Annotated in this window: 51 protein-coding genes and 1 pseudogene (2 of these 52 running past the window's edge); 23 read left to right on the top strand and 29 right to left on the bottom strand. The window is 73.9% G+C overall.

What is annotated here, in order from left to right:
* Nucleotides 1–1,335, top strand: the 3' portion of a protein-coding gene (locus AB0637_RS01290) for an aromatic amino acid ammonia-lyase (RefSeq protein ID WP_366169320.1). Its footprint begins 96 nt before the window's first position; the window shows 1,335 of its 1,431 coding nt (coding positions 97–1,431); its start codon lies off the left edge, out of view; the stop codon is at nucleotides 1,333–1,335.
* Between the two features lie 12 nt (nucleotides 1,336–1,347).
* Here AB0637_RS01290 and AB0637_RS01285 read toward each other — a convergent pair whose 3' ends face one another.
* Together AB0637_RS01285 and AB0637_RS01280 are read right to left on the bottom strand one after the other, a co-directional pair.
* Nucleotides 1,348–2,337, bottom strand: a complete 990-nt coding sequence (locus AB0637_RS01285) for a LacI family DNA-binding transcriptional regulator (protein WP_366169319.1) — start codon at nucleotides 2,335–2,337, stop codon at nucleotides 1,348–1,350.
* Nucleotides 2,338–2,416: 79 nt separating this feature from the next.
* Nucleotides 2,417–3,088, bottom strand: a complete 672-nt coding sequence (locus AB0637_RS01280) for a GNAT family N-acetyltransferase (protein WP_366169318.1) — start codon at nucleotides 3,086–3,088, stop codon at nucleotides 2,417–2,419.
* Nucleotides 3,089–3,315: 227 nt separating this feature from the next.
* Here AB0637_RS01280 and AB0637_RS01275 point away from each other — a divergent pair, with 227 nt between their 5' ends.
* Nucleotides 3,316–4,221 (top strand): amidohydrolase, encoded by a 906-nt coding sequence (locus AB0637_RS01275; RefSeq protein ID WP_366169317.1) that lies wholly within the window; start codon nucleotides 3,316–3,318, stop codon nucleotides 4,219–4,221.
* Nucleotides 4,222–4,283: 62 nt separating this feature from the next.
* Entirely contained in the window at nucleotides 4,284–4,769 is a 486-nt protein-coding gene (locus tag AB0637_RS01270; protein WP_366169480.1) for a cysteine dioxygenase family protein, read from the top strand.
* Here AB0637_RS01270 and AB0637_RS01265 read toward each other — a convergent pair.
* Nucleotides 4,749–6,254: an aromatic amino acid lyase gene (locus tag AB0637_RS01265; protein WP_366169316.1), complete on the bottom strand. Its 1,506-nt coding sequence runs from the start codon at nucleotides 6,252–6,254 to the stop codon at nucleotides 4,749–4,751. The two genes, AB0637_RS01270 and AB0637_RS01265, sit on opposite strands and share 21 nt — an antisense overlap.
* A gap of 136 nt (nucleotides 6,255–6,390) precedes the next feature.
* Between AB0637_RS01265 and AB0637_RS01260 the strand changes: the two genes are divergently transcribed.
* The 5 genes from AB0637_RS01260 to AB0637_RS01240 are packed head-to-tail and all read left to right on the top strand — an operon-like array spanning nucleotide 6,391 to nucleotide 10,722.
* Nucleotides 6,391–7,359: an ABC transporter ATP-binding protein gene (locus tag AB0637_RS01260; RefSeq protein WP_366169315.1), complete on the top strand. Its 969-nt coding sequence runs from the start codon at nucleotides 6,391–6,393 to the stop codon at nucleotides 7,357–7,359.
* Nucleotides 7,356–8,012, top strand: a complete 657-nt coding sequence (locus AB0637_RS01255; protein ID WP_366169314.1) for an ABC transporter permease — start codon at nucleotides 7,356–7,358, stop codon at nucleotides 8,010–8,012. Before AB0637_RS01260 ends, AB0637_RS01255 begins: the two co-directional genes overlap by 4 nt.
* A gap of 1 nt (nucleotide 8,013) precedes the next feature.
* Complete coding sequence (locus tag AB0637_RS01250) at nucleotides 8,014–8,763, top strand: ABC transporter permease (RefSeq protein WP_366169313.1); 750 nt, start codon at nucleotides 8,014–8,016, stop codon at nucleotides 8,761–8,763.
* Nucleotides 8,760–9,698: an ABC transporter substrate-binding protein gene (locus tag AB0637_RS01245; protein WP_366169312.1), complete on the top strand. Its 939-nt coding sequence runs from the start codon at nucleotides 8,760–8,762 to the stop codon at nucleotides 9,696–9,698. Before AB0637_RS01250 ends, AB0637_RS01245 begins: the two co-directional genes overlap by 4 nt.
* 46 nt (nucleotides 9,699–9,744) lie before the next feature.
* Nucleotides 9,745–10,722 (top strand): SDR family NAD(P)-dependent oxidoreductase, encoded by a 978-nt coding sequence (locus tag AB0637_RS01240; protein ID WP_366169311.1) that lies wholly within the window; start codon nucleotides 9,745–9,747, stop codon nucleotides 10,720–10,722.
* A gap of 71 nt (nucleotides 10,723–10,793) precedes the next feature.
* Here the strand turns inward: AB0637_RS01240 and glgB are convergent, their stop codons facing one another.
* The 4 genes from glgB to AB0637_RS01220 are packed head-to-tail and all read right to left on the bottom strand — an operon-like array spanning nucleotide 10,794 to nucleotide 18,140.
* The gene (gene glgB / locus AB0637_RS01235; RefSeq protein WP_366169310.1) at nucleotides 10,794–12,980 is read right to left on the bottom strand and encodes a 1,4-alpha-glucan branching protein GlgB; all 2,187 of its coding nucleotides are present in this window, start codon (nucleotides 12,978–12,980) and stop codon (nucleotides 10,794–10,796) included.
* A 37-nt stretch (nucleotides 12,981–13,017) separates the two neighbouring features.
* On the bottom strand, nucleotides 13,018–14,421 hold the full coding sequence (locus AB0637_RS01230; protein ID WP_366169309.1) for an aminoglycoside phosphotransferase: 1,404 nt from the start codon (nucleotides 14,419–14,421) through the stop codon (nucleotides 13,018–13,020).
* Nucleotides 14,421–16,115: a maltose alpha-D-glucosyltransferase gene (gene treS, locus AB0637_RS01225; protein ID WP_366169308.1), complete on the bottom strand. Its 1,695-nt coding sequence runs from the start codon at nucleotides 16,113–16,115 to the stop codon at nucleotides 14,421–14,423. The genes AB0637_RS01230 and treS overlap by 1 nt, the downstream gene beginning before the upstream one ends.
* A gap of 12 nt (nucleotides 16,116–16,127) precedes the next feature.
* Nucleotides 16,128–18,140 carry an alpha-1,4-glucan--maltose-1-phosphate maltosyltransferase gene (locus tag AB0637_RS01220; RefSeq protein ID WP_366169479.1) on the bottom strand — a complete coding sequence of 671 codons (2,013 nt, stop codon included), beginning with the start codon at nucleotides 18,138–18,140 and terminating at the stop codon, nucleotides 16,128–16,130.
* Nucleotides 18,141–18,295: 155 nt separating this feature from the next.
* On the opposite strand from AB0637_RS01220, the gene glgP reads away from it, so the two are divergent.
* Entirely contained in the window at nucleotides 18,296–20,860 is a 2,565-nt protein-coding gene (gene glgP, locus AB0637_RS01215) for an alpha-glucan family phosphorylase (RefSeq protein ID WP_366169307.1), read from the top strand.
* On the opposite strand, the gene AB0637_RS01210 is transcribed toward glgP, so the two are convergent.
* On the bottom strand, nucleotides 20,850–21,536 hold the full coding sequence (locus AB0637_RS01210; RefSeq protein ID WP_366169306.1) for an alpha/beta hydrolase: 687 nt from the start codon (nucleotides 21,534–21,536) through the stop codon (nucleotides 20,850–20,852). The two genes, glgP and AB0637_RS01210, sit on opposite strands and share 11 nt — an antisense overlap.
* A gap of 56 nt (nucleotides 21,537–21,592) precedes the next feature.
* Nucleotides 21,593–23,764 carry a glycogen debranching protein GlgX gene (glgX, locus tag AB0637_RS01205; protein ID WP_366169305.1) on the bottom strand — a complete coding sequence of 724 codons (2,172 nt, stop codon included), beginning with the start codon at nucleotides 23,762–23,764 and terminating at the stop codon, nucleotides 21,593–21,595.
* Nucleotides 23,765–23,798: 34 nt separating this feature from the next.
* Here glgX and AB0637_RS01200 point away from each other — a divergent pair, with 34 nt between their 5' ends.
* Together AB0637_RS01200 and mnmA are read left to right on the top strand one after the other, a co-directional pair.
* Nucleotides 23,799–25,031, top strand: a complete 1,233-nt coding sequence (locus AB0637_RS01200) for a cysteine desulfurase family protein (protein WP_366169304.1) — start codon at nucleotides 23,799–23,801, stop codon at nucleotides 25,029–25,031.
* Entirely contained in the window at nucleotides 25,031–26,131 is a 1,101-nt protein-coding gene (gene mnmA, locus AB0637_RS01195) for a tRNA 2-thiouridine(34) synthase MnmA (protein ID WP_366169303.1), read from the top strand. The genes AB0637_RS01200 and mnmA overlap by 1 nt, the downstream gene beginning before the upstream one ends.
* Here the strand turns inward: mnmA and AB0637_RS01190 are convergent.
* Both AB0637_RS01190 and AB0637_RS01185 read right to left on the bottom strand, forming a co-directional pair.
* Nucleotides 26,056–27,987: an EAL domain-containing protein gene (locus AB0637_RS01190; protein ID WP_366169302.1), complete on the bottom strand. Its 1,932-nt coding sequence runs from the start codon at nucleotides 27,985–27,987 to the stop codon at nucleotides 26,056–26,058. The two genes, mnmA and AB0637_RS01190, sit on opposite strands and share 76 nt — an antisense overlap.
* Nucleotides 27,988–28,073: 86 nt before the next feature.
* Nucleotides 28,074–29,309: a DUF222 domain-containing protein gene (locus tag AB0637_RS01185; protein WP_366169301.1), complete on the bottom strand. Its 1,236-nt coding sequence runs from the start codon at nucleotides 29,307–29,309 to the stop codon at nucleotides 28,074–28,076.
* On the opposite strand from AB0637_RS01185, the gene AB0637_RS01180 reads away from it, so the two are divergent.
* On the top strand, nucleotides 29,293–29,598 hold the full coding sequence (locus AB0637_RS01180; RefSeq protein ID WP_366169300.1) for a hypothetical protein: 306 nt from the start codon (nucleotides 29,293–29,295) through the stop codon (nucleotides 29,596–29,598). The two genes, AB0637_RS01185 and AB0637_RS01180, sit on opposite strands and share 17 nt — an antisense overlap.
* A 193-nt stretch (nucleotides 29,599–29,791) precedes the next feature.
* Here AB0637_RS01180 and AB0637_RS01175 read toward each other — a convergent pair.
* Nucleotides 29,792–30,052 (bottom strand): annotated as a pseudogene (locus AB0637_RS01175) (aldo/keto reductase); the annotation flags it as partial.
* Here AB0637_RS01175 and AB0637_RS01170 point away from each other — a divergent pair.
* Both AB0637_RS01170 and AB0637_RS01165 read left to right on the top strand, forming a co-directional pair.
* Nucleotides 30,051–30,491, top strand: coding sequence for a hypothetical protein (locus tag AB0637_RS01170; protein ID WP_366169478.1), 441 nt, complete (start codon nucleotides 30,051–30,053; stop codon nucleotides 30,489–30,491). The pseudogene AB0637_RS01175 and the gene AB0637_RS01170 sit on opposite strands and share 2 nt — an antisense overlap.
* Before the next feature lie 111 nt (nucleotides 30,492–30,602).
* Nucleotides 30,603–31,316 carry a hypothetical protein gene (locus AB0637_RS01165; protein WP_366169299.1) on the top strand — a complete coding sequence of 238 codons (714 nt, stop codon included), beginning with the start codon at nucleotides 30,603–30,605 and terminating at the stop codon, nucleotides 31,314–31,316.
* 15 nt (nucleotides 31,317–31,331) lie between these two features.
* Here the strand turns inward: AB0637_RS01165 and AB0637_RS01160 are convergent, their stop codons facing one another.
* On the bottom strand, nucleotides 31,332–32,615 hold the full coding sequence (locus AB0637_RS01160) for a DUF445 domain-containing protein (RefSeq protein WP_366169298.1): 1,284 nt from the start codon (nucleotides 32,613–32,615) through the stop codon (nucleotides 31,332–31,334).
* Nucleotides 32,616–32,670: 55 nt separating this feature from the next.
* Entirely contained in the window at nucleotides 32,671–34,401 is a 1,731-nt protein-coding gene (locus AB0637_RS01155) for an alpha/beta hydrolase (protein ID WP_366169297.1), read from the bottom strand.
* Nucleotides 34,402–34,549: 148 nt separating this feature from the next.
* On the opposite strand from AB0637_RS01155, the gene AB0637_RS01150 reads away from it, so the two are divergent.
* From AB0637_RS01150 to ligA, 3 genes are read left to right on the top strand one after another with little or no spacing between them, the layout of a single operon-like run.
* The gene (locus AB0637_RS01150; protein WP_366169296.1) at nucleotides 34,550–35,560 is read left to right on the top strand and encodes a methionine synthase; all 1,011 of its coding nucleotides are present in this window, start codon (nucleotides 34,550–34,552) and stop codon (nucleotides 35,558–35,560) included.
* Nucleotides 35,553–36,095, top strand: a complete 543-nt coding sequence (locus tag AB0637_RS01145) for a GNAT family N-acetyltransferase (protein ID WP_366169295.1) — start codon at nucleotides 35,553–35,555, stop codon at nucleotides 36,093–36,095. Before AB0637_RS01150 ends, AB0637_RS01145 begins: the two co-directional genes overlap by 8 nt.
* Before the next feature lie 42 nt (nucleotides 36,096–36,137).
* Entirely contained in the window at nucleotides 36,138–38,327 is a 2,190-nt protein-coding gene (ligA, locus tag AB0637_RS01140; protein WP_366169294.1) for an NAD-dependent DNA ligase LigA, read from the top strand.
* 9 nt (nucleotides 38,328–38,336) lie between these two features.
* Here the strand turns inward: ligA and AB0637_RS01135 are convergent, their stop codons facing one another.
* Complete coding sequence (locus tag AB0637_RS01135) at nucleotides 38,337–38,909, bottom strand: hypothetical protein (RefSeq protein ID WP_366169292.1); 573 nt, start codon at nucleotides 38,907–38,909, stop codon at nucleotides 38,337–38,339.
* 53 nt (nucleotides 38,910–38,962) lie between these two features.
* Here AB0637_RS01135 and AB0637_RS01130 point away from each other — a divergent pair, with 53 nt between their 5' ends.
* From AB0637_RS01130 to gatB, 4 genes are read left to right on the top strand one after another with little or no spacing between them, the layout of a single operon-like run.
* Nucleotides 38,963–39,421, top strand: a complete 459-nt coding sequence (locus tag AB0637_RS01130; protein ID WP_366169291.1) for an Lrp/AsnC family transcriptional regulator — start codon at nucleotides 38,963–38,965, stop codon at nucleotides 39,419–39,421.
* An 11-nt stretch (nucleotides 39,422–39,432) separates the two neighbouring features.
* Nucleotides 39,433–39,732, top strand: coding sequence for an Asp-tRNA(Asn)/Glu-tRNA(Gln) amidotransferase subunit GatC (gatC, locus tag AB0637_RS01125; RefSeq protein WP_366169290.1), 300 nt, complete (start codon nucleotides 39,433–39,435; stop codon nucleotides 39,730–39,732).
* Nucleotides 39,729–41,273 (top strand): Asp-tRNA(Asn)/Glu-tRNA(Gln) amidotransferase subunit GatA, encoded by a 1,545-nt coding sequence (gene gatA / locus AB0637_RS01120; RefSeq protein ID WP_366169289.1) that lies wholly within the window; start codon nucleotides 39,729–39,731, stop codon nucleotides 41,271–41,273. Before gatC ends, gatA begins: the two co-directional genes overlap by 4 nt.
* A complete protein-coding gene (gene gatB / locus AB0637_RS01115; RefSeq protein WP_366169288.1) occupies nucleotides 41,270–42,787 on the top strand; it encodes an Asp-tRNA(Asn)/Glu-tRNA(Gln) amidotransferase subunit GatB in 1,518 nt (505 codons plus the stop codon). The genes gatA and gatB overlap by 4 nt, the downstream gene beginning before the upstream one ends.
* On the opposite strand, the gene bla is transcribed toward gatB, so the two are convergent.
* Genes bla through AB0637_RS01095 form a run of 4 tightly spaced genes read right to left on the bottom strand, consistent with a single transcriptional unit; the run spans nucleotide 42,780 to nucleotide 46,096 of the window.
* Nucleotides 42,780–43,685, bottom strand: a complete 906-nt coding sequence (gene bla / locus AB0637_RS01110; protein WP_366169287.1) for a class A beta-lactamase — start codon at nucleotides 43,683–43,685, stop codon at nucleotides 42,780–42,782. The two genes, gatB and bla, sit on opposite strands and share 8 nt — an antisense overlap.
* On the bottom strand, nucleotides 43,682–44,287 hold the full coding sequence (locus AB0637_RS01105) for a DedA family protein (RefSeq protein WP_366169286.1): 606 nt from the start codon (nucleotides 44,285–44,287) through the stop codon (nucleotides 43,682–43,684). The genes bla and AB0637_RS01105 overlap by 4 nt, the downstream gene beginning before the upstream one ends.
* Nucleotides 44,288–44,291: 4 nt before the next feature.
* Complete coding sequence (locus AB0637_RS01100) at nucleotides 44,292–45,509, bottom strand: MFS transporter (protein ID WP_366169285.1); 1,218 nt, start codon at nucleotides 45,507–45,509, stop codon at nucleotides 44,292–44,294.
* Complete coding sequence (locus AB0637_RS01095) at nucleotides 45,506–46,096, bottom strand: helix-turn-helix domain-containing protein (protein ID WP_366169284.1); 591 nt, start codon at nucleotides 46,094–46,096, stop codon at nucleotides 45,506–45,508. Before AB0637_RS01095 ends, AB0637_RS01100 begins: the two co-directional genes overlap by 4 nt.
* Nucleotides 46,097–46,187: 91 nt before the next feature.
* Between AB0637_RS01095 and pdxY the strand changes: the two genes are divergently transcribed.
* Entirely contained in the window at nucleotides 46,188–47,039 is an 852-nt protein-coding gene (gene pdxY / locus AB0637_RS01090) for a pyridoxal kinase PdxY (protein ID WP_366169283.1), read from the top strand.
* Here the strand turns inward: pdxY and AB0637_RS01085 are convergent.
* From AB0637_RS01085 to AB0637_RS01075, 3 genes are read right to left on the bottom strand one after another with little or no spacing between them, the layout of a single operon-like run.
* Complete coding sequence (locus tag AB0637_RS01085; RefSeq protein ID WP_366169282.1) at nucleotides 47,017–47,820, bottom strand: hypothetical protein; 804 nt, start codon at nucleotides 47,818–47,820, stop codon at nucleotides 47,017–47,019. The genes pdxY and AB0637_RS01085 overlap by 23 nt on opposite strands.
* Before the next feature lie 60 nt (nucleotides 47,821–47,880).
* Nucleotides 47,881–48,678 carry a TSUP family transporter gene (locus tag AB0637_RS01080; RefSeq protein ID WP_366169281.1) on the bottom strand — a complete coding sequence of 266 codons (798 nt, stop codon included), beginning with the start codon at nucleotides 48,676–48,678 and terminating at the stop codon, nucleotides 47,881–47,883.
* A gap of 59 nt (nucleotides 48,679–48,737) precedes the next feature.
* The gene (locus tag AB0637_RS01075) at nucleotides 48,738–49,901 is read right to left on the bottom strand and encodes a PQQ-dependent sugar dehydrogenase (protein WP_366169280.1); all 1,164 of its coding nucleotides are present in this window, start codon (nucleotides 49,899–49,901) and stop codon (nucleotides 48,738–48,740) included.
* A 37-nt stretch (nucleotides 49,902–49,938) separates the two neighbouring features.
* Here AB0637_RS01075 and AB0637_RS01070 point away from each other — a divergent pair, with 37 nt between their 5' ends.
* A complete protein-coding gene (locus AB0637_RS01070) occupies nucleotides 49,939–50,886 on the top strand; it encodes a 2-hydroxyacid dehydrogenase (RefSeq protein ID WP_366169279.1) in 948 nt (315 codons plus the stop codon).
* Here the strand turns inward: AB0637_RS01070 and AB0637_RS01065 are convergent.
* The 7 genes in view from AB0637_RS01065 to AB0637_RS01035 are tightly spaced (at most 31 nt apart) and all read right to left on the bottom strand, a layout consistent with a single transcriptional unit that may run on beyond the window.
* The gene (locus AB0637_RS01065; RefSeq protein WP_366169278.1) at nucleotides 50,796–51,557 is read right to left on the bottom strand and encodes a CbiX/SirB N-terminal domain-containing protein; all 762 of its coding nucleotides are present in this window, start codon (nucleotides 51,555–51,557) and stop codon (nucleotides 50,796–50,798) included. The genes AB0637_RS01070 and AB0637_RS01065 overlap by 91 nt on opposite strands.
* Nucleotides 51,557–52,657, bottom strand: coding sequence for a uroporphyrinogen-III synthase (locus AB0637_RS01060; RefSeq protein WP_366169277.1), 1,101 nt, complete (start codon nucleotides 52,655–52,657; stop codon nucleotides 51,557–51,559). The genes AB0637_RS01065 and AB0637_RS01060 overlap by 1 nt, the downstream gene beginning before the upstream one ends.
* Entirely contained in the window at nucleotides 52,654–53,913 is a 1,260-nt protein-coding gene (gene cobA / locus AB0637_RS01055) for a uroporphyrinogen-III C-methyltransferase (protein ID WP_366169276.1), read from the bottom strand. The genes AB0637_RS01060 and cobA overlap by 4 nt, the downstream gene beginning before the upstream one ends.
* A gap of 31 nt (nucleotides 53,914–53,944) precedes the next feature.
* The gene (locus tag AB0637_RS01050; RefSeq protein ID WP_366169275.1) at nucleotides 53,945–54,292 is read right to left on the bottom strand and encodes a nitrite reductase (NAD(P)H) small subunit; all 348 of its coding nucleotides are present in this window, start codon (nucleotides 54,290–54,292) and stop codon (nucleotides 53,945–53,947) included.
* Complete coding sequence (gene nirB, locus AB0637_RS01045) at nucleotides 54,289–56,817, bottom strand: nitrite reductase large subunit NirB (RefSeq protein WP_366169274.1); 2,529 nt, start codon at nucleotides 56,815–56,817, stop codon at nucleotides 54,289–54,291. Before nirB ends, AB0637_RS01050 begins: the two co-directional genes overlap by 4 nt.
* A 1-nt stretch (nucleotide 56,818) precedes the next feature.
* The gene (locus AB0637_RS01040; protein ID WP_366169273.1) at nucleotides 56,819–57,166 is read right to left on the bottom strand and encodes a molybdopterin oxidoreductase; all 348 of its coding nucleotides are present in this window, start codon (nucleotides 57,164–57,166) and stop codon (nucleotides 56,819–56,821) included.
* A gap of 13 nt (nucleotides 57,167–57,179) precedes the next feature.
* Nucleotides 57,180–57,671 carry the 3' portion of a nitrate/nitrite transporter gene (locus tag AB0637_RS01035; protein WP_366169272.1) on the bottom strand. 882 nt of this gene lie beyond the right edge of the window, so 492 of the gene's 1,374 nt are visible here — the last part of the coding sequence; its start codon lies beyond the right edge, outside the window — the gene reads right to left on this strand; its stop codon occupies nucleotides 57,180–57,182.

Here is a 57,671-nt window from a genome sequence, read left to right as displayed (position 1 = left end):
CTGGGCCGGCGCCGGGAGGCCCTCCTGCGCTCGCTGGAGACGTCCGGCCCGGTCTACGGCGTGACGACGGGGATGGGGGCCCTGGCCGGGGTCGGGCTCGACGCCGCCGCCCGGGCCCGGCACCAGGAGAACCTCGTCGTGGGCCGGGCCGTGGGGTCGGCCCCGTGGCTCGGGCCGACCGAGGCGCGGGCCGTGCTCGCCGTCCGGCTGCGGACGTTCCTGCACCCCGAGGCCGCCGTCTCCCCGGACCTGTGCCTCCGGCTGAGCGACCTGCTCCGCCGTGACTGCCTGCCGTGCATCCCGTTGCGGGGCAATGGGGCCGCAGGGGAGATCATCCCGCTCGCGCACGTCGGTGCCGTCGTCCTCGGGACCGGCCGGACCCTCGACGGGTCCGATCCCGGGCCGTTCGGACTCGGCGCGAAGGAGGGCGTCGCCCTCCTCGAGGGCGTGCCCGTGGCGACGGCGCTCGCCGTCGTGCAGTCCGCGGCGGTCGAGGTGCTGCTCCGGCAGACCGAGCAGGTCGTGGCCGCGAGCGCCGAGGTGCTGCGTGCGAACCCCGACCCGCTGCGCCCGGGGCTGGCCCGGGGCGACGACGTCCTCGCCGGCGTCCACGACCGGTTGCGGGCGCTGCGTCCCGCACCCACGGCGGAGGGGTTGCAGGCGCCGCTGTCCGTGCGGGTGGCCCCCGCCGCCCTCGCGGTGGCGCGGCGCCGGGTCCGCGACCTGCAGGAGGCCGCCGACCGCGCCCTGGACGGCGTCACCGACTCCCCGGCCTTCCTCGACGACGCGTCCTTCGCCGGCACCGCCGGTTTCGCCGGGACCGAGCTGGCGGCCGCCTCCGACGCGCTGACCGCCGCCCTGCTGCACGTGGCCGAGACGTCCGTGGCCCGCACCCACCGCGCGCTGGACCCCCGGCTGACGAGCCTGACCCCGCAGTTGTCGCCGGAACCGGGGGTGCAGGCGGGGCTCGTCGCCCTGCACAAGCGGGCGGTCGGGGTGGCGCACCGGTTGCGCCGCTTCGCCGTCCCCGCGCTCGGTGGGGCCGTCGAGACGTCCCTGGGGCAGGAGGACGTCCAGAGCTTCGGTCTGGAGGCGTCCGAGTGCCTGGGCGAACTCCTCCACGGGCTCCGCGAGGTGCTCGCCGTCGAGCTCCTCACCGTGCACCGCGCGCGGGCGCTGCGCGGGGGACTGTCCGGGCTGTCGGCGGACCTGGTGGCGGCTCTCGATGTCGTGGCCGCCGAGCTGGGCGACGCCGTGGACCCCGTGGTGACCGACCGTCCCTACGGCCTGGACGTCGACCGGGTCGTGGACCTGCTGCGGGACGGGCGGTTCTGAGGAGGCGGTGGTTCAGCCGGTCGACCCGCGGACGACGAGGTGGGGGCGGAACGTCACGGGATCGGGCGCCTCGCCGTTCTCCTGCAGTGCGAGCAGCTGCTCGACCGCCGACGCCACGATCGCGTCCTCGTCCCACGAGACGGTCGTCAGCCCGGGGGCTACGAGGGCCGCGAGCTGGTGGTCGTCGAAACCGGCCACCGCCACGTCCTGCGGCACCCGCAGCCCGAGGTCCGCCGCCGCGCGGTAGACCCCGAACGCGAGGGAGTCGGAGAGGCAGAAGACCGCGGACGGCCGGTCGGCCGTGTCCAGGACCGCGGCCGCCGCGGCGGTCGCCCCCGTCGGACCCGCCGGCGCGGGCACGACGACCAGGTCCAGGCCCAGGGGTGCGGCCAGCTCGACGGCGAGGAGTTCGGAGGGCCGGCCCGGCGTCGTCGGCAGGGACGGCGTGAGCAGGGCGACCCGGCGGTGTCCCCGGTCCCGCAGGTGCTGCAGGACCTCACGGACACCGTGCCGGTTGTCGAAGAGGACCGCCCCGCTGCCCGGCCGCGCGGTGAGGGCGTCGCCGATCGACACGACGGCCGTCGAGGCGTCCAGCAGCTGCCAGTGCTCGGCGGACGGGTCGACCGGTGAGGCCAGGACCCCGTCCACCCGCTGGGCCGCGAACCGTTCCAGCACACGGCGTTCGACGACGGGATCGGCGTCGGCGTCGGCGATGGAGGCGTCCCGGTCCACGGTGCGCAGGGCGCGCGTGAGCATCACCGACAGGTCCTGCTGCCACAGGTCGCGCAGCGAACCGGAGACGCCGACCGTGCCGGTGCGCCCGCTCGCCAGGGCCCGGGCGATGGGGTCGACGCGGTAGCCGAGCTCGCTGGCCAGCGTCTGGACGCGTTCGATGGTGGCGGCCGAACCGCGCGTGCCGCGCAGGGCGTAGGACGTCGCCGCCAACGAGAGCCCTGCTGCGTCCGCCACGTCCTGCAGGGTCCTCCGCGCGTCCTTCGGCACCGCTGCACAGTAACCGGGGGAGTGCGGACCCACCGTCTGGGACGACGCCCGCCCCCGACGCCTGGCTCCGGCGCCTGGTTCAGGGGATGAGCAGGCTGAGCTGCGAGCCCAGGACGGAGTAGCCGAGGGCGCGGGCGACGCGCAGGGAGGCGGCGGGACGCGCCCGCCACTGGCAGAGCAGTCCGTCCGCGTCGGCGTGCGCACTGGCGGCGGCAGCGACGACCCGCGCCAGACCCCGACCGCGGAAGGCCGGGTCGGTGAGGACGCACAGGTGGGCCACCGTCGAGTCTCCCGCGACGGCCCACCGCTCGTAGGCGGCCGCCGCGACGGGGCGTCCGGCGCGCAGGACCACGAAGGTGGGCGACGAGGCGTCCGCGAGTCCGGCCTCCTCGACGTCCGCGGCCGGGCAGGCCGCCAGCAGGTCGTCGACGGGTCGGTCGGTGGGCACCGGCTCGGACGGCCCCACGGCCGGCGGTCCTGCGAGGTAGGCGAGGTGCGCCGGCCCGAGGACTTCGGTGGCGAGCCCCGGCAGCTCCGTCACCGGGGTCTGCGCCAGGAGTGCGGCGCGGCGGGCGTCGGGTGCGGTGGCCAGGTGCTCGCCCCCGACCGTCACGACGCCGCACCACCCCGGCGGGCAGATCGCCGCCTCGCCGGTGACGAGGGGACGCAGGCCGGGGCCGGGGTGGAAGGACGCACCCGGCCCGGCGAGTCCGGACCACAGGGCGCGGACACGGTCCACCGGCGGCTGCACGGGGTCAGCATCCCCCGCCGGGTGGACGGCGTCGGGCCGGGCGTGGGACCGGGGAGCGCGTCGTCCCGACGACCGGGGGGCCGGTCCCACGGCTGCACCCACGGGGGGCCGGCGGTGGGAACACCCGTGGGTGTCCCGACGGGTGTCCCCGGTCGCCTCTTGACGCCACCGGTGTGAAGCGCTTCACTCATGAGTGAAGCGCTTCACAAAGACCGGAGAGGAGTCGAGTGCGCACCGACTGTCACCAGCACCTGTGGCCCGCGCCGTTCGTCGACGCCCTCCGCGCCCGCCGCACACCCCCGTTCCTCGACGGCTGGACGCTGCACCTGGCGGGGGAGGCGCCCTACCCCGTCGACCCCACCGCCCACGACGTCACCCGGCGGGTGGACCTGGAACGGGCACAGGGCACCGACCGCGCGCTCGTCTCGCTGTCGTCCCCCCTCGGCGTCGAGCACCTCCCCGGCGAGGAGGCCGCCCCGCTGCTGGCCGCCTGGCACGACGGCGCCCGCGCGCTGCCGGACCCCTTCGCCGTCTGGGCGGCGGCGGGGGTGCTCGACGTCGACCCGCGCGGCCTCGCCGACCTGCTGGCCGACGACCGCGTCGTCGGCCTCCAGCTCCCCGCGACGGCGCTCGCGGACCCGGCGGGTCTGGAACGGGTCGGTCCGTTGCTGGAGGTCTGCGAACGCGCCGGACGGCCCCTGCTCGTCCACCCCGGGCCCGCGGGGGCGGCCGTCGACGCGCCCGGCTGGTGGCCGGCCGTCGTGCCCTACGTCCAGCAGCTGCACGCGGCCTGGTGCACGTGGCACGTCGCGGGCCGGGCGAACCACCCGACCCTGCGCCTGGCCTTCGTCGCGCTGGCCGGTCTCGCCCCGCTGCACCACGAGCGGCTCACCGCCCGCGGCGGGGCGCTCGGCGCGCTCGACCAGAACGTGCACTACGAGACGAGTTCCTACGGCGCCCGGGCGGTCGACGCGCTCGTCCGCGTCGTGGGCGTCGACCCCGTCGTCCTCGGCAGCGACCGGCCCTACGCCGACCCGTTCGCCCCGGACGACCTCCCCGGTTTCGGCGCGGCCTTCGCCCACGCCCTCGCCGTGACCAACCCCGCCCACCTGCTCGAAGGGAGCCGACCGTGACCAGCACGACGACCACCACGACCAGCACCACGCCCAGCACGACGACCAGCACCCACCCCGCGCTGCCGCCCGCCCCCGGCCGGGTCCTCACCCCGGCGGAGCTCAAGGCGTGGGTCGAGGAGGCCGCCCGTCGCCCCGGGGCGTGGGAGCACCTCGTCCGCCACGACACCGGCGGCCGGCACTTCGCCTCCCTGCACCGCGACGGCGACCTCGACGTCTGGCTGCTGTGCTGGAACACCGTCGACGACACCGGCTGGCACGACCACGACACGTCCTCCGGCGCCGTCGCCGTGACCCGCGGCGCCGTCGTCGAGGCGACCCCGCGGATGGGCGGCGACCCCGTCGTCCGCACCGTCGCCGCGGGCCGGTCGTTCGCCTTCGGCCCCGAGCACATCCACCGCATGAGCGGTGCCGTCGACGGGTCCGTCTCGATCCACGCCTACTCCCCGCCGCTGTGGCGGATGGGCCAGTACTCGATCTCGCCCGCCGGAGTCCTGCGCCGCGCCTCCGTCAGCTACGCCGACGAGCTACGGCCCCTCGAGGCGTAGCAGCAGCGCCAGGTCGGGGACGCGGGCCACGACCGCCTCGACGTCCGGACCGATGGGCGCGTCGCGCGCGTCCCGGTCGAGCACCTCGTCGAAGACCCCGAACAACGCGGTCGCGCCGGGGGAGAGGCGGTCGGGGGCCGCGCGCAGCGCCCGGACCGCGGCCAGCGCCTCGACGGCCAGCACGAGCGGGGCGAGGTCGGCGGTCTGCCGCAGCGCCCGCGCCCCCTGCGTCGCGAAGCTCGCGTGCTCCTCCAGCCCCAGCGAGATCGACACCGTGCCCGCCGTCATGGGCGCCGTCGCCGGCCGCAGCTCCGCGAGGGCGTCCTGCACGACGTACTCGCCGATCATCAGCCCCGAACTGCCGCGCGGACCCGCCGCCAGGAACGCGCGCAACCCCGTGTGCTCCGGACGCAGCAGCAGCGCCAGCCGCGCCGCCGACAACGTCAGGACCCCGTAGGTGGTGGCGCGCAACGTGTCCAGCGCCGTCGCGAGGGACGCGGCGTGGAACTGCCCGTGGTGGAACACCCCCTCGAGGGAGACCAGGGGGTTCTCCCCGGGCGTCGAGGCCTCCATGAGCAGCACGTCGGCCAGGGCGTCCGCGGCCGCGAAGGCCGGGGCCAGCACCTGCGGCGCGGTCCGCAGCGCGAACGGGTCCTGCAGTCGGACCGGCTCCGGTCCGCCCGCCACGAGCGCGTCCAGCGCCGCGGCGACCGCCTGCTGACGCGGGTGCGGACGGGCCGCGTGCACCGCCGGGGCCCAGGCCTGCGGGTTGCCGCGCAGCGCCAGGAAGGACAGCGCCGAGATCCCCAGCCCCGCGATCAGCAGCTCGCGCAACCGCACGAGCGCCAGCGAGGCCGTCGCCAGCGTGAGGGCGTGCGAGGAGATGAGGGGCAGCGCGTCCGCCGGGCCCAGGCCCACGGGCGGCAGCGCCCCGCTCGCCCACGGGCGCTCACCCACGAGCGTCAGCCCGAGCTCGGCCAGCGGCGCCAGGTCCGACGTCCCGATCCCGCCGAAGCGGTGCAGCGTCGGGACGGCCCCCGTCTCGACGGCGTCGGCGAGCGCGGCCAGCACCGGTGGGCTCACCCCGGCCCCCAGCCCCAGGCGCGCCCCGGCCAGCAGCTGGTTGAGCCGCACGACGAGCGTGGCCCGCGTCGTCGCCTCGTCCTCCACCGGTCCCAGCGACGCCGCGTGCGACCGCAGCAGCCGCAGCCCGTGCGCGCGCGGGTGCTCCTCCTGCTCCTCCTCGACGTCGACGTCCTTGTTGGCGCCCACGCCCGTCGTCGCGCCGTAGACCGTCCCGTTCCCGCGCGCGGTCTCCATGGCCGCGTGCAGCGCACCGAGGGAGGCGAGGACCGCGCGGTCGACGACGGGACGCGCCCGGCCGCGCGCGAGCGCGTCGAGGTCCTCCAGGGCGAGCACCCCGCCGTCCACGAGCACCACCCGCGCGACCCCCGCGGTCGCGGACGGGTCGTGCTGCTGATCCACTAGGCCCTCCACCACGTCCGCTGGTCCGTCTGAGGAGAGGTCACGATCGGGTGACGGCCCTTCGAGCCTCGTTGACCGGTCCTCGTCCTGTGCTCAGCATGTACCAGCCCGCCGGTCAAACATCGGAGCCGCCCCAGTGATCACCTTCGAGGCCGTCCGCAAGCAGTTCCCCGACGGGACCGTCGCGGTCGACGACCTCGACCTCGAGCTGCCGACCGGCAGGATCACGGTCTTCGTCGGACCGTCCGGGTGCGGCAAGACGACCTCGTTGCGGATGATCAACCGGATGGTCGACCCCACCGGCGGCACCGTGCGCATCGACGGCGAGGACGTCCGCAGCAAGCCGCCGGCCGAGCTGCGCCGGGGGATCGGCTACGTCATCCAGCACGCGGGGCTCTTCCCGCACAAGACCGTCCTCGACAACGTCCTCACCGTCCCCAAGCTCGTGGGACGGGGCCGCGAGCGCACGCGCGCACTGGAACTGCTCGAACGCGTCGGCCTGCCGACCTCGTTCGCCGACCGGTACCCCGCGCAGCTGTCCGGCGGCCAGCAGCAGCGCGTCGGCGTCGCCCGCGCCCTCGCGGCGGACCCGCCCGTCATGCTCATGGACGAACCGTTCAGCGCCGTCGACCCCATCGTGCGCCACCAGTTGCAGGAGGAGTTCCTGCGGCTGCAGGGCGACCTCGGCAAGACCATCGCCCTCGTCACGCACGACATCGACGAGGCCGTCGTCCTCGGCGACCGCATCGCCGTGTTCCGCGAGGGCGGGCACCTGGCGCAGGTCGGTTCCCCGCGGGAACTGCTCACCGAACCGGCCGACGACTTCGTCCGGAACTTCGTCGGACGCGACCGCGGCTACCGCGGGCTCAGCTTCCAGGGCACGGAGGGGCTCGTGCTGCGACCGCTGGACGGGGTCCGCCTCGACGAGGCCGGCCGTCCGCTGGACGTCGACGGGACGTTCCGCGCCGGGGACTCGCTGCGCGTCGTCATCGACCTGACCCTCACGTCCCCCACGGGCACCGCCGTCCAGGTCGACGCGGACGGCCGCGCCACCGGCCTGGTGCACCACCACGACCTCGTGGACCTGCTGGAGAAGCGCCGGTGAACGAGATCTGGACGTACCTCTCGGAGAACCAGGCCACCGTCCTGGACGCGTTGCAGCAGCACGTCGTCCTGGCCGTCCTGCCCCTGCTCATCGGGGTCGCCGTGGCGCTGCCCGTGGGGTACCTCGGGGTGCGGTACGGCTGGCTCTACCACCCGCTCCTCAACGTCTCCGGGCTCGTCTACTCGATCCCCTCGCTCGCGGTCTTCGTCGCCCTGCCGTACGTGCTGGGGACGAAGATCCTCTCGCCCGTGAACATCGTCGTGGCGCTCGCGCTCTACACGGTGGCGCTCATGGCCCGCACCGTCGCCGACGGCCTGCGGTCCGTGGACCCCACCCTCACCGAGGCCGCGACGGCCATGGGCTACAAGCGGACCCGCCGCCTGCTGGAGGTGGAACTGCCGCTGGCCGCCCCCGTCATCCTCGCCGGCGTCCGGGTCGCCGCGGTCTCGAACATCTCGCTCGTCAGCGTCGGCGCCCTCCTGGGCGTCGGCGGGCTGGGGGCGCTGTTCACCCGCGGCTTCCAGTTGTTCTACACGGCGCCGATCATCGTCGGGATCGTCCTGTCGATCGCGCTGGCGGGCATCGCGGACCTGCTCATCGTCCTGTTCCAGCGGGCGGTCACCCCGTGGGCCCGCGCCGTGAAGGGAGCCTGACGTGGACGGAACGCCGTACCTGCTCGACGGGGCGAACTGGGCCTGGTCCTCCTCGGGCAGCATCCCGCACCTGCTGCTGGCGCACCTGGGCTACACGGGCCTGTCCGTGCTCGTCGGGTTCCTCATCGCCTTCCCCGTCGGTCTGCTCATCGGGCACACGGGCAAGGGGTCCTTCATCGCCATCAACGCCGGGAACGCGGGGCGTTCGCTGCCCACGCTCGGGCTGCTGAGCCTGCTCGTCGTCTACATGAGCAGCCAGGGCTTCCTGCCCGTGCTCATCGCCCTCGTGGTCCTCGTCATCCCGCCGATCCTCACCTCGACGTACGCCGGGCTGCGGACGGTGGACCCGAACGCGGTGGACGCGGCGCGGGGGATGGGCATGAGCTCGACCCAGGTCCTCTTCCGGGTGGAACTGCCGATGGCCCTGCCGGTCGTGTTCGGCGGCGTGCGAGCCGCTGTCCTGCAGGTGGTCGCGACCGCCACGGTCGCGGCCTACGTCGGGCTGTCCGGCCTGGGGCGCCTGCTCGTGGACGGCCTGGCGCTCAACGACTACGGCCGCATGGTCGCGGGGGCCGTCGTGGTCGCCGCCCTGGCCGTCGTCCTCGACCTGCTGCTCGGACTCGTCCAGCGGTACGTCGTCTCGCCCGGCATCACGGGTCGCGGACTGTCCCGAGCACGGGGCACCCGATCCGTGGCAGAGTCCGGGACGGTCCCGGAACCAGAACTCGTCACGTCGAAAGGCTCGTCATGAACCGCAGGAACCTGCTCGGCCTCGCCCTCGTGGGCTCCCTCACGGCGACGCTGGCCGCGTGTGGCGGCGGTGACGACCCGCTGGCCACGGACAGCACGCCCGCCGCCGGCGGCTCCGCCGACGCCAAGACGATCATCGTCGGCTCGGCCAACTTCCCCGAGAGCGAACTGCTCGCCGAGATGTACAGCCAGGTCCTCGAGGCCAAGGGCGTCACGGTGCAGCGCAAGTTCAACATCGGCGCCCGCGAGCTCTACCTCAAGGCGCTCGACGACGGCTCGATCGACCTGCTGCCCGAGTACAACGGCGCGCTCCTCGCGTACTACCTCAAGGGCGACGCGCCGCAGGGCGTGTCCAGCCCGGAGACGGTGCTGGACGCCCTCAAGAAGGAGATCCCCTCCGGTCTGGAGGTCCTCGACCAGTCCGCGGCGGAGGACAAGGACTCCCTCTCGGTGACGTCCGAGACGAAGTCGAAGTACAACCTCACGTCCATCGCCGACCTCGCGCCCGTCGCCAAGGACCTCACCATCGGCGCCGGCCCGGAGTTCCAGGAGCGCTACCAGGGCCTGAAGGGTCTGCAGGAGCTCTACGGCGTCGAGTTCGGCACGTTCCGTCCGCTCGACGCGGGTGGCCCGTTGACCGTCGCGGCCCTGAAGGACGGGTCGATCCAGGTCGGGAACATCTTCACGACCGACTCCTCCATCGAGACGAACAAGTTCGTCGTCCTGGAGGACCCGAAGAACCTGTTCCTGGCCCAGAACGTGCTGCCGCTCATCCGGTCCTCGAAGAACAACAGCACCGTCACCGAGGCGCTCAACGCCTTCTCGGCCAAGCTCACCACCGAGAGCCTCACGAAGTACCTGGCGCAGGTGCAGGTCGACAAGAAGACCTCGGCCGCGGTGGCCAAGGACTTCCTCTCGGCCAACGGCCTCGTCTGACCCGCGGGTCTGATCCGCTGCAGGGTGCGGGCGTACCGTCGCCCGGGTGACTGAGCACACCCGCACCCCGCAGGCGCCCGTCGGATCCGGCTTCGGCCACGACACGACGGCCGCGGAGGTCCTCGAGGGCCTCGACCTGTCCGGCCGCACCGTCGTCCTGACGGGCGGCTACTCCGGCATCGGCCTCGAGGCGACCCGCGCCCTCACCGCCGCCGGCGCGCACGTCGTCGTCCCGGCCCGGCGGCCCGAGCACGCGGCCGCCGAACTGGCCGGCATCGAGGGCGTCGAGGTCGCCGAGCTCGACCTCGCCGACCAGGGCAGCATCGCCCGTTTCGCCCAGGAGTTCCTCGACTCCGGCCGCCCTCTGCACGCCCTCATCGGCAACGCCGGGATCATGGCCTGCCCCGAGACGCGGATCGGCGACGGCTGGGAGGCGCAGTTCGGCACGAACCACCTCGGCCACTACGCCCTCGTCAACCGCCTGTGGCCGGCGGTCGAAGCCGGCGGCGGTCGCGTCGTCGTCCTCTCCAGCTCGGCGCACCACCGCTCGCCGATCCGCTTCGAGGACCCGATGTTCACCCGCGGCGACTACGACAAGTGGGAGGCCTACGGGCAGGCCAAGACGGCCAACGCCCTGTTCGCGGTGCACCTCGACGCCCTCGCCGCGCCGCGCGGGGTCCGTGCCTTCTCCGTGCACCCCGGCGGAATCATGACGCCGCTGCAGCGGCACCTGCCGCGCGAGGAGATGGTCGCCCTCGGCTGGATCGACGACGACGGCGAACTGCTCATGGACGGGTTCAAGTCCCCACAGGCCGGCGCGGCAACCGAGGTCTGGGCGGCGACGAACCCCGTCCTGGACGGGAAGGGCGGGGTGTTCTGCGAGGACTGCGAGGTCGCCCTGCCGGTCGACGCGGAGCGCCCGCCGTTCACGGCCGGGGTCGCCCCGCACGCCACCGACCCCGAGGCCGCGGCGCGGCTGTGGACGCTGTCCGCGGAACTGACGGGCGTCGACGCCTTCGCCTGAGCGGCTGGTGCACCCGTCGCCCCGCGCGGACCGTTCCGCGCGGGGCCACGGGACCCGTCAGCCCGGTGGGGTCAGGCGGGGACGAGCCAGGTGACACCGAGCGGCGGGACGCGCAGCTGCGCGGAGAACCGCTGACCGTTCCAGGCCATGTCCTCGGCCTGCAGGGTTCCGGTGTTCACGACGCCGGACCCGGCGAACTCCTCGGCGTCGGTGTTGAGCACCTCGCGCCAGGCACCCGGCTGGGGGAGGCCGACGCGGAAGTCCTCGTAGGCGCTCCCGGAGAAGTTGCAGACCGCCACCAGCGGCTTCTTCTCCGTCGACCAACGCACGAACGACAGCAGGTTGCGCTGGTTGTCGCCGCCGTCGATCCAGTCGAAACCCTCCGGCGTGAAGTCGTCCGACCAGAGCTCGGGCCGCGCCTTGTAGACGGCGTTCAGCTGGGATACGAGCTTGAGCAGCCCCGCGTGCCACGGGGTGTCGAGCAGCCACCAGTCCAGGGAGCGGGACTCCGACCACTCGGCCTCCTGGCCGAGTTCGGACCCCATGAACAGCAACTGCTTGCCGGGGTGGGACCACATGTACGCCAGGTAGGCGCGGACGTTGGCGAGCTGCTGCCAGCGGTCACCGGGCATCTTGCGCAGCAACGACCCCTTGCCGTGCACGACCTCGTCGTGGGAGATCGGCAGGCAGAAGTTCTCGCTGTACGCGTAGACGAGGCTGAACGTCAGCTCGCCGTGGTGGTACTGGCGGTGCACGGGGTCCTGGCTGATGTACTGCAGCGAGTCGTGCATCCAGCCCATGTTCCACTTCAGGCCGAACCCGAGACCGCCGCCGCTCGTCGGAGCCGTCACCCCCGGGTAGGCCGTCGACTCCTCGGCGATCATCATGATCCCGGGGGTCCGCTTGTAGGCGGTGGCGTTGGCTTCCTGCAGGAAGCTCACCGCCTCGAGGTTCTCGCGGCCGCCGAACTGATTCGGCTCCCACTCGCCCTCGTTGCGGGAGTAGTCGAGGTAGAGCATCGAGGCGACCGCGTCGACGCGCAGACCGTCGGCGTGGAACTCCTCGAGCCAGTACAAACCGGACGCGACGAGGAAGTTGCGCACCTCGGAGCGGCCGAAGTTCGGGATGTACGTGCCCCAGTCCATGTGCTCGCCGCGGCGGGGGTCCGGGTGCTCGTAGAGCGCGGTCCCGTCGAAGCGGGCCAGGGCGAACTCGTCCTTGGGGAAGTGGCCGGGGACCCAGTCGATGATGACGCCGATGCCCGCCTGGTGCAGGGCGTCGATGAGGTGCCGCAGCTCGTCGGGGGTCCCGAACCGGGACGTCGGCGCGAAGTAGCCCGTGACCTGGTAACCCCAGGACCCGCCGAAGGGGTGCTCCATGACGGGCAGGAACTCGACGTGCGTGAACCCCGCGGCGCTGACGTAGTCGACGAGCTCGGTCGCCAGCTCGGTGTACGACAGGCCCTGGCGCCAGGAGGCCAGGTGCACCTCGTAGATCGAGACGGGACCGTCCTGGGCGCTGCGGGCGGCGCGCTCGGTGAGCCAGGCCTCGTCGCCCCAGGTGTACGAGGACTCCGTGACGACCGAGGCGGTCGCCGGCGGGACCTCGCTGTAGCGCGCCATCGGGTCGGCCTTCTGCCGCCAGTGGCCGTCGGGGCCGAGGATCTCGTACTTGTACCGCGCCCCGGCGACCACGCCCGGCAGGAAGACCTCCCAGACCCCGGAGGACCCGAGCGAGCGCATCCCCTCGGTGCGCCCGCTCCAGTGGTTGTGGTCGCCGACGACGCGCACGGCCTGGGCGTTGGGGGCCCACACGGCGAACGACGTGCCCTCGACCGGCCCGAGCGGACCGTTCCACCGCTGGACGTGGCTGCCGAGGACGTTCCACAGCTCCTCGTGCCGGCCCTCGCCGATGAGGTGCAGGTCGACCTCGCCGACGGTCGGCAGGAAGCGGTAGGGGTCGTCGACGAGCAGGGGTTCGCCGTCGTCGTAGACGACCTCGACGCGGTAGTCGCCGACCGTGCTGTCGGGCTGGACGCCGACCCAGACGCCGTCGTGCTCGTGCACGAGGCCCGTGCGCGTGCCGGACTCGTCGACGATCGTCACCGACGAGGCGAAGGGCTTCAGGACGCGGTAGGTGACGCCGCCGTCGTGGGCGTGCGCGCCGAGCACCGAGTGCGGCGACCAGTGCGCCCCGGCGGCGGCGCGCGCGAGGGAGTCGGCGTCGATCGGTCGGGGGGTGGGGGCTTCACCGGTCATGCGTTGCAGTCTCCCGTGATCATCGTGGGGTCGCCTCTCAGGACGCGTCTGGGGTGGCGGGGCCGAGCAACCGGTGGACGGCGTCCAGCGGGATGCGCAGCCAGTCCGGCCGGTTGCGTGCTTCGTAGACCACCTCGTAGAGGGCCTTGTCGAGCTCGAGAGCGGCCAGCAGGACCGCCTGCCCGCCGGTGCGCGGGTCGGTGCCGGCGACCTCGGTGTACCCGTCGAGGAAGGCCGTGCGGCAGTCCGGGCCCCAGCTCCCCGGTGCCGGGACGGTCGAGGCGGCGTAGTCGAAGGAGCGGAGCATCCCCGCCACGTCGCGCAGGGCGAGGTCGGGCAGGCTGCGCTCGGCCAGCGGTCGCAGCGGCTCGCCCTCGAAGTCGAGCAGCACCCAGCCCCGGGTCTGCGAGTGCAGCACCTGGCCCAGGTGGTAGTCGCCGTGGACGCGCTGCAGCGGCGGCGCGTCCTGCACGTGCCGGACGGCGTCGACCCGCTCCCGGGCCGCCGCCGCCACCTCGTGCAGCTGCGGGACGGCCGCGCACGCCCACGCGACGCGGTCGAGCAGACCGTCGGCGACGGCGGCCAGGCGTCCGGGGGTCGCCGGTTCGGTGGCCAGCTCCGCGGCGAGCACCGCGTGCACCTCGGCGGTGGCGCGGCCCAGCTCCCGGGCCTGCGCCGTGAAGTCGAGGCCCTGCCCGACGGCGGCCGTCGCGACGCGCCAGGCGTCCTGGGAGCCGGCGAGGAACTCCGTCACGTGGGCGAGGTGGCCGGCGGCCGCCGACCCGTCCGGTCCGGTCCAGCGACCGTCCACCCAGCCCGCGGGGCGGGGGACGCGGGCGCAGCCGGCGTCGGCCAGGGCGGTCTGCACCACGACGTCGGGGTTGTCCCCCGCGGACAGGACGCGGAAGACCTTGGCGATGAGGGGCGTCTCGCCCTCGTCGGCCGAGACCACGATGGAGGTGTTCGACTGCTCACCGGTCAGCACCTTGGTCCGGGCCCCGGCGGGGACGGGCAGCCCGCCCTCGGCGCTGTGGCCGTTGACGCCGACCGCGCGCGAACCCGCACCCTCCTCGCTGGCGACGAGGGTCAGCAGCGCGCGGGTCCAGGTCGGGTCGTGCGGGCCGTCGTAGATCCACGCCGGTGCCCCGTCGACGTCGGGCAGGTCCCCGATGAGGGCGGCCGACAGGTCCGGGTCGGGGGCGGGACGGACCGAGACCGGGACGGAGTACACGGTGTGCGGGGCGTCGGGCCCCTCACCCGCGCGCACGGTCAGCGCGACCAGCTGGGCCACGCCGCCCTCGTCGAGGGGGGTGCGCTCGATCCGCTCCACGTGCACCGCGACGCCCTTGTGGGCGAACCAGCGCTGGGCCGGGGCCCAGCCGCGCAGCAGCTCGGCGATCGCCGCGTCGGAGGCCTGGGAGGTCTTCGCGGGGACACCCATCAGGACGCCTCCACGGTGAGCCAGTAGAACCCGCGCGACCCGCAGGTCACCTCGACCCGTCCGTCGGCGTCCACCGTGCCGAAGGGGGCACCGCCGAAGACGTCGCGCAGCCGCGCGCCGGCGTACCCGGGCAGGCGGAGGGACGCGGCCTGGGGGTGGTCGGAGAGGTTGTTCACGCAGAGCACCGTCTCACCCTCGGCCTCGCCGGACCTCTCGAGGACCCGCAGGAAGGCGAGGACGGCCTCGTTGCTGCAGTGCGCCTCCTCGTCGCGCGAGGTCAGCTGCAGGTAGTCCCCACGCCCGAACGCGGGGTGCTGGCGCCGCACCGCGAGCACGCTGCGCACCCAGTGCAGCAGTGAGGAACCCGTCGCGAGCTGGGCCTCCACGTTGACCGCCTGGTAGTGGTACACGAGCGACTGCACCGTCGGCAGGTACAGCTTGCCGGGGTCGGCCGCCGAGAACCCGGCGTTGCGGTCCGGCGTCCACTGCATCGGGGTGCGGACGGCGTCCCGGTCGTCCAGCCAGATGTTGTCGCCCATCCCGATCTCGTCGCCGTAGTACAGGCAGGGGCTGCCGGGCAGCGACAGGACGAGGGCGTGGATGAGCTGCAGCTCCGGCCGGGAGTTGTCCAGCAGCGGGGCGAGCCGGCGCCGGATCCCGACGTTCGCGCGCATCCGCGGGTCGGGGGCGTACCAGCCGTACATCGACGCACGTTCCTCGGTGGTGACCATCTCGAGCGTCAGCTCGTCGTGGTTGCGCAGGAACGTGCCCCACTGACCGCTGGACGTCGGGATCCGCGGGGTGGCCGAGAGGATGTCGGTGATGGGTGTGGCCCGGCCCTCGCGCAGCGCGTAGTACAGGCGCGGCATGACGGGGAAGTGGAAGCACATGTGGCACTCCGGCTCCTCCTCGGTGCCGAAGTACTCCACGACGTCGAACGGCCACTGGTTCGCCTCGGCCAGCAGGACCCGGCCGGGGTACTCCTCGTCCACCATGCGCCGCAGGCGGTGCAGGTACCGGTGCGTGGCCGGCAGGTTCTCGCCGTTCGTCCCCTCGGCCACGTACAGGTACGGCACGGCGTCGAGGCGGAACCCGTCGATGCCCATGTCCATCCAGAACCGGACGGTGTCGAACATCGCCTCCTCGACGTCGGGGTTGTCGAAGTTGAGGTCGGGCTGGTGGGAGAAGAAGCGGTGCCAGTAGTACTGCCGCCGCACGGGGTCGAACGTCCAGTTCGACGTCTCGGTGTCGACGAAGATGATCCGGGCGTCGGGGTACTCCTCGCCCGTGTCGCTCCAGACGTAGAAGTCCCCGTACGGACCTTCGGGGTCGGACCGGCTCGCCTGGAACCACGGGTGCTGGTCGCTCGTGTGGTTCATCACGAGGTCGGTCACGACGCGGATCCCGCGCTCGTGGGCCTGCGCGACGAGGTGCTGGAAGTCGGCGAGCGTGCCGAACTCGGGCAGCACGGCGTTGTAGTCGGAGATGTCGTACCCGCCGTCGCGCAGGGGCGAGGCGTAGAAGGGCGGCAACCAGAGGCAGTCGACGCCGAGCCACTCCAGGTAGTCCAGCTTCGCCGTCAGGCCGGTGAAGTCACCCGTGCCCGACCCGTTGGAGTCCGCGAAGGCGCGGACCAGCACCTCGTAGAAGACGGCGGTCTTGTACCACTCGGGGTCCTCGCGCAGGCCCGCCACCGCAGTGCCGCGTCAGCCCGTGACGTGGAACACGTGAGCGGGTTCGACGTACGGGTCGAGCTTGACGTAGTCGTGCTCGCCCCACTCGAACTCCGCGCCGGTGATCTCGTCGCGCACCGTGAAGCGCTCCCACCACTGCCGCCCGAGGGCGCCCATGTCGAGGTGGACGGTCGTCTCGCGGGTCGCGTGCGGATCGAGGTTGACGACGACGAGGACGAGGTCCTCGGTGCCGTCGAGCTCGACGCGGCGGCGCGAGAAGCACAGCACGTTCTCGTCGTCGGTGGCGTGGAAGACGGTGCCGCGCAACTGCTGCAGCGCCGGGTGGTGGTTGCGGACGAAGTTCAGCTTGGCCAGGTACGGCGCCAGCGACCAGCCCTCGCGCTCGGCCTTGGCGAAGTCCCGCGGGCGGTACTGGTACTTCTCGTTGTCCAGCTGCTCCTCGGCGCCCGGCCGGGCGGCGTGCTCGATGAGCTCGTAGCCGGTGTAGATCCCCCACGACGGCGACAGCAGCGCCGCGAGGACGGCCCGCAGCTTGAAGACCGGCGGCCCGCCGTACTGCATGGTCGGCGTGAGGATGTCGTGCGTCGTCGGCCAGAAGTTCGGGACCATGTAGTGCGCCGACTCGGTGGTGAGCTGCTGCAGGTACTCCCGCAGCTCCCACGCCTGGTTGCGCCAGGCGAAGTAGGAGTACGACTGCTGGAAACCGACCTTGGCCAGCGTGTGCATCATCGCCGGCTTGGTGAAGGCCTCCGCCAGCCAGACCACCTCGGGGTGCTCGGCGTTGACCTCCGCGATGAGCCACTCCCAGAACTCCACGGGCTTGGTGTGCGGGTTGTCGACGCGGAACAGCGTGACGCCGTGCTCGACCCAGAGCAGCACCATGCGCTTGACCTCGGCGTAGATCCCCGCCGGGTCGTTGTCGAAGTTCAGCGGGTAGATGTCCTGGTACTTCTTCGGCGGGTTCTCGGCGAAGGCGATGGACCCGTCGGCGCGCGTGGTGAACCACTCGGGGTGCTCGGTGACCCACGGGTGGTCCGGGGCGCACTGCAACGCGATGTCCATGGCGACCTCGAGGCCGAGCTCCCTGGCCCGGCCGACGAAGGCGTCGAAGTCCTCGAACGTCCCGAGGTCGGGGTGCAGGGCGTCGTGCCCCCCCTCGGCGGCCCCGATCGCGTACGGCGACCCCGGGTCCAGCGGGCCGGCGGTCAGGGTGTTGTTCGGGCCCTTGCGGTTGACCCGGCCGATCGGGTGGATCGGCGTGAGGTAGGCGATGTCGAAGCCCATCTCCTTGATCGCCGGCAGGCGCTCGGCGGCGGTCCGGAAGGTCCCGGAGACCCAGCGACCGGCCTCCTCGTCCCAGGACGCGCCCTCGGAGCGCGGGAAGAACTCGTACCAGGCGCTGAACGCCGCGAGCTTGCGCTCCACCTTCACGGGGTACGTCGTGGACGGGCTCAGCAGTTCGCGGACCGGGAGGCGCTCCAGCACGGCCCGCACCTGCTCGGTGCGTCCGGCGTCCAGGCGTTCGTGGTCGCCGCGGGAGGTGTCCCGCAGCGCGGTGGCGGCGGCGTGCAGGACCGCGGCGTCCTCGGGGGACCGGCCGTCCTGCTCCGCCGCGCGTTCGAGCAGGCGGGCGCCCTCCTCGAGCATGAGAGCCACGTCGACCCCGGCCTCGACCTTGATGGTGGCGTCGTGGTCCCACGTGCCGTAGGGGTCCGACCAGCCCTCGACCCGCAGGCCCCACAGGCCCTCGGCGTCGGGGGAGAGGGTGGCGACGTAGGCGTCCTTGCCGGGGTTGACGCAGGTCATCCGGGCCGACGGGCCGTCGGTGCCGTCGGGGCGGACGAGCACGGCCGTCGCGGCGACGGCGTCGTGGCCCTCCCGGAAGACGGTGGCGCTCACGGGGATCAGCTCACCGGGCACGGCCTGCGAGGGCCAGCGCCCGCCGTCGACGACGGGTTGGACGTCGAGCACGGGGATGCGTCCCACGGTGGGCTGCCGGGACCCCGTGGCGGGGCCGGTCAGCACGCTCACCTGGTCCTGGGCACGGTCCTGAGCGCGGGCCTGGTCACGGGCCTGGTCGATCGTCACGGGGCGAACCTATCGAGAGGCGACGCGCCCGTCGCGGGGAAGTGCGACCCAATCCGTCGCGGTGGGGTGATCACCGGTCTAGGGTCGGCGCCGTGAGAGCAATCAGGCGCTTCACCGTCCGCACCGTGCTCCCCGCGCCGTTGGCGCCGCTGGGGGACCTCGCGAGCAACCTGAGGTGGTCGTGGCACAAGCCCACCCGGGACCTGTTCGAGTCGATGGATCCCGCCGCGTGGGTCGCGGTCCACCGAGAACCCGGGGCCCTGCTCGGTGCCCTGAGCACCGAACGGCTCGACGCGCTGGCGCGGGACGCGCAGTTCGTGGAGGGGGTCCGCACGGCCGCCGCCGACCTCGAGGCCTACCTGTCCCGCCCCGGCTGGTACGCCGGTCTGGGGAAGGACGCGCCCGCCTCGATCGCCTACTTCTCGATGGAGTTCGGGATCACGGGCGCCCTGCCGCAGTACTCCGGCGGGCTCGGGATCCTCGCGGGGGACCACCTGAAGTCGGCGAGCGACCTCGCCGTCCCGATCGTCGGCGTGGGGCTCTTCTACGCGACGGGCTACTTCAAGCAGTCGCTCTCTCGCGACGGCTGGCAGCAGGAGACGTACCCCGTGCTGGACCCCGACGGCCTCCCGCTGTCGCTGCTGCGCGAGGACGACGGCAGCGCGGCCAAGGTGTCGGTGGACCTTCCCGGGGGTCGGCGGCTGCACGCCCAGGTGTGGAAGGCGCAGGTGGGCCGGGTGCCCCTGCTGCTGCTCGACTCCGACGTGGAGGACAACGACGAGGCCGCGCGCGGGGTCACCGACCGGCTCTACGGCGGCGGTGGCGAGCACCGCCTGCAGCAGGAACTGCTCTGCGGGGTCGGCGGGGTCCGGGCCCTGCGCCTGTGGTCGCGCCTGACCGGTGCGCCGGAGCCGGAGGTCTACCACACCAACGAGGGCCACGCCGGGTTCCTGTCCGTGGAGCGGATCCGCGAGCAGGTCGAGCGCGGGCTCGGGTTCGACGAGGCCCTCGAGGCCGTCCGCGCCGCGACGGTGTTCACCACGCACACCCCCGTGCCCGCCGGCATCGACCGCTTCGGCCGCGACCAGATCGGCCTGTACTTCGGGGGCGACAACCCGCTGCCGGGGGTCCCGGTCGAGCGCATCCTCGCCCTCGGCGCCGAGGACTACCCGGGCGGGGACCCGAACGTCTTCAACATGGCCGTCATGGGGTTGCGGCTCGCCCAGCGCGCGAACGGCGTCTCGCAGCTGCACGGCGCCGTCAGCCGCGGGATGTTCGACGGCCTCTGGCCGGGTTTCGACGCCCCCGAGGTGCCGATCTCCTCGATCACGAACGGTGTGCACGCCCCCACGTGGGTCGCGCCCGAGGTGTTCGCGATGGGCAAGCAGTACATCGGGCCCGAACTCCCGCGCGAGGGTCTCGGCTTCGAGAAGGTCGGCCAGGTCCCGGACGAGGAGATCTGGCGGACCCGCCGGGTCCTGCGCGGCCGGCTCGTGGAGGACGCGCGCCGGCGGCTGAAGCTGTCCTGGCTGCAGCGTGGGGCCTCGGAGGCGGAACTGGCCTGGACGAAGGACGTCCTGGACCCCGACGTCCTGACGATCGGGTTCGCCCGCCGCGTGCCGACCTACAAGCGGTTGACGCTCATGCTGCGCGACCCCGAGCGGCTCAAGCAGATGCTGCTGCACCCGCAGCGGCCGGTCCAGCTCGTCATCGCGGGCAAGTCGCACCCGGCCGACGAGACGGGCAAGCGGCTCATCCAGCAGATGGTCCGGTTCGCCGACGACCCGGCGGTGCGGCACCGCATCGTGTTCCTGCCGAACTACGACATCACCATGGCGTTGTCGCTGTACCCCGGGTGCGACGTGTGGCTGAACAACCCGTTGCGGCCGTTCGAGGCGTGCGGGACGTCGGGCATGAAGGCCGCGCTCAACGGCGGGCTCAACCTCTCGATCCTCGACGGCTGGTGGGACGAGTGGTACGACGGCGGCAACGGCTGGGCGATCCCCACCGCCGACGGCGTCGACGACCCCGACCACCGCGACGACCTCGAGGCCGCCGCGCTCTACGACCTCGTCGAGAACTCCGTCGCGGCCCGGTTCTACGACCGTGACGAACGCGGTCTGCCGGCGCGCTGGCTGGAGATGGTGCGGCACACCCTGGCCTCGCTCGGCCCGAAGGTGCTGGCGAGCCGGATGGTGACCGACTACGTCCAGCAGCTCTACGTGCCGGCGGCCCAGGCCGGCCGCGCGGCCCTGGAGTCCTCGGCCGCGGGGGCACGGGACCTGGCGCACTGGAAGGCCTCCGTGCGCGAGGGCTGGTCCGGGGTCCGCGTGGACCACGTCGAGTCCTCCGGGGTGGGGGACTCCGCGCAGATCGGCGACGTCGTGCACGTGCGCGGCTTCGTCTCGCTCGGCGGGTTGTCGGTCGACGACGTCGAGGTGCAGGTCGTGCACGGCCGCGTCAGCGAGTCCGACGAGCTGCGGCCCTCGGGCACGGTGCGGCTGACCCCGGCGGAGTCGTTCGGCGACGGCCGGCACCGGTTCGAGGGCGAGTTCGCCCTGCGCCAGACCGGGCCGTTCGGCTACACCGTGCGCATCCTGCCCCGGCACACCGGGCTGGCCACGCCCGCGGAACTGGGGCTCGTCGTCAACGCCTGAGGGCGTCCCGAAGGATGTCCAGGACGGCCTCGGGGGCCGTCAGGTGCGGCCAGTGGCCCGCGCCCCGGTCCCCGAGTTCGACCCCCTCCACGAGGGGGTTGAGGGCGTGCAGGGCGTCGAGGTCGACGTCCCGGCTCGACCGGACGTAGGAGGTCGGGACCTGCAACGCCGCGAGCAGCGGCCGGGGGTCCAGGGCCAGGACGGCGTGCCACAACGGCCGCACGGCGGCGGCGTCGGTGGCGAGGATCCCGGCGACGACCTCCTCGCCGAGGGTGGGCTCCCGCGCTCCCCACGAGGCGCGCATCGACGTCTCCAGGGTCCGGCGCCAGTCCGGGCGCAGCACCGCCTCGGCCCGGGCCGTCTTGGTGGCCAGCGCCTCCGGCGTCACCGGCAGGTTGCTGTCGAGCAGCACGAGCCGTCGCAGCCGTCCCGGGTGCCGGACGGCCAGGACGAGACCGACGACCCCTCCCGCGCTGTGCCCCACGAGGACCGCGTCCGCCGGGACCTGCTCGGCGAGCCGGTCCGCGACCGCCGGCAGGGTCACGGGGTCCACCGGGCGCGCCGCGCCGTGGCCGGGCAGTTCGAGGACCACGACGGGCTCGGGGGCCAACCCCGGGGCGACCCGGTCGAAGTGCCAGGGCGCGCAGCCGGTGCCGGGGACCAGGACGACGGTCACGAGGTGGGGGTCACGAGGTGGGGGTCACGGGGCGGGGGTCACGGGGTCGGGCTGCGTCACGGGGTGGCGAGCACCCGGACCGACCACGGCGCGAGCCGCACGGCGCGCCCGGCGGCCGTGGCGCGCCGCCGCCGGTCGGGGGTGGAGGACCAGCGCGGCACGAACGTGCCGATCCCCTCGACGGTCGGCAGCGTGACGTCCTGCAGCCGCGGTCCGCCGTTCACCACGACCAGGACGGAGTCCTGGCCGCGGCCGCGGCCGTCGACGAGGACCTGCAGGATGCGCCGGTCGGCCTGGTGCCAGTCCTCGACGGTCATCTGCCGGCCGTCCTCGGCGAACCACAGCAGGTCCTGCCGCTGGTCGCGCACGGGCGACCCGCGGCGGACCCCGGCCTCGCGCAGCACCGGGTAGCGGCGGCGCAGCGCCAGCAGTTCCCGGACGTCGCCGAGGAGGTCCTGCTGCCAGTCCTGCAGGTCCCAGGCCATCCAGCTGACCTCGTTGTCCTGGCAGTAGGGGTTGTTGTTGCCGCCCTGGCTGCGCCCGAACTCGTCCCCGGCCGTGAGCATCGGCACCCCCGTGGACAGCACGAGGGTGGCGAGCAGGTTCCGGATCGCCCGGCGCCGCAGTTCCAGGACCTGCGGGTCGTCGGTCTCGCCCTCGACCCCGTGGTTCCAGCTGGTGTCGGAGTCCGAACCGTCGCGGTTGCCCTCGCCGTTGGCGTCGTTGTGCTTGCGGTCGTGGGCGACGAGGTCGCCGAGGGTGAACCCGTCGTGGGCGGTGATGAAGTTGACGCTCGTCAGCCGGCCGCGCTGCACGTCGAACGTGTCCGCCGAACCGGCGAAGCGCGTGGCCAGTTCGCGCAGACCGCGTCCGGCGGCCACGGGGGCGGAGTGCCCCAGGGCGATCTCGCGGGCGTCGGTGAGCCAGAACCGCCGGACCCCGTCGCGGTACCGGTCGTTCCACTCGTGCAACGGTTCCGGGAACTGGCCCGTGCGCCAGCCGAACGGACCGACGTCCCACGGTTCGGCGACGAGCTTCGTGCCGGCGAGGACGGGATCGGTGCCGAGGGCCACGAGGAACGGGTGGTCGGGGGAGAACCCGTCGCGCCCGCGCGCCAGCGTCGTCATGAGGTCGAACCGGAACCCGTCGACCCCGTACTCGGTCACCCAGTGCCGCAACGAGTCCAGGGCGAACTGGACGACGCGGCGCTCGGTGAAGTCCAGGGAGTTCCCACAGCCGGTGACGTCGAACGGTCGCCCGCCGGCGTCGCGCAGGTAGTACGTCGCGTCGTCCAGCCCGCGCAGCGACAGGTGCGGCCCGTCCGGGCCCTCCTCGCAGGAGTGGTTGTAGACGACGTCGAGGAGGACCTCGATGCCCGCCTCGTGCAGCCCCTGCACGGCCCGGCGGAACTCGTCGCGGACGGCGTCCGGTCCGGCGGCCCGGGCTGCCGCCGTGGCGTAGCCGGGGTGAGGGGCGTTGAAGGCGAGGGTGTTGTAGCCCCAGTAGTTCACGAGCCCGCGCTGGCGCAGGGCGGTCTCGGACGTGCTGGCGTGGACGGGCAGCAGTTCCAGGGTCGTGACGCCGAGGGAGCGCAGGTGCTCCACGACGGCCGGGTGCGCCAGGGCGGCGTACGTCCCGCGCTCCTGCGCCGGGACGTCCGGGTGCAGGCGGGTGAGCCCGCGCACGTGCGCCTCGTAGACGACGGTGTCGGACCAGGGGACCTCGGGCCGTTCGCCCGGGCTGACCCGCAACGGCGCCGGCAGGGGGGGCAGGACGACGCCGCGGGGGACGTGCGGGGCGCTGTCGCGGGGGTCGGCGACGGCGAGGTCACCGCGCAGCGTCTCGTCGACGGTGTGGCCGAACACCTCCGGCGTCAGGGCCACCTCGCCCTCGACGCCGCGGGCGTAGGGGTCGAGCAGCAGCTTGGCGGGGTTGTGCCGCAGTCCGCGTTCGGGGTCCCAGCGGCCGTGCACGCGCAGGCCGTAGCGGGAGCCCGCGACCAGACCGGGGACGTGCCCGTGCCAGACGCCGTGGTCCACGTCGGGCAACCGGGTCCGCTGCTCGGACCCGTCCGGGCGCAGGACGCAGACGTCGACCGCGTCGGCGTGCCCGGCGAAGACCGCGACGTCGGCTCCCTGTCCGTCCTCGCGCAGGGTCACCCCGAGCGGGTGGCTCCGGCTGCCGGCGCCGGCAGGTGCGGGAGGGTTCGGGCGGATCGGGACGGGCACCGGCGCAGTCTGTCAGTTCCTTACACTCGGGTGTGTGACGGCGGACCACCGGGCCTACCTGGACCACGCCTCGACGACCGCCCTGCGGCCCGAGGCCCTCGAGGCGTACGTGGCCGAGACCGCGCGCGGGGCGGGCAACCCGTCGTCGCTGCACTCGGCCGGGCGCCGGGCCCGGGTGGCCGTGGAGGAGAGCCGCGAGACGCTGGCCGAGCTGCTGGGCGCGCGCCCGGGGGAGGTCGTCTGGACCTCCGGCGGCACCGAGAGCGACAACCTGGCCCTCACCGGCCTCTACCGCGCCCGCCGGGACGCCGACCCGCGGCGCCGGCGGATCGTCCTGGCCGCCACCGAGCACCACGCCGTCCTGGACTGCGTCGAGTGGTTGCAGGCCCGCGAGGACGCCGTCGTCAGCTGGGTCCCGGTCGACGGGACCGGCCTGGTCGACGCGGCCGGTCTGGCCGAGGTCCTCGGCGACGGGTCCGACGTCGCCCTCGTCTCGCTCATGTGGGCCAACAACGAGGTCGGCACCGTCCAGCCCGTCGCCGCCGCCGCGGAGGTCGCGCACGCGGTGGGCGTCCCGTTGCACACCGACGCCGTCCAGGCCGTGGGGCACCTGCCCGTCGACTTCGCCGCGTCCGGGGCCGACCTGCTCTCGCTGTCCGCGCACAAGTTCGGCGGCCCCGTCGGGTCGGGGGCGCTGCTCGTCAAGCGGGGGACGACGCTCGTCCCGCTGCAGCAGGGCGGGGGGCAGGAGCTGGGGGTGCGCTCCGGGACGCTGGACGCGCCGGGCGTCCGGGCCACTGCTGCGGCCCTGCGCGCCGCCGTGGAGGGACTGCCGGTCGAGGCGCAGCGGGTCGCCGCGCTGCGGGACCGCCTGCTGGCGGGGATCGCGACCGTCCCCGGGGCGGTGGTGCGGGGCGCCGCCCCGGGAGCGGGCCGGTTGCCGGGGAACGCGCACGTCACGGTGGAGGGGTGCGAGGGCGACTCCTTGACCTACCTGCTCGACGCGGCCGGGGTCGAGTGCTCGACGGGGTCGGCGTGCCAGGCCGGGGTGCCCCAGCCCAGCCACGTCCTGCTCGCGATGGGCCTGTCCCCGGCCGAGGCGGCCGGCGCGCTGCGCTTCTCCCTGGGGTGGACCTCGACCGTGGCCGACGTCGACGCCGCCGTGCAGGCCCTGGGTCCCGCGGTGGAGCGGGCTCGGCGGGCGAGCGGGTCCCGGGCGCAGCGGGCGCACCGGCGTCCGCGACCGGCGCTGGCGGGGGGCCTCTGATGCGCGTCCTGGCCGCCATGAGCGGTGGGGTGGACTCCGCGGTGGCCGCGGCCCGCGCGGTCGAGGCGGGGCACGACGTCGTCGGCGTCCACATGGCCCTCAACCGCAACCCCGGGACGCTGCGCACGGGCTCGCGCGGGTGCTGCACGATCGAGGACTCCCTCGACGCGCGGCGGGCCGCGGACCTGCTGGGCATCCCGTTCTACGTCTGGGACCTGTCCGAGGACTTCGTCGAGGACGTCGTGGCCGACTTCGTGGCCGAGTACGCCGCGGGCCGGACCCCGAACCCGTGCGTGCGCTGCAACGAGCGCATCAAGTTCGCCGCGCTGCTCGACAAGGGCATCGCGCTGGGGTTCGACGCGGTCGCGACCGGGCACTACGCACAGGTGCGCCCGGGCGCGGACGGGACCGCGGAACTGCACCGTGCCGCCGACGTCGCCAAGGACCAGTCCTACGTGCTCGCCGTGCTCGACGCCGACCAGGTGGCGCACGCGATGTTCCCCCTCGGGGACGCGCCGACGAAGGCGGAGGTGCGCGAGGAGGCACGTCGTCGCGGGCTGCCGGTGGCGGACAAGCCCGACAGCCACGACATCTGCTTCATCCCCGACGGCGACACCCGGGGTTTCCTCGCCGACAAGCTCGGCGAGGTGCCGGGGGAGGTCGTCGACGAGACCGGTGCGGTCCTCGGTTCCCACACCGGCACCTACGGGTTCACGGTGGGGCAGCGCAAGGGGCTCGGGATCGACCGGCCCGCGCCCGACGGGCGGCCGCGCTACGTGCTGAGCATCGAACCCGTGCGCCGGACGGTGACCGTCGGCCCGGCCGAACGGCTGGCCGTCTCCGGGATGCAGGCCGTCGCCCCCGTCTGGAACGGCTCGCCGCCGACCGGGCCGGTCGAGGTCCACGTGCAGGTGCGCGCCCACGGCGAGGCCGTCCCGGCCGTCGTCGAACCCTCGGGGGAGGGGATCGCGGTGACCCTGCGCTCCCCGCTGACCGGTGTCGCCCCCGGCCAGACGGTCGCGGTCTACCGCGGGACGAGGGTGCTGGGGTCGGCGACGATCTCGGGCACGACCGCGCCGGGGGCCGTCGCGAGTTCCTGAGCGGGTTGCGGCCGCGCGTAGAGGAACCCCTGCGCGTAGGTGCAGCTGAGGTTGCGCAGGACGCCGGCCTGCTGCTCGGTCTCGACGCCCTCGGCGACGACGTCGAGTCCGAGGCTGCGGGCGAGTTCGATGATGGACGCGACGAGCAGCGTCGCGGACCCGCCGGTGGCGAGGTCGCTGATGAAGGACCGGTCGATCTTGACGGTGTCGACGGGCAGCCGGCGCAGGTAGGACAGGCTGGAGTAGCCGGTGCCGAAGTCGTCGATGGCGACGAGGACCCCGGCCGAACGCAACTGCGCCAGGCGTGCGGAGACGGCCTCGAGGTCCCCGACGAGGACGCTCTCGGTGACTTCGAGGGTGAGCTGGTGCGGACGCAGACCGCTGTCGCGCAGGGCGTCCCGCACGACGGTGAGGACGTCGTCGGAGGCGAGCTGCACGGCCGACAGGTTCACGGCGACGCTGACGGGGTAGCCCCGCTCCGCGGTCCAGGCGGCGGCCTGCCGGGTCGCCGTGCGCAGCACCCACGCGCCGATGGCCAGGATCGACCCGTTCGCCTCGGCGAGCGGCACGAAGTCCAGCGGGGAGACCATGCCGCGTTCGGGGTGGCACCAGCGCAGCAGGGCTTCGTACCCCTTCGCGCGGTCGGCGCTCTGGTCCGTCGCCCCGGGGTGCCCGGCGGGTCGCCGGAAGTCGACCGTCGCCTGGTAGTAGACCTCGAACTGCCCCTCCTCCAGGGCCGACGCGAGGTCGTCGCGCAGGGACGCCTTGTCCTGCGCCGCAGCCGACATGCCCTCGGTGTACGCGACGAGCCGGTTCTTGCCGCTGGACTTGGCCCAGTACATGGCGAGGTCGGCGTTGCGCAGCAGCTCGGCGGCCGAGTCGAGGTCGCTGCGCTGCTGGCACAGGGTGCTGGTGTCCGCTGTGCCGAGGCTGGCGTGGACGTGCAGCTGGTGCCCCTCGACCGCGACGGGCTGGTCGAGGCTCGCGAGGAACCGCTCTCCGACGCGGCGTGCGGCGGGCTCCCCGCCGTGGAGGACGACGGCGAACTCGTCCCCGCCGAGGCGCGCCACGAGGTCACCGCCGCGCACGCACGCCCGGAGGCGTTCGGTGACGGCGAGGAGGAGCTGGTCACCCGCGGCGTGCCCGCGGGAGTCGTTGACGTTCTTGAAGTCGTCGAGGTCGACGAAGAGGACGGTGATCTCCTCGCGCCGGGACAGGGCCCGCGTGAGGAACTCCTGCAGCAGGGTGCGGTTGGCCAGCCCGGTGAGCGGGTCCCGCAGCCCCTGCTGCTCGTTGAGGCGCCACGAGGCGAGGTGGGTCACGCTGGCCGCGAGGACGAAGGCGGCGTGGACGACCATCCAGCGCCAGGGGTGGGCCATGGCCGCGTGGTGGCTGTAGACGAACTGCGGTTCCAGCGTTCCCAGCACGCCGTGGTGGACGACGACGATCCCCAGGCCGATCGAGAAGGGCACCCAGTCCTGGTACAGGGCGACCAGGCCGATCATGACGAAGAAGTGGAAGTGCGCCTCCGTCTGTCCGCCCCAGAACTGCACGAGCACCGTGGAGGCGGTGAACAGGCTCGCCGACGCGCCGGCCGACCGCAGCTTGCGCGAGTAGCCGCTCGGCACGGCGAGCGCGAGGGGCGCGAGGACGAGCGCCCCGCCGGCGAGGACCTCCACGGGGCCCAGGCCCTGGAAGGCGCCGAAGACCACGAGGCCGAGGGCCTGCAGCCCCGCGACGCGGACGATCGCGCGGTGCCGGCGGTGCCAGACCTCGTCCGGCAGCATGCGGCCCCGGGGCAGCAGGGAGACGAGCGCTGAGGTGGACCGGCGCACGCGACCTCGGAGGGAACTCACGGTCCCCCTTCGTCTCGTTGAACGTGCGACTTCAGGGGAGTCGCCCGATCGGCGGATGGCGCAGCGTCGGGTCCGGTCCAGCGGTGTCAGTCCGGCGGGGCGTCCTGCAGCAGGGCATGGGCGAGTTCCCGCGTCCTCTCCCGGAGGACGGGGTGGTCGTTGCGCGTCCAGGGCCCCGGGGTCATCAGCGTCCCCAGGTCCCGTTGCATCCTCCGGGCTTCCGGCAACCCGTCCTCGCCGAACCTGGCCTCCAGGCGTCCTGCGTGGAGAGCTCGGTGGTCCCGGCCGCACAACAACACCAGGTTCTCGACGCTCGTCGGACCACCGTCCGCCCAGTGGACGACGTGGTGGAGGTGGCAGGCCCACGCCGGCGCCCCGCAGCCCGGCGCGATGCAGCCACGGTCGCGTTCGGCCACGATCAACCGCTGGTTGTCGGTGGCGTGCCGGTCCAGGGTGTGAAGGGAGCGGGGCCGGCCGAGGCGGTCCATGACGGCGACGGTGACGTCCCCGTCGCAGGAGGCGGCGCGCAGCGTCGCGTCGGCGACGGGGCCGTGGGTGTCGGCGGCGGCAGAACCGGACTCCACGGAGCCGTCGGCGTTGAGGGTGGCGCGCAGGACGACGGTGGCCTTGTGCGCCACGACGGGGTCGGCCTCGCTGGCGGGGTGGTGCGCACCCGTCGTCACCAACTCGACGAGGCCGTCATGCCGGCGCTGCCCGACCGAGCGGGTGTCGCTCTCTCCGCCCAGCCCGCTGCTTGCGTCGGTGTCCCCGGCAGAAGCGTTGGGGATGGGTTTGGCGGCGGCTTCGACGGCGGAGCGGACGACGACGGCGGCGGCCTCGTCCAGGTCGACGGTCATGCGCAGCATGCCGTGGCGGCGGGTGAAGGTGAGGGTGCGGCGGCTGGCGGAGTCCGGTTCGAGGTCGCGGACGTGCCGGTCGACGCGTTCGGGGTCGACGAGGGTGAGGATGTCCTCGATGAGGGCGGCGGCGGTGCCCAAGGGTTGGGTGGCGATGGAGGTCGTGAAGAACCCGTCGAGCACGTCACTGCGGTTGTGGGTGGTCCAGACGATCTCGCCGGTTTCCTGGCGCGCCTTGACTGCGATGGTGCCGCGGCGCAGTGGGGTGGGGATGGACTGCAGGGCGGTGACGGCGCCGTGGACATGCGCGAGGGTGGTGTTCCCGGCCGCGAGTTCCCCACCCATCAGAGCGAGGGATCCGCGGTCCCCGTCGAGGCCGCCGATGCGTCCGTCCCAGGGCACGTGAGGGTCGGTGTGGCGGGCGGCGGTGACGTCCTTGCGGGCCAGGGTGCGGGACAGGTTCACCGGGGAGGTGGCGAGCAGGTCGACGACGGAACTCTCGGGGGGCGTGCTCCAGGGCGCGGCGCAGGAGGTGGAGTTTGGTGGCGTCGAGGCGGTTGCCGAGGGCGTAGAGGCTGCGTGTGAGGTGCTCGACGTCGTCGCGGTCGAGAGTTCCCGTCGGCAGGGTGAGGAGGTCGTCCAGGGCGGCCACGAGACGCGTGAGGGCGTCGGCGGCCCTGTCGCGTGGGGTGTCCTGGACGGTGGGGGTCATGTGTTCAAGTTTAGTCGAACAGGGCCTGTGTCGGAAGGCTGAACAGCTCGTAACTTTGTGCAGGAGAACAGTTCACGGGTAGTCAGTTGCGGACGGAGGGTTGTGGATGACTGTCGCGCAGAGGTCCTCGCGCCTCGACACCTCCCGGCGGAGTCCAGTTCCGCCCTCCCGGTCCGCGACCGGTGAACCAGACAGGTGCCGGTTCCGAGGATCGAAGAAACCGTCGTGGCGAAGGTTTCGTGGCCAGGACGAGGCGGTCGCGCCGGCCCTTGGCGCACCCACCGAGGAGGCGTTCGGATGTCCCGTTGGTCTAGGTGACGGCCGTGTCGACGAAGTTCCCGCCGTTCTCGACCTAGCGGTCGAACACTCGGCGTGCCTCGTCCTCCTCGGCGCCCCACCCCCAGTCGTTGCCGAAGGTCGCGGCGCCCAGGGCGAGGGGCGAGACGCGCAGGCCCGACCGTCCGAGCTGGCGGTAGGTGTCGAGCGTGAAGGTCATGGGGGTCTCCTGGAAGGTGAGGGGTTCTCGTGCGCCGTGCCCGGGTGGGGCCCGCGCCGACGCCCGGCGCAACCGGGAACACCTGATCGCGACGGCCGCGGCGGCCCTGCTGGGGACGCACGCCCCCGCGGACGCCCTGCTGGCCTGGATGGGCCGGTTCGCGCAGTGGGCCGCCGAACGGCAGGGCATCACCGCCGCTCTCGTGGCCATGTTCGCGACGGGTCGCTTCGGCACCGGTCCGGTCTGCGACGAGGTCCAGCAGGTCCTGGAGACACTGCTCGCCGCCGGCGCCGTCGTGGGCGAGCTGCGCGCGGAGGTCGATCCCGTGGACGTCGGTGGGCTCCTGTCCAGTGCCCTGTCCGTCGCCGAGGCCCCGGAGCAGTCCGAGCAGCTCGCGCGCATGCTCACCGTGGTGGTCGACGGGTTGAGACCCCGCTAGCGCCACCGCGTTCGGTCACCCCACGTCGCGCCGCGTGCAGGCGCTCCGCCAGCGGAGGGGGTTCACGCCCGAGTCACCCGTGCTACCGGTGGTGGGCGGAAGACTCGGTCCGTGACCCGGAGGAATTGGCAGCGCGCGGTGGTCGCCGGCGTCGTGACGACGGTGGCGGTGTGCGCGTGGCGCTGGCTGATGACGCCGACCGTCGGCGAGGGGACGTCCCTGCCCTGGACGGTCCTCGGCATCCTCTTGGCCGCTGCCACGGTCCTCACCGACCGAGCCACGCGGCCGTTCACCGGTGTCGTGACGACGGCTGCGGGTGCCGGTGCGGCCCTCCTGCTCACGGACGCCCGGGCCGGGCTGGACCCGGACACCCCTGTCGACGTCCTGTACGTGGCCCTCGCCGCGGGGGCGCTCGCGGCGGCCGGCAGCGGCACCGCGCTCCTGGTGGCGCACGTTCCTCCGACCCGCCGGCGGTGGGCGGGGGTGGTCGTGGCCCTCGGTGCGGCGGCCTGGGTGGCGTGGATGGGCTGGTGGCCCGTCGACGGGAGCGGACCCGAGCACCCGACCGCACTGTCCGTGGCGGCCCTCGGCACGCTCGTGGCGGCCGCCGCGCTGGGCGAGGTCCTCCTCGGACCGTGGCGTGGGGCGGGCGTCGCCCTGGCCCCGGCCGCGCTGCTCGCCGTGCTGCCGTCGGCGGCCTCGGACGCGTTGGGGATGGTGGCCTGGTACGTGCTCACGCTCCTGGCGGCCGCCGTCTGCCTGGCGGTCGTGGGGGTCGTCGCCGCCGTCCGGGCTGCACAGCGGCGGGCGTCCTCGACCTGTTGACCCCAGAGACGGCCTTCAGCTCGCCAGCACCGTGACGGTGTGGATGAACAACCCCACGAGCCCGCCGACGACGGTCCCGTTGATCCGGATGAACTGCAGGTCCCGCCCGACGTGCAGTTCGATGCGGCGAGCGGCGTCGTCGCCGTCCCAGCGGGCCACGGTGTCGGAGATGACGGTCGCGAGCTCCGGGGCGAACCGGCGCACGACGTGCCCGGCCGCGTCGGTGAGGTGGCCCTCGACGCGGGCGGCGAAGGCGGCGTCCTCGACGAGGCGGTGGCCGACGTCGACGAGCGCCTCCTCGCTGCGGACCCGCAACGAACTGTCCGGGTCGCTCAACGCGTCCAGCAGGAAACCCCGCACGCTGGACCACAACCCGGCCACGGTGTCCGCGAGGCCGGGGGAGCTGAGCAGCCGCTGCTGGAACTCGTCCGCCTTGGCGCGCGTGTCGGGGTCGTTCTGCAGGGCGTCGGCGTAGCGCGCCAGCAGGTCGTCGATGGCCTTGCGGCCGGTGTGCCCGCGGTCGTCGACCATCTCGTCGACCCAGCGCTGGGCCTCGGCGTACACGCGCTTCCCGAGGCGGTCGTTGAGCCAGTCCGGCACCCACAGCGGCGCCCGGTCCGTCACGAGCCGGCGCACGAGGGTCTCGTTGCGGCGCAACCAGGTCTGCACCTCGATGAGCGTGAGGTCGACGACGGGGTGGTGGGTCCCGTCGCGCACGACCTCCTCGAGCAACCGACCCAGCGTCGGGCTCCACGACTGCGCGGCCAGGCGCCGCACGAGCACCTGGTCGATGACGGTGGTGACCTCCTCGTCGCGCAGGATCCCCAGCGCGCCGGTGAGGATCGTGGAGGCCTCCTCCACGACGCGCCGCGACCCGCCGCGGTCGGACAGCCAGGACCCGACGCGACGGGGGATGCCCGCGCGCTGGACCTTGTCGCGCACGACGTCCTCGGCGAGGAAGTTCTCGGCGACGAACTGCTCCAGGCTCTTGCCCAGCGCCTCCTTGCGGCGCGGGATGAGCGCGGTGTGCGGGATGGGCAGCCGCAGGGGGTGGCGGAAGATCGCCGTCACCGCGAACCAGTCCGCGACCGCGCCGACCATGGCGGCCTCGGCCGCGGCGTTGACGTAGCCCCACCCACCCGCACGCCCGACCGTCAGCGCGTACACGACGGCGGCCACCACGAGGAGCCCGGTCGCCAGCAGCCGCATGCGGCGCAGCGCGGACCGGCGCTCCTCGTCGGTGACGCCGTCCCCGATCCCCTCACCGAGGGCCAGGGCGGGCGGGCGGGTGGTGCTCACGGGATCGACCTCACCGGGTCATCCTCACCCACCGCCGAACCCGCCGCGCACGCCCTCACGACGCCGCTCCGGAGCGCGCCGCCCGCAGCACCTGCGCGACGACGCTCTCGGCCGGCGACCCCGCGACGGGCGGCAGCCCCACGCCCTCGCAGGTGACGTCCCCGTCGGGGGCGGTGCCCTCGGTGAGGAACCGGCCCACCACGTCGTCCACGCACGGGTTGCCGGAGCCGTAGAGGCCGTGGTCGCCCTCGTCCTCGACCGTCACGAGGACCGAGGAGCCCATCGCGCGGTGCGTCTTCTGCGCGCCCTCGTAGGCCGTGGCCGGGTCGCGGCGGGACTGCACGATGAGCAGCGGCGGCAGGTCGGCCCCGTCGACGGTCGGCAGGACGAGCCCGTCGCGCTCCCAGTAGGCGCAGACCTGCGAGGACTTCGTGTACCCGACGAGCGGGTACCGCTCGCCCTGCTCGTTCCCGTAGGCGTCCCAGAACGCCTGGTCGGTGGTCCAGGGGCTGTCGTTGCACGTGGTCGCCGCGAACGTCGCAGCCATCGACTCCACGGCCGACGGCCGGTCGGCCGCGGGGGCCAGCTGCCGGACGAGGTCGCCCAGCCGGCCGGACAGGGCCGCCGGGGGCTGCGCGCCGGACGTCCCGCGCCACGCCTCGACCACCTGCAGACCGCTGAGGATCCACGCCAGCTGCGGGAACGAGGCCTTGCCGTACATCGACTGCGTCGCGAGGGCGTCGAGGAGGTTGCCGTCCACCACCAGCCCGGGCAGCAGCGGCAGCGGCCGGGCCGCGAGGCCGGCGCGCAGCCGTTCGTACGTCGCACCCACCTCGGCCCCCGTCGCGCCGAGCCCGAACGTCGCGTTCCCCGCCGCCGCCCACGGCGCGAAGTCGACGTCGAACCGGCGCTGGAACGCCATGGGCTGGTAGGAGAACACCTCCTGGTACCCCGCGGTCGCGTCGACGCTGGAGTCGAGCACGAAGCGCCCCACCCGGCCGGGCAGGTGGGTGGCGAACTGCGCACCCAGCCAGGTCCCGCCGGAGTAGCCGACCCAGTCGATCGTCTCCCGGTCCAGGGCGTCGCGGACGAGGTCGATGTCGAAGACCGTCTGCTGGGTGTCCACGACGGGTGCGAGCGGGTCCTGCGCGCAGGCCTGGGCGGCGCGTTCGATGATCTTCGCGGCCTGCGCGAGCGCCTCGGGGGAGCGGTCCCGGGTGTCCGGCGGGGTCTCGCCCACGAACGAGGACCCGCACGTCATCGCCGAACTGGCGCCCGTGCCGCGGACGTCGAGCCCGATGACCTCGGTGTCGGCCAGACCCGGCACGGCCGAACCGAGCGCGGCCAGCGACAACCCGGCACCGCCCGGGCCCCCCGGGTTCGTGACGACCGTGCGTTCCGGTCGCGGCCCCTGCCGCGGTTCGCGGCTGATGGTGACCTGGAGGGGTTCGCCGGCCTCGGGGTCGTTCCAGTCGCGCGGGACGGCGACCCGGGCGCACACCAGCCCGCTGGTCAGACTGGCCAGGAGGCCGACCTGCTCGCGCGAGCACGGCGCCCACGCGAGCTGCTGGTCGCGGTAGCGCTCCGGGGTGCGGGCCGTGAACTCCGCCTCGGCCGCGGCGACCGTCGCAGGCCGGGTGGTCCCGAGCGGGGACGGGGCCGGTGCGGGCGCTGCGGCCGCGGGACCCGCGACCAGCAGCGGTCCGGCCAGGGCCAGCACCCCCACGGCGGCGGTCCCGGCACGCCGGACGGTGCGGTGGCCGGCGGGGCGCGGACTGTGGTGCATGAGGTGTGGCCTTCCCAGGAGTCGGCTGTGAGGACTCCATCCACCCGCACCGGACCGGTCCCCGCCAACGGACCTCGGTCGGCACCCGGGTCCGACCTTCGGGGGATGCCCGCCGGACCACCGGCCCCCCGACGGGTAGCGTTCCGGCGTGCCAGGATCCGCCGCCGCCGTCGGCGCGCTGCCGGGGGAAGACTCCCGGGAAGCCGCCCGCACCGTCTTCGGGGAGCTCGGCGACCCGCCGCACGTGCCCCACCTCCCGCTGCTCCCGGCGCGTGGTCCGGGGGCGGACCCGCTGGGCCGCACCGCCTCCCTGCTCGTGGACCTGCCCGTGGACCGGCAGCCCGCGGGCTGGCGCTTCGTCGACGCCCCCGGCCGCGACGCCGCTCGTGCCGGCGCCTTCCTGCGGGCCGACCTCGACGAGCTCGCCGAGGCCGCGGACGGCTGGACGGGTCCGCTCGCGCTGCCCGTCGTCGGTCCGTGGTCGCTGCTGGCCAGCGTCGAGCTGACCCGCGGGGAGCGGAGCGTCTCCGACCACGGCGCCCGGCGCGACGTCGTCGCCTCCCTCGCCGAAGGACTCTCCCGGCACGTCGCCGACGTCCGGCGGCTCGTGCCCGGGGCACAGGTCGTCGTCCACGTCGAGGAGCCGTCCCTGGCCGCCGTCCTGGCGGGCCGGCTGCCGACCCAGTCGGGCTACGGGACGCTGCGCGCCGTCGACCGCGCCGAGGTCCGCGACGCGCTGCGGGACGTCGTGGCCGCGGTCCGCGACGCCGGGGCCGACACCGTGCTCCGGCTGGACCCCGAGGAGGCCCCCTGGGCGCTCGTCCGCGAGGTGGGACCCGCGGGGGTGGCCCTCGCCGTCCGCGACCTCGGCCCCGCGGGCTGGGAGTCCGTCGCGGCCTGCGTCGAGGACGGGATCCGCCTGTGGGCCGCAGCCCTGCCCGTCCCGGACCGTCCCGGGCTGTCCGTCCCCACGGTCGCCGCGGTCGTCGACGCCGTGCGCCAGCCCTGGCGCCGGATCGGGCTGCCAGCGACGGCGCTCGCCGACGTCGTCCTCCTGCCCGCCACGGGCCTGGCCGAGGCACAGCCCGCGCTGGTGCGCGACCTGCTGACCCGGCTGCGCGCAGCGGCCGCCGCCCTCGAGGAGGCCTCCGGTGACTGACCTGACGTTCCGCGACGCGACCGCCGCCGACGTCCCGGCCGTCGTCGACCTCGTCGAGTCGGCCTACCGGGGCGAGAGCAGCCGGGCGGGCTGGACGACCGAGGCGGACCTCCTGCAGGGACGGCGGACCGACGTCGAGGGCATCGCCGCCGTCGTCGCCGCGCCCGCGTCGTTCCTGCTGCTGGCCCACCGCGACGGCGTCCTCGTCGGGTGCTGCGAACTGCGCCGCCCGGGGCAGGAGCCGGGAGCCGCCGCCTACTTCGGGACGTTCGCCGTGAGCCCGCTCGCGCAGGGCGGTGGCATCGGTCGCGCGCTGCTGACGCGCGCCGACGCCGAGGCCGTCGCCCGGTGGGGGGCCTCGGCACTGGAGATGACGGTCATCGCCCAGCGCGAGGACCTCATCGCCTGGTACGAACGGCTCGGGTTCTGCGCCACGGGGGACCGGCGGCCCTTCCCCTACGGCGACGACCGGTTCGGCCTCCCGCAGCGGGACGACCTGGAGTTCGTCGTCCTGCGCCGTCCCACCGCCTCCTGACGCACGTGGGCGTGTGTCGGACCCCCGCGGCAGGATGTGAGCGTGAGCGCAGAGAGCACGTCCCCCGCCGGTGGGACGACCGGTAGCAGCGTCCCGCCGTCGGCCCGTCACCGTTGGGAGGAGCTGGTGGCCGAGGTCGAGGCCGCCCGCTTCTCCTACTACGTGCGGAACTCCTCCCCGCTCAGCGACGGCCAGTACGACGCGCTGGAACGGGAACTGCGGGCGCTGGAGGACGAGCACCCCGAACTGCGCACTCCCGACTCGCCCACGCAGACCGTCGGCGGGACGTTCTCGACGGAGTTCACGGCTGTCGACCACCCCGAGCGCATGCTCAGCCTCGACAACGCGTTCACGCTCGACGAGTTGTCGGCGTGGGCGGGCCGCGTCGAGAAGGAGGTCGGCGAGGGCGCGCGCTACCTGTGCGAACCGAAGATCGACGGCCTCGCCATCGACCTCGTCTACGAACAGGGCCGGCTCGTCCGGGGTGTGACGCGCGGGGACGGGCGCACGGGGGAGGACGTGACGTTCAACGTCCGCACGATCGCCGACGTCCCGCACCGGCTCACCGGGGACGACGTGCCGGAGTTCCTCGAGGTGCGCGGGGAGGTGTTCTTCCTCCTCGAGGGGTTCGCGGGCATCAACGCCGGCCTCGTCGAGGCGGGGAGACCGCCCTTCGCCAACCCCCGCAACGCGGCGGCGGGGTCGTTGCGGCAGAAGGACCCTCGCGTCACCGCGACCCGACCGCTGCGGATGCTCGTGCACGGCATCGGGGCCCGGCGCGGCATGGAGAACGGCTCGCAGTCCGAGGCGTACGAGAAGCTCGCGGCCTGGGGGCTGCCGACGTCCCCGCGCGTGAAGGTCCTCGACACGCTCCCCGAAGTGGCCGAGTACATCGCGTACTACGGCGAGCACCGGCACGACGTGGAGCACGAGATCGACGGGGTCGTCGTCAAGGTCGACCAGGTGCCGCTGCAGCGCCGGCTGGGCTCGACGTCGCGCGCGCCCCGGTGGGCCATCGCGTTCAAGTACCCGCCCGAGGAGGTGACGACGACGCTCCTGGACGTCCAGGTGAACGTCGGCCGCACCGGTCGGGTCACCCCGTTCGCGGTGCTCGAACCGGTGCTCGTCGCCGGCTCGACCGTGAAGATGGCGACGCTGCACAACGCCGACGAGGTCAGGCGCAAGGGCGTCCTCATCGGCGACACCGTCGTCGTGCGCAAGGCCGGCGACGTCATCCCCGAGGTGCTCGGGCCGGTCGCCGAGTCGCGCACGGGCGAGGAACGCGAGTTCGTCATGCCGACGGAGTGCCCCGAGTGCGGCACGACGCTCGCGCGCCAGCGCGCCGACGACGTCGACATCCGGTGCCCCAACTCCCGCAGTTGCCCCGCCCAGTTGCGCGAACGCGTCTTCCACGTCGCCGGCCGCGGGGCCTTCGACATCGAGGCACTCGGCTACGAGGCGTCGACGGCCCTCCTGCAGGCCGGGGTCATCGAGGACGAGGGCGACCTGTTCACCCTCACGGAGGAGGACCTGGCGAAGGTCCCGCTCTTCACGACGAAGGCCGGTGCCGTCTCGGCCAACGGTCGACGGTTGCTGCAGAACCTCGCCGACCGGCGGGCGCAGCCGCTGTGGCGCGTCCTCGTCGGCCTGTCCATCCGGCACGTCGGCCCGACCGCGGCGCGCGCCCTGGCCGACCGGTTCGGGTCGATGGAGGCGATCGAGGCCGCGAGCGCCGAGGAGATCGCCTCCTCCGAGGGTGTCGGGCCGACGATCGCGGACGCCGTCGTCGAGTGGCTCACCGTCGACTGGCACCGGGAGGTCGTGCGCAAGTGGCGCGAGGCCGGGGTGCGGATGGAGGACGAACGCGACGAGTCCACCCCCCGCACGCTGGAGGGCCTCACGGTCGTCGTCACGGGCTCGCTCACGGGGTACTCCCGCGACGAGGCGAAGGAGGCCATCCTCGCCCGCGGCGGGAAGGCGTCGAGCTCGGTGTCGAAGAAGACCGACTTCGTCGTCGTGGGGGAGGCGGCGGGGTCGAAGGCGGACAAGGCCGAGCAGCTGGGGTTGCGGATCCTCGACGAGGCGGGGTTCACCGCCCTGCTGCAGGGTGGGCCGGACGCCGTCGCGCTGCCCGAGGAGTCCGAGGAGTCCGAGGTGTCCGAGGAGTCCGAGGAGTCCGAGGACGTCCAGGACCCGGCCCGGGGGAGCGCGGAGGACGAGGCGGAGGGCTGACGTCAGCGCCTAGAGCGACCCACCCCTGGCGTCGCGCCGCGCACCGGGAAGGCGCGGCCTCCGCTTCCCCGAGGTGATGAGGTCCACCAGGCCCGGGGTGAAGACGAGGCCCCGTTCCTCCGCGACGGACCGGAACGCCCTGACGGCGGCCTGCTGCTCGCGTGCGCCGAAGAGGGGGAGCGAGGCGACCTGCGCGGGCACGTTGGGTCCGGGGTCGTCGTAGGCCCCGCCCTTGACGCGCAGGACCGGGCCGGACCCGGAGTACGGCCAGGTCGCCGACGACCACGAGACCTCCAGGACCTGCTCCCACGGCCACACCGTCTGCGCCCCACGGCTGCGCACCACGACCGCCTCGTCCATCAGCGTCACGGTGTCGCCGCGGTGGCGCACCATCGTCACGACGAGGGCGCAGGCCGCGATGGCGGCGTAGCCGGCCAGGTAGCCCAGGGGGACCCACTCGCGCCACGCCACGACCGCGGCGACGGCCAGGAGCCCCAGGGTCGTGAGCACCCCCCACCGCGTCCCGGCCGCCCCCAGGACCACCACACCGTCGCGCCCGCCGTCACGCACACCGTCACGCACGGCGTCACTGTGGCACGATCCGTTGCCCGCCGACCCTGGGGAGGAACGCCACCGTGCGCGAGCTGGACGACGTCGACCGCGGGATCCTCGCGGCCCTGGAGTCCGACGGCCGCGCCACCTTCGCCGAGGTGGGCCAGCAGGTCGGCCTGTCCGCGCCGGCGGTCAAGCGCCGGGTCGACCGCCTCGTCGCCGACGGCGTCATCGCGCACTTCACCGCGGTCGTCGACCCCGCCGCGCTGGGCTGGGGCACCGAGGCCTTCGTCGAGGTCCGCTGCCACGGCACCGTCTCGCCCGAGGAGCTGCGCCGGCAGTGGCGGGGCGTGCCCGAGATCGTCGGCGCGTACACCGTGACCGGCCCCGCCGACGCCCTCCTGCACCTGCGCGCCCGCGACGTCAGCCACCTGGAGCGGGCCGTCGAACGCGTCCGGGACGGGGCCTCCATCGCCGCCACGGACTCCGTCATCGTGCTCACTCGGCTGGTGGACCGAGGACACCCCGGACCAGCCGAATAGACTCACCGATCGTGTCCGCCATCTCCCGATCCGAGGTCGAGCACCTCGCGCGCCTGGCGCGCATCGACATGTCCGACGAGGAGCTGGACCGCATGGCGGGTCAGCTCGACGCGGTCCTCGATGCCGTCGCGGCCGTCGCGAAGGTCGCCACCGACGACGTGCCCGCCACCTCGCACCCCGTGCCCCTGACGAACGTGACCCGGCCGGACGTCGTCCGCCCGGGCCTGACCGCGGCCGAGGCGCTCGCCGGCGCCCCGGCGGCCGAGGACGGCCGCTTCCGCGTCCCGATGATCCTGGGGGAGGAGGCGTGAGCGTCAACGAACTCGTCCAGTGGGACGCGACCCGGCTCGCGGACGCCCTGCGCAGCGGGGTCGTCTCCTCCGAGGAGGTCACCCGCGCCCACCTCGACCGCATCGACGCCGTGGACGGCCCCACCTCGGGCCCCAACGCGTCCGGTGTCCACGCCTTCCTCCACGTCGACCACGAGGGCGCCCTCGCCCGGGCCCGGCAGATCGACGCCGACCGCGCCGCCGGCGCCGACCTCGGCCCGCTCGCGGGCATCCCGGTCGGGGTCAAGGACGTCCTGACCACCAAGGGCCTGCCCACCACGGCCGGCTCCCGCATGCTCGAGGGCTGGGTGCCGCCGTACGACGCCACCGTCGTCCGCGAACTGCACGCCGCCGGTCTCGTCGTCCTCGGCAAGACGAACATGGACGAGTTCGCGATGGGCTCGACCACCGAGCACTCCGCCTACGGCGTCACCCGCAACCCGTGGGACCCGACCCGCATCCCGGGCGGTTCCGGCGGCGGGTCCGCCGCGGCGCTCGCGGCCTTCGAGGCCCCGCTGACGATCGGCTCGGACACGGGCGGTTCCATCCGCCAGCCCGCGGCCGTCACCGGCACGGTCGGCGTCAAGCCCACCTACGGCGCCGTCTCGCGCTACGGGCTCATCGCCCTGGCCAGCTCCCTGGACCAGGCCGGGCCGTGCGCCCGGACGGTCATGGACACCGCGCTGCTGCACGCGGTCATCGCGGGCCACGACCCCTACGACTCCACGTCGTTGCCCGATGCCGTCCCGGACGTCGTCGGCGCGGCTCGCCAGGGCGCCACGGGCGACCTCGCGGGGGTCCGCATCGGTGTCGTGCGCGAACTGTCCGGTGAGGGCTACGAGCCGGGCGTCGTCGCCCGCTTCGAGGAGTCGCTGGCGGAGTTCCGCGCCGCCGGCGCCGAGGTCGTCGAGCTGAGCCTGCCGAACATCGTGCACGCGCTCGCGGCGTACTACCTCATCCTGCCGAGCGAGGCGTCGAGCAACCTCGCCAAGTTCGACGGGATGCGGTACGGCCTGCGGGTCGTGCCCGAGGGCGGGAACGTGACGGCCGAGACGGTCATGCGCGCCACCCGCGCGGCCGGTTTCGGCGACGAGGCCAAGCGCCGCATCATCCTCGGCACGTACGCGCTGTCGGCCGGGTACTACGACGCCTACTACGGCAGCGCGCAGAAGGTCCGCACGCTCGTGCAGCGCGACTTCGCGGCGGCCTTCGCCGACGTCGACGTGCTCGTCTCGCCGACGGCGCCGACCGTGGCGTACGAGCTGGGCGAGAAGCTCGACGACCCGCTGGCGATGTACGCCGGAGACGTCGCGACGATCCCGGCGAACCTGGCCGGGCTGCCCGGCATGTCGTTGCCGGCGGGGTTGTCGGACGGGCTGCCCGTGGGGCTGCAGATCCTCGCCCCGCAGCGGGCCGACGACCGGCTGTACCGGGTCGGGGCCGCGCTCGAGGCGCGGTTGGTGGACAAGTGGGGCGGGCCGTTGCTCGCGAAGGTTCCGGCGTGGCAGGGGGTCTCGGCATGAGCGTCGATCTGGTCGACTACGACGAGGCGGTGGCGGAGTTCGACCCCGTCCTCGGCCTCGAGGTGCACGTCGAGCTCAACACGAAGACGAAGATGTTCTCGGGGGCACCCACGGAGTTCGGCGCCGAGCCGAACACGCAGGTGGACCCGACGTCGCTGGGGCTGCCCGGTGCGATGCCGGTGCTCAACGCCAAGGCGCTGGAGTCGGCGATCCGCATCGGGCTGGCGCTGAACTGCTCCATCGCGGAGAACTGCCGGTTCGCCCGGAAGAACTACTTCTACCCGGACATGCCGAAGAACTTCCAGACGTCGCAGTACGACGAGCCGATCGCCTACGAGGGGTACCTCGACGTCGACGTCCCGGCCTCGGAGGACGGCACGAAGCCGGCCTTCACCTACCGGGTGCAGATCGAGCGCGCCCACATGGAGGAGGACACCGGGAAGTCCCTGCACGTCGGGGGTTCCACGGGCCGCATCCACGGCGCCGAGTTCTCCCTCGTGGACTACAACCGCGCCGGCATCCCGCTCATCGAGATCGTCACCAAACCCCTCGAGGGCACCGGTGACCGGGCTCCGGACGTGGCCCGCGCCTACGTCGCCGCCCTGCGCGACCTGCTGCGCGCCCTCGACGTCTCCGACGTCAAGATGGAGCAGGGTTCCTTGCGCTGCGACGTGAACCTCTCGCTGCGTCCCTCGCCGGAGTCGAAGCTCGGCACCCGCTCGGAGACCAAGAACGTCAACTCGTTGCGCTCGGTCGAACGGGCCGTCCGGTACGAGGTCTCCCGGCACGCGGCCGTCCTGCGGTCGGGCGCCAAGGTCGTGCAGGAGACGCGGCACTGGCACGAGGACACCGGGCTGACGACGTCGGGCCGGGAGAAGTCCGACGCCGAGGACTACCGGTACTTCCCCGAACCCGATCTCGTGCCCATCGTCCCGGACCGGGCGTGGGTCGAGGAGCTGCGCGACTCCCTGCCGGAACCGCCGGCCCTGCGCCGCAAGCGGCTGCACGCCGAGTGGGGGTTCTCCGACCTGGAGTTCCGCGACCTCGTCAACGCCGGTGCGCTCGACGTCGTCGAGGCCACCGTGGCGGCGGGCGCCTCGCCCGCCGCGGCGCGCAAGTGGTGGTCCGGGGAACTGGCCCGCCGCGCCAACGCCGACGGGGTCGAACTCACCGCCCTGAGGGTCACCCCCGCGGACGTGGCCGAACTGGCCCAGCTCGTCGAGGACGGAAAGCTCACCGACCGCCTCGCCCGAGAGGCCCTCGAAGGCGTCCTGGCCGGGGAGGGGTCGGTGGCCCAGGTCGTCGACCGTCGCGGGCTCATCGTCGTCCAGGACGACGGGGCGCTCAACGCCGCGGTGGACAAGGTCATCGCCGCCAACCCCGACGTCGTGGAGAAGATCCGCGGCGGCAAGGCGCAGGCGGCCGGTGCCCTCATCGGTCAGGTCATGAAGGAGATGCGGGGCAAGGCGGACGCCGCGCGCATCCGCGAGCTCATCACCGAACGCGTCAGCTGAGCGCGTCGACGACGAGTCCGGTCGCCCGCGCCACGAGCGCGGGGTCGGACTCGTCGTCGAGGCCCGGCCGGTCGGAGAAGACCACGACGACCCACGGGGCCCGGCCACCGGACGGCCACACCACGCCGACGTCGTCCTGGTTGCCGTAGCGGCCCGCGTGGCCGGTCTTGTCGCCCACGACCCACCCCGCGGGAACCCCCGCCCGGATCTGCTCCGCCCCCGTCGTGCCCCCTCTGAGCCACCCGGTGAAGACGTCCCGGTCGTCCGCGTCGAGCGCGTCCCCCACGGCGTAGGCGCGCAGGTCTGCGGCGAACGCGCGCGGGGAACTCGTGTCGTCGACCTCCCCGGGGTTCCACCGGTTCAGCCCGGGTTCGGTGCGTGCTGACTCCGTCACGGTGTCGCCGAGCGCCCGCAGGCGCGCCTCGAAACCCTCCGGGCCGCCGAGCTGGTCGAACAGCAGGTTGCCCGCGGTGTTGTCGCTCACGGTCACCGCCGCCTCGGCGACCTCGCCGAGCGTCATGGTGCCGCCGACGTGCCGCTCGGTGAGGGGGGAGTAGTCCACGAGGTCGGTGATCCGGACCGGCGTGGCGAGGTCGGCGCCGGAGTCGAGGACCGCCGCGGCCGCGAGCGCCTTGTACGTGGAGGCGTACGCGAACCGCTCGTCGGCGCGGTGCGCGACGGTGCGGCCGCTTCCGGTGTCGACCGCGTACACGCCGAGGCGGGCACCGAACTCCTGCTCCAGGGCCGAGAACCCCGGGTCGGGGACCACAGCCGGACTCGACGCCGGACTCGGCGCCCGGCTCGTCACCGGTGTCGTGGGGGACGGGGCGGTCGGAGCGCCGGAGCACCCGCCCAGGAGCACCGCGAACGCCGGCAGGACGGCGAGCCGTGCCCTCACCGTGCTGTCCGGCGGCGGACGACGCGGTTGAGGACGAGGTCGACGAGGAACCCCAGCGCCAGCGCGATGAGGATGCCGAGGGCCGCCCCGGCCAGCGGCGTCGACTCGATCCAGTGCCCGGCGAGGGAGCCGATGGCGACCGAGTACGCGGCCCACGTCAGCGCCGCCAGCGCGCTCAACCCGACGAACCGGGCGCGCGGGAACTGGACGGCCCCGGCGGTGAGGTTCACGGCGATGCGGCCGATCGGCACGTACCGCGCCGCGAGGATCGCGAACGCCCCCCGCTTGTCGAGTTCGGCGGCGGCCCGGGTGAAGGCCTTCTCCAAACGGGGGTGTCCCGCGACCCAGCGGCGCAGCGGGGAGTGCCGGCCCATCGTGTACGTGAGGTTGTCGCCGAGGAACGCACCGACGACCGCGCACGCGAACAGCGCCCACCGGTTCGGGTGCCCTGTGTCCGCGGCGATGGCCGACAGGCCGATGACGACGGACTCGCTCGGCAACGGGGGGACGAAGGCGTCGAGGGCGGCGAGGCTGAGCACCGCGGCCAGCACCCACGGTGATCCCGCGTGCTCGGTGACGAGCGCGTTGAGCTGGTCGAACACCCGCTCACCCTGCCACGTCCGCCGCCTGCCGGGCGGGGCGGTCCAGGTCCTTCCAGGACCGGCCCACGAACGGCGCGATCGTCACGAGGAGGTAGGCGGCGCCCACGGTCCACAGCACCGGGACGACACCCAGCCGGTCCGCGCCCCACCCTGCGAGCAGCGACCCCGCCGGCATCCCCGCCCACGCACCCGCGGCGACGAGACCGGCGACGCGGGCGCGCATCCGCGGGGCCACCCGTTCGAGCTGCACCGCGCCCAGGACGGGGTTGATGGCCCCCGCCGCGAGGCCGCAGGCGAGGACGACGACGAGGGTGAGCTCGAGGGAGGGACCCGTCGCCAGGAGCAGGAAGCGGGGGGACCCGGCGAGCAGGAAGGAGAACGCGAACACGCGGCGACGGGACCACCGCCCCGTGAGGCGGTGCGCCTGCAGGGCACCGACCGCGGCACCGACCCCGAACACCGCGCTGACCCAGCCGAACGCGGCCGGGTGGTGCCAGGTGTCGCGGGCGACGAGCGGCAACAGGACGGTCAGGGCCGTGTCGAAGGCGTTGGTGGCCAGGACCAGGAGGACGACGGCGCGCAGGAGACCGTCGCGGCGGACGACCGCCAGGCCCTCGCGCAGCCGGCGGAGGTAGGCGCCCTCGGGTCGTGCCGCGGCCGACGCGTGCGGCACCGCGAGCAGGACGAGGGTGGCGCTGAGGGCGAACGTCACGGCGTCCAACCACAGGACGGGCAACGCCCCGAGCCAGCCGACGAGCGCGGCCGTCGCGGCGACCCCCACGAGCTGGGCGAGGCGTTCGGCGCCGTTGAGCGATCCGGTCGCGCGGACCAGGGGAACCCCCTGCGCCGCGGCCAGTTCCGGGAGCATCGCGTGCCGGGCGGCCTGCCCCGGCGCGTCGAGCAGCCCCGTGGCGACGAGCAGCAGGACGAGCCCCCAGAACGGCAGACCGACCGTGCCGGCCAGCAGGGGGACCGCGGCGATCGTCACCGCCCCGACGACGTCGCTCGCGACGCTGGTGCGCCGGTAGCCGACGCGGTCGACGATCGTGCCGCCGAACAACCCGCCGACGACGACGGGCACGACCGCTGCGGCGGAGGCGATCCCGAGCTGGACCCCGCTGCCGCCCGTGGCGAGCACGTGCAGCGGGACGGCCACCTGCGTGGCGGCATTGCCCGCGGCGCTCGTGGTGTGCGCGACGACCAGGGCCCGGAGCGGTCTCACGGCCGGGGGAAGAGGGCGTACAGCGCGAGCACGGGACGCGTCCCCTCCCGGTCGCGGTCGGACCGGCCGAGCCAGCGCTGCCACACGTCGCGGACCTCGCGGGCCATCTGCGCCAGTTCGTCGGCCGTGAGGTCGAGGGAGAGGTCGCCGGAGTCGGAGGCCTGCGCCCAGTCCGGGGTGAGGTCGTGCTCGGCGTCGAGGTAGGCCTCGTGGGCGTCGGCGAGGCCGCGCACGAAGCTCTTGCGCAGCGCGGTCGAGGCTGCCGACCGTTCCGGGTCGCTGGTGTCCACGGGGGAGGGGGTGCGGGTGAAGACGTGGACGGAACGCCACCACCGCTGCCGGCGGTCGGGTGCGTGCTCGGGGGCCTCCGCGACGAGTCCGACCTCGGCCAGCCGCGACAAGTGGTAGCTCACCGATCCGGGGGCCTCGTCGACGGCCCGGCTGAGCGTTCCGACGCTGCACGGCCCGTGGACGCGCAGTTCCCCGAGCAGGCGCAGCCGCGTCGGGTGCGCGAGGACCCGCATGGTCGCGGGGTCGGTGAGCTCGACGGTGGGACGGGCGGCGGGATGGTCGGCGGGGAGGTCCACGACGCCACCGTAGAACCACAAGACTTCTTCCACAAGACTTCTTGTGGAAGTCGGACGGCCCCACCGGCCCCGGACGCGTATCGTCCGGCGCGTGAAGGTGCTCTCCATCCAGTCCGCCGTCGCGTACGGCCACGTCGGCAATTCCGCGGCCGTCTTCCCGCTGCAGCGCATCGGGGTCGAGGTCATCCCCGTCCACACCGTGAACTTCTCCAACCACACGGGGTACGGCGCGTGGCGGGGACCGCTCATCGACCCCTCCGACGTCGCCGCCGTCCTCACGGGTGTGGAGGAGCGGGGCGTCTTCCCACAGGTCGACGTCGTCCTCTCCGGGTACCAGGGCGGGGTCGGGATCGGTGACGTCATCGTGGACGCCGTCCGCCGCGTCAAGGCCGCGAACCCGTCCGCGGTGTACGCCTGCGACCCCGTGATGGGCAACGCGAAGTCCGGCTGCTTCGTCGCCCCCGAGATCCCCGACCTGCTGCGCGACCGCGTCGTGCCGGTCGCCGACATCATCACGCCGAACCAGTTCGAGCTCGGCTACCTCACCGGCACCGAACCGACGACGCTGGAGTCGACGCTTGCTTCGGTCGACGCCGCCCGCGCCCTGGGCCCCTCCACCGTCCTGGTCACGAGCGTGGAGCGTCCCGACCGCGAGCAGGGCACCGTCGAGGTGCTCGTCGCCGACGACGCCGGCGCGTGGATCGTGCGCACGCCCATGCTGCCGTTCAAGGCGAACGGTTCCGGTGACGTGACGGCGGCCCTCTTCACGGCCCACTACCGCAGCACCGGTGATGCGAAGGCCGCCCTGGAACGCACCGTCTCCAGCGTCTTCGACCTCATCGAGACGACCTACCGCTCCGGGGAGCGCGAACTCAAGCTCGTGGAGTCGCAGGAGGCCTTCGCGAACCCGCGGCTGCAGTTCACCGCCGAACGCGTGCGCTGAGCAGGGAACCGCCGAGCCCCACGGCCGCGGCGACCACCAGCGGTGGGACGACGAGCGCGGTGGACGTGACCCGCAGGCGGAACACGTCCACCGCCGTCCCGACGAGGTCCGCGGGGAAGCGCAGCAACGTCCAGTTCCCCACCGAGCCGTCGAGCACGGTCTGCGCCGTCGGCACGAGCCACACGAGGGCGAGCGCCGCCACGGCGCCGGTGACCTGAGCCGCCGAACGCAGTCCGCCCCAGGCGATGACGACGCCCACGAGCAGCGCGGACCACCACCAGTGGTCCGACCGCACGGGCAGGAACAGTGCGCCCAGTGCGAAACCCGGGACTGCGACCGACCGCGGGCGTGCCGCCGTGAGGGCCAGGACGACGGTCCCGGCCACGAGGGCGCCGAGCAGCAGCGCGACCAGCGCCGCGAGGTAGACGGTGGAGGCGGTTCGCTGCGGCAGTCCGCCGCTCACGGTGACCAGCGACTGGACCGCCGCGATCCCCTGGACCAGCAGCATCCCCGCGGCGGTGGCGGGGACCGCGCGGCCGGACCACCGGCCCCGCTGCAGCCGCAGCGCGAGTCCGGCCAGGGCTCCCGCCGTCACGTGCAGGGCGATGACCTCCGCGACGTGTTCCTGGCTCAGCGGGAGCAGCGCGAGCGGCGGCGAGCCCTGGTCGCCGCTCCACAGCTGCTGGTGGGGCAGGTGCGCGCCGGTGACGAGCCAGGGCAGGAGGCCCACGACGGCCGCGAGGGCGCCGGTGGCGGCGCGGACGGGGGTGGGGTTGCGCACACGTCCACCGTAGGGGGCGGTGATCACGGCGGCGGGTGGATCGTCGTGCCCCCTCGCCCCTCAGTGGAACAGCGGCGACAGGTTCTCCACCCACACGTCGTGCCCCACCTTGACGATGAGCGCGGCGACGACGACGAGGAACACCGTGCGGATGAACCGCGTCCCCTGCGAGATCGCCATCCGGGACCCCAGGTAGCTGCCGCTGGTGTTGGCGATCCCGAGAAGGAGCCCCAGTCCCCACAGGACAGCCCCGTGCGGGGCGAAGTACAGCAGTGCCCCGAGGTTCGTCGAGAAGTTCACGATCTTCGCCTTCGCGCTGGCCTGCACGAAGTCGTACCCCAGCAGGCTCACCATGGCGATGACGAGGAACGTCCCGGTGCCCGGCCCGAGCACCCCGTCGTACACGCCGATCGCGAGTCCGACGGCGATCGCCGCGCGGTAGTGGGCGTGACCGGAGAAGCGCAGCGACGTGGAGGCGCCGAGAGCGGGCCGCAGCACGGTGATGGTCGCGACGGTGACGAGCGCGACGACGATGACGGGTTTGAAGACCGCGACGGGCAGGGCTGCGGCGATCGACGCGCCGCCGAAACTGCCGACCAGAGCCACCGCGGCCATCGGCAGGGCCGTCCGGAGGTCGGGTCTGGCCCTGCGGTAGTAGGTCAGTGCGCTGGTGCTCGTGCCGAAGATCGACCCGAGCTTGTTCGTGGCCAGGGCCTGCACCGGGCTGAGTCCGGGCACGAGCAGGAGGGCGGGGAGCTGCAGCAGACCACCGCCGCCCACGACGGCGTCGATCCACCCCGCGGCGAACGCCGCCAGCAGCAGGAGCAGGAGGACGGGAACCGTCAGGTCGGCAGGCACGGTCCCATCCTGCCGTCCGGTCTCCTCAGGACGACGAGGGCCTCAGGACCACGAAGAGTTCAGGACGACAACGGCACGGACACCAGCCGGTCATCGCCCGGGCGTGGTTCCCCGCGGAACGTGTTCGACGTGAGGACCCACAACGACCCGTCCGGTCCCACCTCGACCGTGCGCAACCGGCCGAGGGTTCCCTGCAGGTAGGCGTCGGGGGTTCCGGTCGGGCCGTCGGGGTTCAGCGGAACCCGCCACAACCGCTCACCCCGCAGCGCCGCGACGTACACCGCGTCCGGGGTCACGACGAGACCCGACGGCGAGGCGTCGTCGGTGCGCCACGTCTGCACGGGTGCGACGAACCGCCCGCCGCCGTCCCCGGGACCCTCGACCTCGGGCCAGCCGTAGTTCCCGCCCGGCCGGATGACGTTCAGCTCGTCCCACTCGTCCTGACCGAACTCCGCGGCGATGAGCCGGCCGGTGGAGTCCCAGCCGAGCCCCTGCGGGTTCCGGTGCCCGAGCGACCACACCGGCGATCCCGCGGTCGGGTTGTCCGGCGGGACGGTCCCGTCGGGGTTGAGCCGCAGGATCTTCCCGCCCAGCGACGCCGGGTCCTGCGCGGCGGGACGGTTCTGGGCGTCGCCCGTCCCGACGTAGAGCTTGCCGTCGGGACCGAACGCGATGCGCCCGCCGTTGTGCGTCGAGTTCTTGGGGATCCCCGTCAGCACGGGGGTCGCCTCACCGAGGCGGTCCTGCGCCAGCGTGTACCGGACGACGCGGTTGTCGTCGCGTGCGGTCTGGTAGAGGAACACGTGCTGGTCGGTCGTGAACTCCGGGGACAACGCGATCCCCAGCAGACCGCCTTCACCACCGGGCACGACATCGGGGACGCGCCCGTCCGACCCGTCGGCCCCCAGGACGCTCGAGATTCCCGGTCCGACGCGCACGACCCGGGCCTCGTCGCGCAACGTCACGAGGGCCGTCCCGTCGGGCAGGACGGCCAGGCCCCAGGGCACGTCGAGCCCGGTCGCGACGTCGACGGGTTCACCCGGCAGCCCGACCGCGGCAGCGACGACGGCCGACGGGTCGACCGGTGCGGACGGCGACGTCGAGGGCGCGGGCTGCGCGGCGGTCGGGGTCGGGGTGGCCGGCGACTGCGTCGTGTCCGAGCACCCGAGCAGGAGGGTCCCGACGAGGGCCGCCGGGGCGAGGGCCGTGCGTCTGCGGGTCACCGGTCCATCCTCACCCGGATGCGGCTAGCGTGCCCGCGTGACCGAGCACGTCGTGGTGAGCGTCCCCGCCGACTCCTGGGCCCGGGCCCTCGGCCCCCTCGACGGCGCCGACGTCGTCGTCTGGGACGGCAGCGCCCCCGCCCCCGACCCCGCCCCCACCCTCGTGGTGCCGCCGTACGTGGCGACCCCGGACCTCTCGGCGCTGCCGTCGGCGACCCGCGCCGTGCAGCTGCTGACCATCGGTTACGACGGCGTCCCGGAGCAGCTGCCCCGCGACGTGCTGCTGTGCAACGCGACCGGCGTCCACGAGACCTCGACGGCCGAGCTCGCCGTGGGCCTGGCGGTCCTGTCGCTGCGCGGTCTGGACGGCGACGTCCGGGCCATGGCCACGGGGGAGTGGAAACCCTCGCGGCGGACGTCCCTGGCGGACCGGAACGTCCTCGTCCTCGGCTGGGGCGGCGTGGGTCGTGCGGTCGCTGACCGGCTCGCCCCGTTCGAGTGCTCGGTGACGGCCGTCGGCACCCGCGCCCGGGTGCAGGACGGGGTGCCGGTGCACGCCGTGGAGGAACTGCCCGACCTGCTGCCCGCGCACGACGTCGTCGTGCTCGCCTGCCCGCTGACGGACCGCACGCGCGGCCTCGTCGGCCGCGAGTTCCTCGCCGCACTGCCCGACGGGGCCCTCGTCGTCAACGTGGCCCGTGGACCCGTCGTGGACACCGCGGCGCTCGTGGCGGAACTCCGTGCGGGGCGCCTGTGCGCAGCCCTCGACGTCACCGACCCCGAACCCCTGCCCGCCGACCACGAGCTCTGGTCGCTGCCGGGCGTCGTGGTCACCCCGCACGTCGGGGGGAACTCCACGGCCTTCCGGCCGCGGATGGTCGCGCTGCTGCGCGATCAGGTGGCGCGGCTCGTCGCGGGCGAGGAGTTGCGGAACGTGGTGTCCGCCGGCGGCGTCGGGAACGACTCCGCGACCGCGGCGTCGTAGCGCGCCAGCAGCAGGTCGACGAGACCGGGGTGCACCCCGAGGGGTTCGGTGACGAGGTCGGCCCCCACGGAGGCCAGCCGGGCCGAGAACACCCCGGGGGCCAGCAGGTAGCTCACGACGGCCACCGGTCCCGGTCGCGCGGCCCGGGCGGCGGCCACGGCGTCGGCGACGGTGGGTTCCTGCGCGGACAGGAACCCCGACGTCACGGGCCGTCCGAGCCGGTCGGCCAGCAGCGCGACCGTCGTCTCCACGTCGGCCTGGGCGCGGGCGTCCGAGGACCCGGCGGCCGCCAGGACGACGGCTCCGTCCCACGGGCCGAGGCGTTCGAGGAGGATGTCGACGACCTCCGGCCCCGGTCCGAGGGCCGGCGCCGCCACCGCCCGGCCGTGACCGGCCCGCAGCGCCTCGGCGATGTCGACGCGCACGTGGTAGCCGCTGGAGAGCAGCAGGGGGACGACGACGGCGTCCCGCCCGCGGCACACGCGCTCGACGGTCTCGTCGAGGAAGGGGCCGTGGACGTCGACCTGCGCCCCCTCCACGAGGAGCCCCGGGCGGGCGGTGCGGACCGCGGCGCGCAAGGCGTCGACGACCTGCTGCCCCGTCGTGGAACGGGTGCCGTGCGAGCACGCGATGAGCACCGGGCTGGACGCGGGGTCCAACAGGGGGTCCATCAGGGGGTCACCTCCAGGCGGTAGCCGCGCTTGACGACGGTCCGGACGAGCGCGGGTTCGGGCAGGGCGGCGCGCAGCCGCCCGACGGTCACCTCGACGGCGTGCACGTCGGCCGCCCCCGGCAGGCACGGCAGCAGGTCCTCGCGGCTCAGCACGGCCCCGCCGGCCTCGACGAGCCGGCGCAGCAGCGCCCGGGGACCGGGGGTGAGGTCCAGCAGGACGCCGTCGAGCACCGCGGTCTGCGCCCGCAGCACCAGCCGGCCGTGCGCCGTCGCCACGTCGGCGAGCGGGTGCTCGGCGAGGTGCGCGGTGAGCGTCCGCAGCAGCGCCCCCAGCCGCCAGCGGTCGGGGATGAGGGGTTCGATCCCCACGGCCCGCAACGGTTCGGCGGTGACGTCGCCGACGGCGCACGCGACGACGCCGTCGGCGAAGGCGGCGACGAGCTCGTCGTGCCGGCCGCGACGGTCGGCGACCTCGAGCAGGGCCACCGCGCCGGGTGCGCTGGTGAACGTCACGGCGTCCAGGGCGCGCTCGGCGACGAGGTCCACGAGCCGGTCCACGGCCTCGGGGCAGGCCGGGGGCCGCCAGCGGTACACCGACACGCCGCGCACCCGGGCGCCGGCCGCGACGAGCGGGGCCAGCACCTGGTCCTCGTCGGCGGCACCGTGCAGCTGCACGACGATCGAGCGGCCCTGGACACCCTCGGCGAGGAGACGTTCGACGGCCTCCGCGGTCTGCTCCGAGGCGGCGGACCACGCCTCGCGCAGCCCGTTGGCCCGGATGACCCCCGTCGCCTTGGGGCCGCGGGCCACCACCCGGGCGCGGCCCATCGTCTCCAGGAGGGGACCGGCGAGCCCGGCCGCGTCGGCGGCCTCCACCCACCCGCGCAACCCGATGCCCGTCGTCACGAGGACGACGTCCGGTGGATCGGCGACGACGTCGCGCGTGTCGGCCAGGAGCTGCTCGTCCTCCTCGAGCGGAACGATGCGCATGGTGGGCGCGTGCAGGACGCGGGCGCCCTTGCGTTCGAAGGTGGCGATCATGTCGCCGGAGCGGCGGTCGCTGGTGACGCCGATGGTCACGCCCAGGAGTTCCGTCACGAGTGCGGACGGTAGGCGACCTGAGTCGCGCCCGTCACCTCTTCCGGCAGGTCCGCGAGTCCCTCGACACCTGCGACGGCCCCGACGACGATGACCGCGGGGTTGCGCACGCCCGCCTCGGCCGCGCGCACCGCGATGTCGGCCAGGGTTCCCCGGGTCGTCCGCTGCCCTGCGCGCCAACCGTTCTCGACGACCGCGACCGGTGTGGTGGCCGCCTTGCCGGCCGCGAGGAGAACGGCCGCGATGCGGGGCAGCATCGTCACACCCATGAGGAACACCAGGGTTCCGTCGAGGGCGGCCAGCGCCGCCGCGTCGACGTCCTCGTGGCCGCTCACGACGGTCACGGAACGTGACAGGCCGCGGTGGGTCACCGGGACGCCCGCCGCGGCGGGCACCGCGAACGCGCTCGTCACGCCGGGGACGACCTCGACGTCCACCCCGGCGGCGCGGCAGGCCAGGACCTCCTCGCCCCCGCGGCCGAGGACGTACGGGTCACCGCCCTTGAGGCGCACCACGTGCCGGCCCGCGAGCGCGTGCTCGACGAGGATCCGGTTGATCTCCTCCTGCGGGACGGGGTGGTGGTCGGGCGTCTTGCCCACGTCGACGACGACGACGTCCGGGTCGAGTTCGGCCAGCACGGACGTGGGGGCGAGCCGGTCGACGACGACGACGTCGGCCTCGGCGAGCCGGCGCCGGCCGCGCAACGTCAGCAGGTCCACCTCGCCCGGGCCGCCCCCGACGAGCGTCACACGGCCCCGACCCGCCCGGTGCCGGCGCAGCGGGGCCGCCCCGGAGTCCAGCCACCGCGAGAGGGCCTCGCGCAGGGACGTGGCCCGCCGGGGGTCGCCGCCGGCGGTCGCCGACACGGTGACCGTGGCGTCCCCGACGTCACGGCGCACCACCACGGGGGTCCAGGCGCTGGAGGCGGCCGCGTCCCCGGCGCTGACGCACCACACGTGCAGGGCCTGCGCGGCCGCGGCGAGGGCCGCGTCCACCACGGCGTCGCCGGTCGCGGTGTGCACGAGCCAGACGTCGGCGACGTCGGCCGGGTCGACCTCGCGGGCCTCCCAGGTGAGGTGGGGCAGGAGGTCGCGCAGGTCCTCGCACAGGGCCGGGGCGACGACGAGGACGTCGGCGCCCGCCTCGAGGAGGTCCCGGGCGCGCCGGGCCGCGACCGGCCCGCCGCCGGCGACGAGGACACGGCGGCCCCGCAGGTCGAGGTGCAGCGGGTAGTGCACCGGAGCCCCCTCCCTCACGTCAGCCGGACCCTGCTCAGTGGACCCCTGCTCAGTGGACATCGACACGGACCACTCCCGCCTCGACCCGGCAAGGATGCACCGCGATGGACCCCTCGCCGCCGCCCGTCGCCGCGCCCGTGACCAGGTCGAAGGCCGTCAGGTGCAGGGGGCAGACGACGACGGACTCGTCGACCTGCCCGTCGGCCAGCGGGCCGCCCGCATGGGGGCAGGCCGCCTGGACCGCGCTCACCCGGCCGCTGCGGTGCCGGAACAGCGCGACCTGCTCGCCGTCGACGACGTAGGCGCGGCCCTCGCCCACGGGCAGGTCCTCGACCCGGCAGACCTCCACCGACACGTCCCCCGAGACCTCCCCCGAGACCTGGCTCGCGGCGGTCACGCGCGGACCGTCGGCATGCCGAGGGGGAGCGCGGGACGGAACTGTCCGGTGGTCACGGGTTCGGCGCCTTCCTGCCAGGGGTCCTCGTAGTTCTCCACGGTCGTCTGCATGCGCTCGTCCAGACCGGCGGCCATCCCGTCGGAGTCGTCGACGAGGACGGCGCGCACGCGCTCGATCCCCAGGCGGGGGACGAACTCGTAGGTGCGCTCGAGCCAGTTCCCCCACTCCCGGTAGAACTGGATGAAGCGGCCGATGAGGGTGATGACCTCCTCGGGGGACTCCACGGTGGTCAGCAGGTCGCCCTTGCGGACGGACGCGCCGGCGGCACCCCCGACGTAGATCTCCCAGCGGCCGGACCCCACGGCCACGACGCCGACGTCCTTGACGTAGGCCTCGGCGCAGTTGCGCGGGCAGCCCACGACACCGAGCTTGAGCTTGGCCGGCGCTTCGACACCCTGGTAGCGGGTCTCGAGGTCGATGCCGAGCTTCGTGGAGTCGCCGAGGCCGAAGCGGCAGAAGTCCGTTCCGACGCAGGTCTTCACGGTGCGGAAGCTCTTGCCGTAGGCGTACCCCGACGGCATCCCGAGGTCGGCCCACACCTTCGGCAGGTCCTCCTTGGGCACCCCGAGCAGGTCGATGCGCTGCCCGCCGGTCACCTTGATCATGCCGACGTCGTACTTGTCCGCGACGTCGGCGATCTTGCGCAGCTGGTCGGCCGTCGTGACGCCGCCCTTCATCTGCGGGACGACCGAGAACGTCCCGTCGCGCTGGATGTTCGCGTGGACCCGGTCGTTGATGTACCGGCCGTCGCGCTCCTCCTCGATCCCGTCCGGCCACATCATCCGCAGCAGCGACGTCAGCCCCATCTTCGACTTCGCGTCCTCCACACCGCCGGGGGCGAGTTCGCGGAACACGGCCGAGACGGACTTCAGCTCCCGTTCGCGGATGGCCGCCATGAGTTCGGGTTTGGCCAGCGGGACGCCCGGGACGTACCAGGCGACGCTCTCGTCGACGGTGAGGTCGCCCCCGGCCGCCCACTCGGTGACCTGCTCGACGAGGGTCTTGCAGGAACCGCACCCCTTGCCCGCCTTGGTCCTGCCCATGACGGCGTTCACGGAGGTGCACCCACCCGCGACCGCCGCGACGATCTTGCCCTTGGTGACCCCGTTGCAGTTGCACACCTGGACGTCGTCGGACAGTTCGGCGACCGAGGTGGCCTCGTCGGGGGAGCCGAGGTCGAACAGCAGGCTCATGCGCTCCTCGGGCAGCGGCAGGGCCTGGTCGAAGGCCTGCGTGAGGAACGCGGTCTTGCGCACGTCGCCGAGCAACGTCGCCCCGACCAGCCGCCCGTCGCGGATGACGACGTTGAGGTACACGCCCCGGTGGGGTTCGGAGAACACGACGAACTCGTCGTCGTCGCGTTCGGGCCCGGCCAGGCCCATGGCCACGACGTCGACGCCGGCGACCTTCAGCTTCGTCGAGGTGCGCGAACCGTGGTAGGCGGCGTCGGGACGGGATCCGGTGAGGTGGTCGGCCAGCACGCCGGCCTGGTCCCACAGCGGAGCGACGAGACCGTAGGTCTGACCGCGGTGCTGCACGCACTCGCCCACGGCGTACACCCCGTCGGCCGAACCCTCCTCGCCCTCCTCACCGGCGCTGCACTGCATCCGGTCGTCGACGACGACACCGCGCTGGACCTCCAGGCCCGAGCGCACGGCGACGTCGGTGTTGGGACGGATGCCGGCCGCGACGACGACGAAGTCGGCGTCCAGGACGGACCCGTCGGGCAGTTCCACGCCCGTGACCCGGTCGGTGCCGCGCAGCCCGCGGGTGCGGACCCCGGTGTGGACCCGGATGCCCAGTTCCTCGATCGTGCGGCGCAGGACGCGACCGGCCTCCGGCCCCAGCTGCTGGTTCATGAGGTGCGCGGGGGAGTGGACGAGGTCGACCTGCAGGCCGTGGGTCGCCAGTCCGTGCGCGGCCTCCAGACCGAGCAGACCGCCTCCGATGACAACGGCCCGGCGGTGGGTGCGGGCCGCGGCCAGCAGCGACCGCGCGTCGTCGAGGGTGCGGAACCCGAAGACCCCGTCCAGCACCGACCCGTCCGGGCGGTGCAGCCCCTCCATGGTCGGGAAGAACGGCGTCGACCCGGTCGCCAGGAGCAGGACGTCGTAGGGGGTCCGGCCCCCGTCGGCGTCGTGGACGACCTTGGCGAACCGGTCGATCCGGTCCACCCGCACCCCGGCCCGCAGGTCGATGCCGTTCTCGGCGTACCAGGGCAGGGAGTTCAGGAAGATGGCCTCCTCGGTCTCCTCCCCGGACAGGACGTGGGACAGCATGATCCGGTTGTAGTTGCCGTACGGCTCGTCGCCGAACACCGTGATGCTGAACTGGTCGGCACCGCCGCGTTCGAGCAGTTCCTCCACCGCCCGGATCCCGGCCATCCCGTTGCCCACCACCACCAGGCGCCGGCGGGTGCGCCGCTGCGCCGGGAGCTGGCCGGTGCGCTCGACGAGGTCCGTCACGTCAGACCTCCACGAGACCGAGGTCGACGACGACGGTGCCGGTGAGCCCGTCCGGTGCCGCGACCTGCAGTTCCAGCGTCGAGGGGGCCTCGACGTCCTCCACGATGCGCAACGGCACGTGCACCGCGCCCCGGGCGCCGACGGGGAACAGCCGCATCACCACCCCGTCGCGCAGCAGGGCCACGACGACCATCTCGCCGGTGGAGTTCCCGGCCCGGAGGTAGACGGCCTGGGCGCGGGCCCCGTCGGGGACGGTGTAGGGGGCCAGGCCCTCCAGCGGGACGAACTTCTCCAGGCCGGCGCCGGTGAACGGGTGGGCGCCCTGCAGGAAGCGGGAGGTGGAGCTCACGGTGGTGTTCCTCTCAGATCGACGTGCCGGCGAAGCGCTGCGCGCGGCCGACCTTGTAGACGGCGAACGTCACGAGCGCGCAGACGACGTAGAAACCGATGAACGCCAGGAGGGCGGGCTGCAGCGAACCGGTCTTGACCGAAGAGGCGAACACGCGGGGGATGATGAACCCGCCGTACGCGCCGATGCCCGAGGCGATGCCGATGCAGGCCGCGGCCTTGCGCTTGGCCAGGACGAGCGCCGCCGGGTCGTTCGCGACGTCGATGCCGGCCCGGAAGATCGCCGGGATCATGCGGTAGACCGCCCCGTTGCCGACCCCGGTGGCGACGAACAGCAGCAGGAAGCTCACGAAGAACCCGGCGAACGTCCCGGCCGCCAGGGAGGCCATGACGCCGACCGCTCCGAGCGCCATCACGAGGTACGCCGCGATGCTGACGTCGGCGCCGGAGGAACGGTCGGCGAGCCGGCCGCCGCTGGGGCGGGCCAGCGACCCGACCAGCGCGCC

This window comes from Kineococcus sp. NPDC059986 (assembly GCF_040702905.1).
Taxonomy (GTDB): Bacteria; Actinomycetota; Actinomycetes; order Actinomycetales; family Kineococcaceae; genus Kineococcus.
This window is presented reverse-complemented; position numbering and strand designations above follow the sequence as displayed.

Coding starts and splice junctions, on each gene's coding strand:
- AB0637_RS01170 (WP_366169478.1), top strand. CDS start 30,051: ATGGGGGTCTCCTGGAAGGTGAGGGGTTCTCGTGCGCCGTGCCCGGGT.
- AB0637_RS01245 (WP_366169312.1), top strand. CDS start 8,760: ATGAACCGCAGGAACCTGCTCGGCCTCGCCCTCGTGGGCTCCCTCACG.
- AB0637_RS01155 (WP_366169297.1), bottom strand. CDS start 34,401: ATGCACCACAGTCCGCGCCCCGCCGGCCACCGCACCGTCCGGCGTGCC.
- mnmA (WP_366169303.1), top strand. CDS start 25,031: ATGCGCGTCCTGGCCGCCATGAGCGGTGGGGTGGACTCCGCGGTGGCC.
- gatB (WP_366169288.1), top strand. CDS start 41,270: ATGAGCGTCGATCTGGTCGACTACGACGAGGCGGTGGCGGAGTTCGAC.
- glgB (WP_366169310.1), bottom strand. CDS start 12,980: ATGACCGGTGAAGCCCCCACCCCCCGACCGATCGACGCCGACTCCCTC.
- AB0637_RS01230 (WP_366169309.1), bottom strand. CDS start 14,421: ATGGGTGTCCCCGCGAAGACCTCCCAGGCCTCCGACGCGGCGATCGCC.
- AB0637_RS01065 (WP_366169278.1), bottom strand. CDS start 51,557: ATGGACCCCCTGTTGGACCCCGCGTCCAGCCCGGTGCTCATCGCGTGC.